Annotated in this window: 58 protein-coding genes and 2 tRNA genes; 35 read left to right on the top strand and 25 right to left on the bottom strand. The window is 50.7% G+C overall.

Annotated features, from left to right (window positions below):
* Nucleotides 1-241: 241 nt before the first annotated feature.
* Together VGS11_04575 and VGS11_04570 are read right to left on the bottom strand one after the other, a co-directional pair.
* The gene (locus VGS11_04575; GenBank protein ID HEV2119364.1) at nucleotides 242-667 is read right to left on the bottom strand and encodes a putative toxin-antitoxin system toxin component, PIN family; all 426 of its coding nucleotides are present in this window, start codon (nucleotides 665-667) and stop codon (nucleotides 242-244) included.
* Between the two features lie 9 nt (nucleotides 668-676).
* Entirely contained in the window at nucleotides 677-1,933 is a 1,257-nt protein-coding gene (locus tag VGS11_04570) for an AAA family ATPase (protein HEV2119363.1), read from the bottom strand.
* Nucleotides 1,934-2,047: 114 nt separating this feature from the next.
* Between VGS11_04570 and VGS11_04565 the strand changes: the two genes are divergently transcribed.
* The gene (locus tag VGS11_04565) at nucleotides 2,048-2,464 is read left to right on the top strand and encodes a hypothetical protein (protein ID HEV2119362.1); all 417 of its coding nucleotides are present in this window, start codon (nucleotides 2,048-2,050) and stop codon (nucleotides 2,462-2,464) included.
* Nucleotides 2,465-3,161: 697 nt separating this feature from the next.
* Here VGS11_04565 and VGS11_04560 read toward each other — a convergent pair.
* The 3 genes from VGS11_04560 to VGS11_04550 form a co-directional block, all read right to left on the bottom strand.
* Nucleotides 3,162-3,392 carry a hypothetical protein gene (locus VGS11_04560; GenBank protein HEV2119361.1) on the bottom strand — a complete coding sequence of 77 codons (231 nt, stop codon included), beginning with the start codon at nucleotides 3,390-3,392 and terminating at the stop codon, nucleotides 3,162-3,164.
* Nucleotides 3,393-4,739: 1,347 nt separating this feature from the next.
* Entirely contained in the window at nucleotides 4,740-4,943 is a 204-nt protein-coding gene (locus VGS11_04555; protein HEV2119360.1) for a hypothetical protein, read from the bottom strand.
* Between the two features lie 219 nt (nucleotides 4,944-5,162).
* Nucleotides 5,163-6,842, bottom strand: a complete 1,680-nt coding sequence (locus VGS11_04550) for a peptide-N4-asparagine amidase (GenBank protein HEV2119359.1) — start codon at nucleotides 6,840-6,842, stop codon at nucleotides 5,163-5,165.
* Nucleotides 6,843-6,918: 76 nt separating this feature from the next.
* Here VGS11_04550 and VGS11_04545 point away from each other — a divergent pair, with 76 nt between their 5' ends.
* Both VGS11_04545 and VGS11_04540 read left to right on the top strand, forming a co-directional pair.
* Nucleotides 6,919-7,416, top strand: coding sequence for a hypothetical protein (locus tag VGS11_04545; protein HEV2119358.1), 498 nt, complete (start codon nucleotides 6,919-6,921; stop codon nucleotides 7,414-7,416).
* Between the two features lie 543 nt (nucleotides 7,417-7,959).
* Nucleotides 7,960-8,124 (top strand): hypothetical protein, encoded by a 165-nt coding sequence (locus VGS11_04540; GenBank protein ID HEV2119357.1) that lies wholly within the window; start codon nucleotides 7,960-7,962, stop codon nucleotides 8,122-8,124.
* Nucleotides 8,125-8,236: 112 nt separating this feature from the next.
* Here VGS11_04540 and VGS11_04535 read toward each other — a convergent pair whose 3' ends face one another.
* Nucleotides 8,237-10,606, bottom strand: a complete 2,370-nt coding sequence (locus VGS11_04535) for a UvrD-helicase domain-containing protein (protein HEV2119356.1) — start codon at nucleotides 10,604-10,606, stop codon at nucleotides 8,237-8,239.
* A 298-nt stretch (nucleotides 10,607-10,904) separates the two neighbouring features.
* On the opposite strand from VGS11_04535, the gene VGS11_04530 reads away from it, so the two are divergent.
* Both VGS11_04530 and VGS11_04525 read left to right on the top strand, forming a co-directional pair.
* Entirely contained in the window at nucleotides 10,905-11,747 is an 843-nt protein-coding gene (locus tag VGS11_04530) for an SHOCT domain-containing protein (GenBank protein HEV2119355.1), read from the top strand.
* A 56-nt stretch (nucleotides 11,748-11,803) separates the two neighbouring features.
* On the top strand, nucleotides 11,804-12,223 hold the full coding sequence (locus VGS11_04525) for a ribonuclease HI family protein (GenBank protein ID HEV2119354.1): 420 nt from the start codon (nucleotides 11,804-11,806) through the stop codon (nucleotides 12,221-12,223).
* A gap of 176 nt (nucleotides 12,224-12,399) precedes the next feature.
* Here the strand turns inward: VGS11_04525 and VGS11_04520 are convergent, their stop codons facing one another.
* On the bottom strand, nucleotides 12,400-12,666 hold the full coding sequence (locus VGS11_04520) for a hypothetical protein (protein ID HEV2119353.1): 267 nt from the start codon (nucleotides 12,664-12,666) through the stop codon (nucleotides 12,400-12,402).
* Between the two features lie 79 nt (nucleotides 12,667-12,745).
* Nucleotides 12,746-12,985 (bottom strand): hypothetical protein, encoded by a 240-nt coding sequence (locus tag VGS11_04515; GenBank protein HEV2119352.1) that lies wholly within the window; start codon nucleotides 12,983-12,985, stop codon nucleotides 12,746-12,748.
* Nucleotides 12,986-13,323: 338 nt separating this feature from the next.
* Between VGS11_04515 and VGS11_04510 the strand changes: the two genes are divergently transcribed.
* Together VGS11_04510 and VGS11_04505 are read left to right on the top strand one after the other, a co-directional pair.
* Nucleotides 13,324-13,743 carry a hypothetical protein gene (locus VGS11_04510; GenBank protein HEV2119351.1) on the top strand — a complete coding sequence of 140 codons (420 nt, stop codon included), beginning with the start codon at nucleotides 13,324-13,326 and terminating at the stop codon, nucleotides 13,741-13,743.
* 171 nt (nucleotides 13,744-13,914) lie between these two features.
* A complete protein-coding gene (locus VGS11_04505; protein HEV2119350.1) occupies nucleotides 13,915-14,067 on the top strand; it encodes a hypothetical protein in 153 nt (50 codons plus the stop codon).
* Nucleotides 14,068-14,255: 188 nt separating this feature from the next.
* Here the strand turns inward: VGS11_04505 and VGS11_04500 are convergent, their stop codons facing one another.
* From VGS11_04500 to VGS11_04485, 4 genes are all read right to left on the bottom strand, one after another.
* On the bottom strand, nucleotides 14,256-14,741 hold the full coding sequence (locus VGS11_04500) for a hypothetical protein (protein HEV2119349.1): 486 nt from the start codon (nucleotides 14,739-14,741) through the stop codon (nucleotides 14,256-14,258).
* A gap of 904 nt (nucleotides 14,742-15,645) precedes the next feature.
* Nucleotides 15,646-15,939 carry a hypothetical protein gene (locus tag VGS11_04495; GenBank protein ID HEV2119348.1) on the bottom strand — a complete coding sequence of 98 codons (294 nt, stop codon included), beginning with the start codon at nucleotides 15,937-15,939 and terminating at the stop codon, nucleotides 15,646-15,648.
* Nucleotides 15,940-15,944: 5 nt separating this feature from the next.
* Nucleotides 15,945-16,490, bottom strand: a complete 546-nt coding sequence (locus tag VGS11_04490) for a hypothetical protein (GenBank protein HEV2119347.1) — start codon at nucleotides 16,488-16,490, stop codon at nucleotides 15,945-15,947.
* Complete coding sequence (locus VGS11_04485) at nucleotides 16,487-17,050, bottom strand: hypothetical protein (GenBank protein ID HEV2119346.1); 564 nt, start codon at nucleotides 17,048-17,050, stop codon at nucleotides 16,487-16,489. The genes VGS11_04490 and VGS11_04485 overlap by 4 nt, the downstream gene beginning before the upstream one ends.
* Nucleotides 17,051-17,217: 167 nt before the next feature.
* Between VGS11_04485 and VGS11_04480 the strand changes: the two genes are divergently transcribed.
* The 4 genes from VGS11_04480 to VGS11_04465 all read left to right on the top strand — a co-directional run bounded on the left by VGS11_04480 (nucleotide 17,218) and on the right by VGS11_04465 (nucleotide 23,447).
* On the top strand, nucleotides 17,218-17,352 hold the full coding sequence (locus VGS11_04480; protein HEV2119345.1) for a CoA transferase: 135 nt from the start codon (nucleotides 17,218-17,220) through the stop codon (nucleotides 17,350-17,352).
* A 533-nt stretch (nucleotides 17,353-17,885) separates the two neighbouring features.
* A complete protein-coding gene (locus tag VGS11_04475) occupies nucleotides 17,886-20,540 on the top strand; it encodes a type I restriction-modification enzyme R subunit C-terminal domain-containing protein (GenBank protein HEV2119344.1) in 2,655 nt (884 codons plus the stop codon).
* Nucleotides 20,537-21,940 carry an N-6 DNA methylase gene (locus tag VGS11_04470; protein ID HEV2119343.1) on the top strand — a complete coding sequence of 468 codons (1,404 nt, stop codon included), beginning with the start codon at nucleotides 20,537-20,539 and terminating at the stop codon, nucleotides 21,938-21,940. The genes VGS11_04475 and VGS11_04470 overlap by 4 nt, the downstream gene beginning before the upstream one ends.
* A complete protein-coding gene (locus tag VGS11_04465) occupies nucleotides 21,933-23,447 on the top strand; it encodes a restriction endonuclease subunit S (GenBank protein HEV2119342.1) in 1,515 nt (504 codons plus the stop codon). Before VGS11_04470 ends, VGS11_04465 begins: the two co-directional genes overlap by 8 nt.
* Before the next feature lie 190 nt (nucleotides 23,448-23,637).
* Here the strand turns inward: VGS11_04465 and VGS11_04460 are convergent, their stop codons facing one another.
* Nucleotides 23,638-24,369, bottom strand: a complete 732-nt coding sequence (locus VGS11_04460; protein HEV2119341.1) for a hypothetical protein — start codon at nucleotides 24,367-24,369, stop codon at nucleotides 23,638-23,640.
* Between the two features lie 1,154 nt (nucleotides 24,370-25,523).
* On the opposite strand from VGS11_04460, the gene VGS11_04455 reads away from it, so the two are divergent.
* Entirely contained in the window at nucleotides 25,524-28,022 is a 2,499-nt protein-coding gene (locus tag VGS11_04455) for a hypothetical protein (GenBank protein HEV2119340.1), read from the top strand.
* A gap of 314 nt (nucleotides 28,023-28,336) precedes the next feature.
* Here VGS11_04455 and VGS11_04450 read toward each other — a convergent pair whose 3' ends face one another.
* Nucleotides 28,337-28,492: a hypothetical protein gene (locus tag VGS11_04450; GenBank protein HEV2119339.1), complete on the bottom strand. Its 156-nt coding sequence runs from the start codon at nucleotides 28,490-28,492 to the stop codon at nucleotides 28,337-28,339.
* A gap of 63 nt (nucleotides 28,493-28,555) precedes the next feature.
* Here VGS11_04450 and VGS11_04445 point away from each other — a divergent pair, with 63 nt between their 5' ends.
* Nucleotides 28,556-30,016: a site-specific integrase gene (locus VGS11_04445; protein HEV2119338.1), complete on the top strand. Its 1,461-nt coding sequence runs from the start codon at nucleotides 28,556-28,558 to the stop codon at nucleotides 30,014-30,016.
* 25 nt (nucleotides 30,017-30,041) lie between these two features.
* On the opposite strand, the gene VGS11_04440 is transcribed toward VGS11_04445, so the two are convergent.
* Nucleotides 30,042-30,158, bottom strand: a tRNA-Ile gene (locus VGS11_04440).
* A 78-nt stretch (nucleotides 30,159-30,236) separates the two neighbouring features.
* Here VGS11_04440 and VGS11_04435 point away from each other — a divergent pair.
* The 3 genes from VGS11_04435 (at nucleotide 30,237) to VGS11_04425 (ending at nucleotide 31,324) form a co-directional block, all read left to right on the top strand.
* Nucleotides 30,237-30,452: a hypothetical protein gene (locus VGS11_04435; protein HEV2119337.1), complete on the top strand. Its 216-nt coding sequence runs from the start codon at nucleotides 30,237-30,239 to the stop codon at nucleotides 30,450-30,452.
* Between the two features lie 311 nt (nucleotides 30,453-30,763).
* A tRNA-Asn gene (locus tag VGS11_04430) sits at nucleotides 30,764-30,907 on the top strand.
* A 126-nt stretch (nucleotides 30,908-31,033) separates the two neighbouring features.
* Nucleotides 31,034-31,324, top strand: a complete 291-nt coding sequence (locus VGS11_04425; protein HEV2119336.1) for a hypothetical protein — start codon at nucleotides 31,034-31,036, stop codon at nucleotides 31,322-31,324.
* 182 nt (nucleotides 31,325-31,506) lie between these two features.
* Here VGS11_04425 and VGS11_04420 read toward each other — a convergent pair whose 3' ends face one another.
* Complete coding sequence (locus tag VGS11_04420) at nucleotides 31,507-32,709, bottom strand: winged helix-turn-helix transcriptional regulator (protein HEV2119335.1); 1,203 nt, start codon at nucleotides 32,707-32,709, stop codon at nucleotides 31,507-31,509.
* 160 nt (nucleotides 32,710-32,869) lie between these two features.
* On the opposite strand from VGS11_04420, the gene VGS11_04415 reads away from it, so the two are divergent.
* Nucleotides 32,870-33,289 (top strand): hypothetical protein, encoded by a 420-nt coding sequence (locus tag VGS11_04415; GenBank protein HEV2119334.1) that lies wholly within the window; start codon nucleotides 32,870-32,872, stop codon nucleotides 33,287-33,289.
* Between the two features lie 677 nt (nucleotides 33,290-33,966).
* On the top strand, nucleotides 33,967-34,278 hold the full coding sequence (locus tag VGS11_04410) for a hypothetical protein (protein ID HEV2119333.1): 312 nt from the start codon (nucleotides 33,967-33,969) through the stop codon (nucleotides 34,276-34,278).
* Between the two features lie 7 nt (nucleotides 34,279-34,285).
* Here the strand turns inward: VGS11_04410 and albA are convergent, their stop codons facing one another.
* Both albA and VGS11_04400 read right to left on the bottom strand, forming a co-directional pair.
* Entirely contained in the window at nucleotides 34,286-34,570 is a 285-nt protein-coding gene (albA, locus tag VGS11_04405; protein ID HEV2119332.1) for a DNA-binding protein Alba, read from the bottom strand.
* 223 nt (nucleotides 34,571-34,793) lie between these two features.
* Nucleotides 34,794-35,885, bottom strand: a complete 1,092-nt coding sequence (locus tag VGS11_04400; protein HEV2119331.1) for a CdvA-like protein — start codon at nucleotides 35,883-35,885, stop codon at nucleotides 34,794-34,796.
* Nucleotides 35,886-36,225: 340 nt separating this feature from the next.
* On the opposite strand from VGS11_04400, the gene VGS11_04395 reads away from it, so the two are divergent.
* The 11 genes from VGS11_04395 to VGS11_04345 all read left to right on the top strand — a co-directional run bounded on the left by VGS11_04395 (nucleotide 36,226) and on the right by VGS11_04345 (nucleotide 44,258).
* Complete coding sequence (locus VGS11_04395) at nucleotides 36,226-36,915, top strand: Snf7 family protein (GenBank protein HEV2119330.1); 690 nt, start codon at nucleotides 36,226-36,228, stop codon at nucleotides 36,913-36,915.
* A 36-nt stretch (nucleotides 36,916-36,951) separates the two neighbouring features.
* A complete protein-coding gene (locus VGS11_04390; protein ID HEV2119329.1) occupies nucleotides 36,952-37,665 on the top strand; it encodes a CdvA-like protein in 714 nt (237 codons plus the stop codon).
* A 52-nt stretch (nucleotides 37,666-37,717) separates the two neighbouring features.
* The gene (locus VGS11_04385; GenBank protein ID HEV2119328.1) at nucleotides 37,718-38,482 is read left to right on the top strand and encodes a Snf7 family protein; all 765 of its coding nucleotides are present in this window, start codon (nucleotides 37,718-37,720) and stop codon (nucleotides 38,480-38,482) included.
* 55 nt (nucleotides 38,483-38,537) lie between these two features.
* Nucleotides 38,538-39,683, top strand: a complete 1,146-nt coding sequence (locus tag VGS11_04380; protein ID HEV2119327.1) for an AAA family ATPase — start codon at nucleotides 38,538-38,540, stop codon at nucleotides 39,681-39,683.
* A gap of 3 nt (nucleotides 39,684-39,686) precedes the next feature.
* Nucleotides 39,687-40,166: an Lrp/AsnC family transcriptional regulator gene (locus VGS11_04375; GenBank protein HEV2119326.1), complete on the top strand. Its 480-nt coding sequence runs from the start codon at nucleotides 39,687-39,689 to the stop codon at nucleotides 40,164-40,166.
* Nucleotides 40,167-40,180: 14 nt separating this feature from the next.
* A complete protein-coding gene (locus tag VGS11_04370) occupies nucleotides 40,181-40,648 on the top strand; it encodes a hypothetical protein (protein ID HEV2119325.1) in 468 nt (155 codons plus the stop codon).
* 6 nt (nucleotides 40,649-40,654) lie between these two features.
* Nucleotides 40,655-41,350, top strand: a complete 696-nt coding sequence (locus VGS11_04365) for an ATP-binding cassette domain-containing protein (GenBank protein HEV2119324.1) — start codon at nucleotides 40,655-40,657, stop codon at nucleotides 41,348-41,350.
* A gap of 23 nt (nucleotides 41,351-41,373) precedes the next feature.
* Nucleotides 41,374-41,961 (top strand): Snf7 family protein, encoded by a 588-nt coding sequence (locus tag VGS11_04360; GenBank protein HEV2119323.1) that lies wholly within the window; start codon nucleotides 41,374-41,376, stop codon nucleotides 41,959-41,961.
* A 7-nt stretch (nucleotides 41,962-41,968) separates the two neighbouring features.
* Nucleotides 41,969-42,586, top strand: a complete 618-nt coding sequence (locus tag VGS11_04355) for a CdvA-like protein (protein HEV2119322.1) — start codon at nucleotides 41,969-41,971, stop codon at nucleotides 42,584-42,586.
* A 126-nt stretch (nucleotides 42,587-42,712) separates the two neighbouring features.
* Nucleotides 42,713-43,051: a hypothetical protein gene (locus VGS11_04350; GenBank protein ID HEV2119321.1), complete on the top strand. Its 339-nt coding sequence runs from the start codon at nucleotides 42,713-42,715 to the stop codon at nucleotides 43,049-43,051.
* 415 nt (nucleotides 43,052-43,466) lie between these two features.
* Nucleotides 43,467-44,258: a nucleotidyltransferase family protein gene (locus tag VGS11_04345; protein ID HEV2119320.1), complete on the top strand. Its 792-nt coding sequence runs from the start codon at nucleotides 43,467-43,469 to the stop codon at nucleotides 44,256-44,258.
* Here VGS11_04345 and cysS read toward each other — a convergent pair.
* Genes cysS through VGS11_04330 form a run of 3 tightly spaced genes read right to left on the bottom strand, consistent with a single transcriptional unit; the run spans nucleotide 44,255 to nucleotide 47,451 of the window.
* Nucleotides 44,255-45,670: a cysteine--tRNA ligase gene (cysS, locus tag VGS11_04340; protein HEV2119319.1), complete on the bottom strand. Its 1,416-nt coding sequence runs from the start codon at nucleotides 45,668-45,670 to the stop codon at nucleotides 44,255-44,257. The genes VGS11_04345 and cysS overlap by 4 nt on opposite strands.
* 53 nt (nucleotides 45,671-45,723) lie before the next feature.
* A complete protein-coding gene (locus VGS11_04335) occupies nucleotides 45,724-46,206 on the bottom strand; it encodes an NUDIX domain-containing protein (protein ID HEV2119318.1) in 483 nt (160 codons plus the stop codon).
* A 36-nt stretch (nucleotides 46,207-46,242) separates the two neighbouring features.
* A complete protein-coding gene (locus tag VGS11_04330; GenBank protein HEV2119317.1) occupies nucleotides 46,243-47,451 on the bottom strand; it encodes a Xaa-Pro peptidase family protein in 1,209 nt (402 codons plus the stop codon).
* 205 nt (nucleotides 47,452-47,656) lie between these two features.
* Here VGS11_04330 and VGS11_04325 point away from each other — a divergent pair, with 205 nt between their 5' ends.
* From VGS11_04325 to VGS11_04305, 5 genes are all read left to right on the top strand, one after another.
* Nucleotides 47,657-47,863 (top strand): hypothetical protein, encoded by a 207-nt coding sequence (locus tag VGS11_04325; GenBank protein HEV2119316.1) that lies wholly within the window; start codon nucleotides 47,657-47,659, stop codon nucleotides 47,861-47,863.
* Between the two features lie 82 nt (nucleotides 47,864-47,945).
* Nucleotides 47,946-48,986 carry a zinc-binding dehydrogenase gene (locus VGS11_04320; GenBank protein ID HEV2119315.1) on the top strand — a complete coding sequence of 347 codons (1,041 nt, stop codon included), beginning with the start codon at nucleotides 47,946-47,948 and terminating at the stop codon, nucleotides 48,984-48,986.
* Nucleotides 48,987-49,132: 146 nt separating this feature from the next.
* A complete protein-coding gene (locus tag VGS11_04315; GenBank protein ID HEV2119314.1) occupies nucleotides 49,133-49,441 on the top strand; it encodes a hypothetical protein in 309 nt (102 codons plus the stop codon).
* 241 nt (nucleotides 49,442-49,682) lie between these two features.
* The gene (locus tag VGS11_04310) at nucleotides 49,683-49,826 is read left to right on the top strand and encodes a DUF5679 domain-containing protein (GenBank protein HEV2119313.1); all 144 of its coding nucleotides are present in this window, start codon (nucleotides 49,683-49,685) and stop codon (nucleotides 49,824-49,826) included.
* Nucleotides 49,827-49,926: 100 nt separating this feature from the next.
* On the top strand, nucleotides 49,927-51,687 hold the full coding sequence (locus tag VGS11_04305) for an RAD55 family ATPase (protein ID HEV2119312.1): 1,761 nt from the start codon (nucleotides 49,927-49,929) through the stop codon (nucleotides 51,685-51,687).
* On the opposite strand, the gene VGS11_04300 is transcribed toward VGS11_04305, so the two are convergent.
* The 3 genes from VGS11_04300 to VGS11_04290 all read right to left on the bottom strand — a co-directional run bounded on the left by VGS11_04300 (nucleotide 51,684) and on the right by VGS11_04290 (nucleotide 54,680).
* Nucleotides 51,684-52,424: an ATPase domain-containing protein gene (locus tag VGS11_04300; protein HEV2119311.1), complete on the bottom strand. Its 741-nt coding sequence runs from the start codon at nucleotides 52,422-52,424 to the stop codon at nucleotides 51,684-51,686. The genes VGS11_04305 and VGS11_04300 overlap by 4 nt on opposite strands.
* A gap of 297 nt (nucleotides 52,425-52,721) precedes the next feature.
* Nucleotides 52,722-53,687: a hypothetical protein gene (locus VGS11_04295; GenBank protein ID HEV2119310.1), complete on the bottom strand. Its 966-nt coding sequence runs from the start codon at nucleotides 53,685-53,687 to the stop codon at nucleotides 52,722-52,724.
* A gap of 117 nt (nucleotides 53,688-53,804) precedes the next feature.
* Nucleotides 53,805-54,680 (bottom strand): hypothetical protein, encoded by an 876-nt coding sequence (locus VGS11_04290; GenBank protein HEV2119309.1) that lies wholly within the window; start codon nucleotides 54,678-54,680, stop codon nucleotides 53,805-53,807.
* A 90-nt stretch (nucleotides 54,681-54,770) separates the two neighbouring features.
* Here VGS11_04290 and VGS11_04285 point away from each other — a divergent pair, with 90 nt between their 5' ends.
* Nucleotides 54,771-55,547, top strand: a complete 777-nt coding sequence (locus VGS11_04285; GenBank protein ID HEV2119308.1) for a phosphotransferase — start codon at nucleotides 54,771-54,773, stop codon at nucleotides 55,545-55,547.
* Nucleotides 55,548-55,917: 370 nt separating this feature from the next.
* Here VGS11_04285 and thsB read toward each other — a convergent pair whose 3' ends face one another.
* Nucleotides 55,918-57,570, bottom strand: coding sequence for a thermosome subunit beta (gene thsB, locus VGS11_04280; protein ID HEV2119307.1), 1,653 nt, complete (start codon nucleotides 57,568-57,570; stop codon nucleotides 55,918-55,920).
* Nucleotides 57,571-57,671: the final 101 nt, after the last annotated feature.

Below are 57,671 nucleotides of genomic sequence, written 5' to 3'. Positions count from 1 at the left end.
TAAATCTCCCCAACGGCTCGTCATGGGCCGTCAAAGTATCATTTTCTCGAGGTTCAACTAGTGGGACATGTTCTGGCGGAATGATGACAATTAAAACTGCAAATAATATTGTCAATGAAAACCTCGGATGCTTTTGAAGCCAGAAATCGGGAACTTCCGGTCCTGCCGCAATCGTTTGGTGGCTTCGGGTCGATGACGTTACTCAATTTGCCTCTTCAGGTCGCTCGGACATCAAGCTGATCTATTCGGGCAATGCAATGTAATCTACAGGTCTTAGAACCTCGATATGGTGGCTTGCCTTGATGTGGTTTCGGTTGTTCCACAAGTGGCGTTGGTCACTCGTGATTAGATACTTCGCGCGAGCGGACTTTGCTGCTGACACGACATGTCGATCCTCCTCGTCTATGTCCAGAAGCGGTTTGTCGATCGCTGGAACCTTAACCACTTTGTTGTAGGACGAAAGTTCGGACAAGCGAGTAGTTATCATGTAAGGAACTAACCCCGAAAATTTGGTCGCCAAGGTCGTCTTGTATTCGTCCAGTAACTCTTCGTGGATGGCTACCCGATCAAATCTCCTGATTATTTTCTGGTAGACTCGCCCTTCCGTGTCTGAGCCTGCTAGTATGTTCAGAAAAACCCCTGTATCCAAGATGAGCATGTCAGTCATGGGGAGAATTCACTCAGTGGGTACATCATCCAAGAATTCTTTCAGAAGCTTCGTCTCGGTTGCTGAGAACGAGGGAATCCATTCTCTTAGGCGACCCTCGGGACTTACTTCGAGCTTCCTCGCGGAGGATCCCTCAGGTCTCTTTTCGAAATGGTACACTGCAATATCTTTGGCTGACAGTGTCTTTTCCGAGATCGGTTTCCAAAGGGACAGAGAGAGGAATGGGCTGTGGGTCGTGACGATTATCTGAACTCCTCTGCTTACTGCCTCTGCAAAGAGCGATGGAAGAAGTGTCTGGGATTCGGGGTGCAAACTGATTTCTGGCTCTTCAATCACAGGGGTAGTCCCGCGCTTGCTCCAAAAAATCTGGGTGATGAAGGTCAGAGCCTGTCTAGAGCCGTGACTAGCTAACGAGGTTTCTATGACATTCTTAAGCTGAGGCTCGACGTAACCCGACGACAAACGCGCCGCTCCAGCCCATCCCGCCTTCATTCCTCCTAGAGAGAACGTCTCCGCCCACTTGCTGATTTTGGCGGCTGCTTCGTCGTATTCTCTACTCCCCCAAATTCTTGACAGAATGTGATTTGTCATCGAACCATCCGTACCAACCCAAGAAGGATCAGGTCCACTCACAGAGTCAAGGTAGAATTTCGACGCTCCTCGGAATGCAGAAATGAAGAAGAACTCGTATTGAAGGAAATTTGAAATGTAGTTTCTGACAGATTGAGCGACTCTTAGCCTCTCCATCATTTGGGAGTTCGCTACCGAAATCCCAAAGATATTGGAATGAAAGATAGCTCTAGGATCGACCCCTGGGTGGTGTTGGAATTGGGGAAATCCTTGCACATTGTAGGTCGGAGTTCCGCTCTTTCGCGGATCCCATTCCATCGTAGCAATGTCATTTCCGCCAATTCTTGCAGTTTGAAGTGCTTCGGCAGGATCGTATCTATACCTGATTAGCATTCCCGGCGAACGCAGGCCACGATCTACGTCTAGCGACCTATCGAGAGTAAGTGAAATTTGGAGAAGTCGGGAAAGTTCTCCTTTGTGGACGAAGCTCTGAGGCGAAGCATATCTAACATAATCTCCACTGTGAATATTGAATTGGGCTTGACCGATACTCTGAGACAGAAGGCACAATGCCTCAAGAATAGAAGACTTGCCCGCCCCGTTAGGTCCAGTCAGGATTGTTAGAGGCTTAGGCTGGATCTCTACCCCATTATCACCGATCGACTTGAAATTAGCAACGTAAAGATCTGACAGCATCAGAGCTTCTTGAGGTGTTTGATGCGGATATAGTGCTTCCTGCGTTGATCAACGGGGTTGAGAGCGGCTTCAGCCGGAAAGCTAATCTGAGGGTCTCTAGGTGTATGCTGTCAAATGAACGATGGTGATGAGACGCCTCTAGTCAAGGCGCGAGTCACTCCGCTAGAGCTACTCCAATACATATACTACACTTGGAGTATCATCGACAAAATACGGCAAGCACTACCTTGGTTCCGCAGGAACATTCGTCGCCTCTCAAAAGTCAAATCTATTGTCGAGAAGATCAGACCCTTTACAGCGATCCTCACTTTCGCGGCGATGGTGATTGGGCTCCAGTCGATCTCTCCGCCCGGCATTTCTATATCTCATGCTATAACCTCATACGCTACTCATTCAACCTCAACTTGGGGGCCGGGAGGACCTCCACCGCCTCTGCAAGCAGCAAATCCCTACCTGAGTCTCGCTGTGGTCGGGTCATTCAGCGTGATGATTTTCTTGTCGTTTCGTCCACGCTCTCGATTCCGACACTAGCATGCAACTTTCTAGCTCAACAAGAGTTCGGAGCCAGACAACCAGGACTATCTTTAGCGCAACCAGCGGACTCGAAGCAAGTAGCGTTAACCTTCCTTTCTTCTTCTCCGCCTGTTCGCGGACCCCGCCTTAATTGACTCCCAGTTTTCTGAGCTCATGAAGGAACTGGTTGTTTTCCCAGTCGTTTGGCCACAGCTCCATTACGCGTAGTGCCGTCCCGACGAGACGATCCGTTGATCGTTTTTCTAAAAGAAACCGTCTGGCACTATCGTTTAGGAACCTCTCGATTGCGTCGGCCGTCGCGAACTTCTCGGGGGTTCTTGGTCTTCTCTCGCCTGAGAATTTCGAGTAACAATCGTACACGGACCATTTTTTGATTCCTGCTATTCTTGAGAGGTTTCATGTGGTGTACACACGCCCTCCTCCATCTAATAGGATTTGGATTAGCGCGAGCAAATTCATGCATGCAGACAACGGAGGGGCCTGACAGAAATGTTAGCGTAGAAGCATTGGTCAATCGGTCAAAGCGGTCAATCTGGTCGAGATTCGCAAGGCCTTCTCTTTGGCCTGTTATTCTAACTATGCGAGTTCGTTTGCGTCGAACTGGTGAAGGCTGGTGAAGTGGAAGCCACTAAAGCCCCGTGAATCAGAAATTGTTGGGCACTATTTTCTGGTGAAATGGTGAAATGTGGTGAAGCTAGTCACTCTTTGCCCTCTTTGGTCCAAACAGTTGAGGGCGTCTGATCTCGTCTACTTGCATTTCAATCAGTCCCACGGTTCCGTGTTCTTTAGTAAATTCCTCGATGATCGACTTCACCTCTCTTTTATCAACCGCAGCGACCTGGAATCTCGCTAGTACCTTGTAGATTCTCGTGATACCTGGGTTCTTCTCTTCCTCGTGCATTTCCTGAGAGGTTAGGTTTCTCACGGTGTTCCCTGATTGAGAGAGTTGCTATCAGTCGTTTAAGTGTACTGGACCGGTGCTTGAAAAGTATCTTACCCGTCAGCTCACTAGCTTTTCAATCGAACCTGTTTGGTGAGGAAAGGCTACCGAAATCTCTCGGTTCCAAATGAACTATATGTGGAGCTTGAGCGATTCGTAGCCGATTCTAGCGGACGTTATGTGTCAGTGGCAGAGGCCGTTAGAGAGTCCGTGAGAGAGTTCCTTGACCGAAAGTCAGCGGAGAAAAAGTGAACCCTGAAAGCCTCAGTTAGGCTCCTCCTTTCCCCCTATCCTCACCATGGAAAAAGATGGGGGGGCTGACCCACAAATGCACTTCTATGAGCGGGACTTCTGAAGGTGGTGGAGACTATGCGGGCCTAGGTCTCGTTTGGCGGTGATCGGGGGCGAAAGTTCTGGGACTTGCTTTCTCTGCGGTAAGGTTGGGAACTAGGGGAGACAAGCACCTACAAGGTTCTGTGACACCCACTGGGACTTTCATCCTAAAACGCGATTGTTTCAATTTCTGAACCCAGTTCTTGTTTTTCCTTGTTCGTGAGACCGCTGAACGGTCCTCTATCTGAGTTTATTCCCATAGCAACATGACAGTCCTTACCCCCAATGGGGGTCCTGTAAATTCCAACTCGCTTTCGTCGCCTACCCGGAGAGAAGTCCGGAAAGCGTTTCTCAGGTCGAAACAAATTCAAGATTCTCTCCCGTAAGTCCTTGCCGACAGACACCAGCATGACGTCGGGGCGTAAGATACGGACCAAAGCACTCCAAAGGTCTGGTCCTTCTCTTAGCAACATGGATCTCGCTCTCGCGCTGAGATGACTCCATGTAGGATTGGTTGCGAGGGGAGAACAGAGGTCGGTATGCAAGGCGCACCCCTCCATGTTCAAGTTAGTCCTATAATCTGAGCCGATCGCATTGAGTAATGGGAAATAAGAGCTGAACCATCTCCAATAGGGCCTAATCTCAAAATATTGATCAAGGCATAGCAGGTAGTCTTCGCAAAACGATTTGTCGACGATACTCCGTCCTTCGAGCTTCTTAGCATGAGGGAACCTCAGACCAATGTCATAAGTCTCTCCCTCGTCTCGAAACTCTTTGTCCGATGGGTTTAGTCCGACTGTCACAATTTTCCTCTTGGACTCGAGATACTTGGGAAAGTTCCCAAAATACAGGACCGGAATGGACGGTCTAACCACGAAAGCCTCATGCGTGAAGGCGTGGTTGATCCTCCAAACAATTACAGTTTTCTCGGTAAGATCTGCCTGTCCTAAAGACAGAGTAACGCCTCTCCCGGTTCCATGCCTTCACCCATGGCTGCCCCTACGACTTGAACCCTTTCGCGATACTCCCGCGCTTCCATTCTGGGAACCTATCGAGGTGGACGGCGAGAACGAGTTCCTTTCCGGCTAAGAATATTCGATAGTCGGGATTCTCAGCACCCTCAATGCCAAATCGAACAAGCGACCTAATCGCTCGGTGAATATGCTTGTCGAGCTTGTGCAAGTTCCTTGAGGCTTTCTTCATTTGCCCTTCTCACCTCCGCCACTCATTACCTCTGATACTCCCAGGAAAACTCCTATTAGCGGTACGATGTACTGGACTCTCTCTCAAACGGTAAAGATCATCAGATATGGGGATGGGAGCAATCAAGATACGACTTGTCCGCTTCGTTCGGGCTCATGTAGAGGGTTGAAGCAATTACTCTCACAAAGTTCGGCGTTCTCAGTAACGCATGTCTAGTGGTCAACCAACTATAGGTAATATCTGAAGTGATACGCTAGCAGCTATTTTGGGGCAGACGGTACTATTCACGTCGGACGTGATAGAGCCTAGAAGCACCCCTATGTAGTGGTTGGAGCAAACATTCCTATTTGCAACGTAATGTTCGCTTGTCAGCCCGGCGTGTTCAGCATGAATTATGTCGACAACATACGTTTGCGACAAATCATTCGATCCTGTATTTGTCTTGGACGTATGCGCAGAGACTTGGTCTACTGTATAGGTAGTCAGGATTCCTACAGGTCCAGACTTTGCAGGCAATCCTTCTCTGATGGTGACGCCGTAGGAATCAATTGCAGTTCGAAAAGTGGTTCCATTGGGCGCGATAATGGTAGTTGTGGTTGTCACCACGACATTTGCCATCAGATCAGCCGACAAATCCAAGATATTTGGTACTAGGTTGTCGTTGAAGAACATGTTCTGCTGCACTTCGGTCGTAATTTGTCCGGTCGATGTATTCACGTAGCCTGAAATGTTGATCTTGCGATTTGCGCTGGTCTCAAAGGGCCAGAGCGGGGCCACTTCCAAGGTTGCGCTCCGTGCAATACTGTAATTGACAAGTTTCCCGGTCGTCCGATTCGAGGAATCCAGAGAGAGGAGTAGATTGCCGTCTACAAGCCAGTACCCATGGTTATTGGTTACTTGAATGGCGAGTCCGTGAGCTTTTCCATCTCCCAAGATTCCGATGAAAGGAGTGAGGTCGATCAGATATGGGGGAATGTTGAGAGCGTTGACCGGTGGAATAGACTCCCAAAGGTCCGAGCCCAAGCCTCCCATGTAGATCAACGGGAAGGGCCAAATCACTCCTACAAGCGTTTCATCAATCAATATCTGAATCTCTCTGAAAGATTCTCTCGAGTTAGGGCCGCTGCAACTGGTGTTTGGAACCAGGTTGCTAGAGAACCATGTTTCGTCACATGAGTGAGCCGTGGCATAAAGCTCGAAATACGCCTTCTCGATGTTAACTGGAAGCGAAATGTTCTGTGAAGCTAAAGCGTCACGCCCAATTCCGAACCACGGAATCGGTCCCGAGTTAACAACGCCAACGATGATCGTAGGATGACTGATGACCGGATTAACAGAGTTTGTCAAGTAGAAGGTTAGCGAGGCACTTGCGAACATTTTACCAGATGGGGCGCTGATAAGAATCTTGACAGTCTGATTCTGAGCCAGCAAGCCCGCGTACTCGCTGACATCCTTCTCCACATGCCATCGCTGGCCTCCAGTTTCAGGAGTTGTAAATCTGAAAATCTCTGATGGGCCCACCCACACGCCCCCGACATGGTCGTACTGACTTATTGGAACGGTACCGTTCCAATCCAGAACGATCATCGACCAAGGGGGTTGACACGACGTGGGAGGAGCGTAGTGGCCAAAGAATGGTTGGTTAACACCGGACGCGAATGTTTGGTTCTCTAATAGGATCAGTTTGCATGACTGGGTACCAGGCCGTCTAATCGGAGGTTCCGCAGTCAACACCGTGGGAAGCGTACCGGTAAGGAGGGGTGCAGTCAGGTCATAGCCGACAGAGACCACTGGAAATAGCAGAACGACGTAGGTGGCTATCGTCAGAGTCTTCTTGGCACGTAGCCGATAGTCTTCGTCGAACAAGTGTTCGGGGAAGCTTCCCTCTTCTTGACCCATCGGACCTAGCCTTTCTGGGTTGTGGGATGGGTTCCTACTTGAAGGCCACGAATGACACGAGACTAATCTGCAATGAGTGCCACAAGAGAATCCAGGAACAATGACGATAGAAAGGCTGAGAGGAAGGCCGTTTATATGCATGACCGACGCGGCAAGTTCGATGAACTGGAAGAGCCTGGCGAAACTTTCAGAAAACAGGTTTCAAAATATTCCTGCAATACCGGGGGTATACTTCGTAAGGTTTTCTCCGGGCGGAAGACAAACCCCTTTGCGGCGAGCAGGAGGACTAGAGCGTTCCAGTCTCCTCTACATCGGAATGACTGAGAAAGATCTGCGCAGTCGTCTCATGACTTTCTGGAAAGCGCTGCACGATAAGGGAGAACCAGTTACTCCGCACACGGCAGGAAACACGTTTGTCAAGTTCGGATTCCGCAGAAACTTCTTTCCGAAAGGGCTGTATGTGTCCTGGCACCCAACGCGCAAAGCTAGAGAAGAAGAGAAAAGACTCCTCCACAGATACTTGAGACGTTACCTTGACACCCCTCCTCTGAACCTGACCGTGCCTAGATGGTAAGCTAAGGGAACATCTTTCGAATGTTCTCGATCATTTAATATGGTGGCGAGTCGCGGAGCCGATTTCAATGTGCGGAAACTGCGACCCTCCTTGTGACCACCAACCTTGCTCCTGCCAAGTCTATGGGCACAGAACTTGTAGCTCATGCGGCCACTCTTGTCTCAATACCTCTCGAAGAAACACGAAAGCGAAAGAAAAGCCAAGAAAGTAATCGTCAACAAGTCTGTCTGGCTTGGTTCGCAGGTCTAGCCCGACCGTACGGCACTTACACTCTAGGTCAATACAGCGGCCGGCAAACCCGTGTTTGCACATGTCATAAGTGCAGTGTGACGTGCCTTGTCTGGTCTAGCAGCCGTATGAATGAGGAAGCCCGAGAAGTTGGCTCTTGCTTGTTTCTAGGGGACAAGTTCTCAGCGATAATATTCTCTGACCTGGTTTAACTGGCTGGTGTATCCTCCCTCTTCGAGTTTTCGGAAGCTCACTTTCACTTTTCACTTTCATGATCCGCTGTTCCTCATTCTCTAGGACCCCAGAGATCCTCCTGTGGTAGAGATCGACCTCGACTTCCTAGCATACTGCGAGAACTGCGGCAAGAAAACCTGGCATCGAACATCGCACAAACGAATGGAAACCCAAGGAATCCACTTCAAGCTACTCGATATTTGTCAAGAATGCGGCGGCATGAACAGAGAGCTACAATTCAGATGATACGCTGCGGGAACGATAAGGTCGTCCATAGAGTCGCGCGATCCGCTTTCCTGGAGGCTAAGCTTCCTCGACGCGCCATGTAAGCAACATTTAGTCGATGAGTAGAAGTTGCCTATGTAGGAACCAGCTTCGTATTTGGCTCCGTCCATGGTGAAAGATAGGGTTGAGCTTCAAAGATGAATCGCGACCTCTGAGAACTAGACGAGAATAGGTAGAGTTCCTTCTTGCAACGCGTCAGGGCAACGTAAAAGAGGCGACGTTCTTCCTCCAATTTTCCTGCCTCGTCTTGCCGAGCGTTCTCCACGATATCAAGGACTCTCCTGTCTAGGATTTCTGAGGGGAATCCGTTACGACCTCTAATACAGCTGAGGAGGAGAACATAATTTGCCTCCGTTCCTTTTGCCTTGTGAATCGACAGAAATCTAATCCTGAGTGTTTCGTTTTGAGGAAACTCTAGCTGCAATCGTCTTAGAGGCCAATTGAATCGCGAGAGCACCATTATTTCCTCACGAGGATCTTTATGCTGAGCTAGATCAAGTATCAGCTGCTTGGCCTTCTCATGCTGCCAATCGTCGTATGATCTTCGATCATTTCCCGGCTGTTCTACTAAACGAATGGGGTGTTGGACTTTCGAAGAGGGAACAACGCTCTTCTCTATCTTGAACTTGTTTAGGCTCGCAATGAAATTCGAGGCTTCCACAATATTCGTGGGACATCTGTAGTTCGTTGATAAGATGGTGTTTTCCGCATCAGGAAACCGCTGCCCGAAGCGCAATATGTTATAGATGTTGGAACCCGCGAAAGAGAAAATGTTCTGCCGATCATCGCCTACACAGAAAAGCGTGCTCCTTACGTTCGCGTTTAGCAGACAAATGATTAACTCAAGTTGAGGATCAGTAATGTCTTGGTACTCGTCAATCAGTATATGCGAATACTTGTTCGCAAACAGGCTTGGAGAGCCCTTTGCAACTTGCAGTGCATAGTTGATCATATCGTTGAAGTCAATCATGTCGCGTTCTTTGAGAATGGACTCGTATTCCTCCCAGACTCGGATCATAAGGGAGGCGAAGACTCGTTGTTTGCGACTCCACTTGAACTGATTCAGCCGAGCTACGATACTTCCTGGCGTTAGTCCATTTGTCTTCGCTTTGCTGATGAATGAGAACATCAGTTCATTCAACGCGTCTCTGTGGTGAATGAGCGTCTCGACCTTCGCCAGGATTTCCTCGGTCGTAAGTTCCTTCATGCGAACTTTGTTTTCCTGAAGTCTTTGAGCGAGTTCAGGAACCAGGGTCCCATCGCTTTGCTGATGGTTGTATGTCTCGATTAGTCTACGTCCATGTTTTTGGAATTGATACCGTTTCCATTGCATTCCCTGTCTGTATCTTGTTGACGGATCCAACGATTGGTTGCTTGAGAACCAAGCCGGAACGTTACCCTGTCTATCTATTGCCCAGTGCTCAATCCACAATCCGTATTCAGGCAAGTAGAAGTCGGGCTCGTACGTTCGATAATTGACATTCTTATCCGCCCAAGTAGCTGGTGACTCGTACTCGAACTTCACCTGGTTCAAAAAGAGAAAGTTTGCAATATCCCGCTCTCCAAGTGACTTGACTTGCCTGCCGCTTAGTGTTACATGTCTCTGGGCTCGTAGGAACTCGTAGTACTTTTCGCGAGAAATGAATTCTTTCTCATCGACATCCGACGTTTGCAACTCCAATGCAAAGTCCAGCAACAGTCTGGCGAAGCCTTTGTCTGCTCGCAGCCGATCACACGCTTTTCCTACGAGCTCTTGTTGATTGTCTGCCACACCTGTTCTGAAATTGGGGGAAAGTTTGGCGATCTCTCGCCCTAGAGAATGAAATGTTCTGACGTTAGTGTCCGCGATGCCGTATTCACCTCGCAGGCGGTTGCGCATTTCCTCCTCTGCCGATCTAGTATAAGCGAGAGCTAGTATGTCTCGCGGTTCAGCCCCCTGTCTTACTGTGTAGGCAACTCGAGCCGTTAAGGTCCGTGTCTTTCCAGACCCTGCAGATGCAAGAACGAGACTTCGATTTTCTCTCTTAACAATCGCTTCCAACTGATCCTTGTCGAATGGTCTGTGTTCGAAGAAGTCCTTCGAACGCTCGATCTCTTTTCTGGCAAACTCGCTGACGAACCGGGCTAGGAAGGCTTTCAGGGACTCGATTCGGCCCGTGTATCCTGCAATCAGATCGCGTTGCCGTTTCCCAAAGAGAACTTGGTACTTTCCCAATAGGCTGAGGGAGCTTGCAAGAGAATTCAGTTCCTTGAGTCTGGTGGCTCGTTCCTTTCCTGGCAAGTAGTTTGTGAAGTCTCGACAGCCCAAAAGCCTGCCTTCAATTGCCTGCAGTTGTTCTCCAACAGAACGAGTTGTTCTGGCAAATTCCCATCTGAACAAGAGATAGATCCCAAGGGCCACGGTGATTGCGAGGGCGGCAACAAGTAGCTCTAGCGCAGACAAAGTCAACGGTTATGTTGTGTCTCAAGCTTTAGAGATGCCGGTTATCAGTGCTTAGCTGAAGATGCACAGGTAGTCTCACTCTTGTGTCTGAGCACAAACTCAATGCCAACTCGCCCGAGCGAACAGGCGTCGGAGCACAAGCGATGGTATCTCCTGAGTTGAATCGTGTTTCACAACTCCTGGAATTGTCCGTGTCTCGCTTGGCTAGCAAGTTCCCGCCTAGGGAGTGCCCAAAGAGTTAAGGTAACAAAAGAAAGAAAGTTTGGTTACTACTAAATCGCCACCAGGTGGCGATCTCTTGACCCCAGAAGAAGAAAGCGAACGGCTTCGAGGGTACCAAAAAATTCTCCGAGCAAAGGCGGAGGAGAACCAGCTTGCTTCTCAGCCTTCGACAGAACAGCCGAGCTGGCATGACCACCAATTGGAGAAGCTCAGGAGAGAAAAGGATGATGCAATTTCAAAGGGGAAAGATGTCAGCACAATAGAGCAGATGATACAGAAAGTCGAGGTCGCAAAGAAAGGTATTCAAACTATAGAGTCCAGCCAGAATGCTGAACCAACACAGTTAGCTGAAGGAACTACTTCTTTGATTCCCGATGACCAATCTTCATTCTACGGGGCCAAACCTTTCCAACCCGGCGAACACGTAGTTTGGAAATGGGAGAAAAAAGTAGGGGTATTCAACAGGCACGTGAGTCAAGAGTCTTACATAACTAACATGCGGTTGCTTTTCGTCAGCCACGAGCAACGAGCATACAACCAAGCTCCGATCCAAATGGTCGAGGCATTCGTAATCTCAAGCCACACGGAATCGATTGGATCGAGTAATAGAATGTACACCGGTGTTGGAAGTCTCGGCAGTTGGAATGGTTCAAGTCGGACCTATGGAACTGTAAAGTTCATGGCTGCCGGACAAGTGATTGGAAGCGTATACGTTGCTGACCCGCGTGGACTTGTTCGCGAATTGAACGCAATCAAGAAAACCACTAAAGTCTTCACACCAAAGGTCACTCCGGCTCGAAGCGCCACGAATTCTAAGCCGGATATGGCCATCGAATTGGAGAAGCTGGCAGCTCTATTCAAGGACGGTATGTTGACACAGGACGAATACACCAAAGCTAAGGAGAAATTGCTCAACTAGGATGCCCATTGGAGAGACCATAGCACGATAAGCCAATTACAATCGACCTGAACTTTTTGATTGTCGTTCACATCGATGGGCTTTGCGAACCTGTGAATCCGGGAGGCACAGCTACTTTCGGCTACGTGATTAGAGACGATTCTGGCTCAATTCTCGCCAGCAGGTCCGGACTTGTAGGGGAGGGTCCTGCTATGAGCAATAACCTGGCCGAATACGCCGCTCTATGCGAGTCCCTGAGTTTCCTCCTGAGCAAGGGCAGGTCCGGGTCACCTTTGGAGGTCAAGAGTGATTCACGCCTCGTCGTCTACCAAATGAGCGAGAAGTGGAAGTTCCACGGCGGCCTCTATGCAGAGAAATATCACGAGGCCAAACGTCTAGCTGCCAAGTTCAGTCATCTTTCATTCAAGTGGATTCCCAGAAAAGAGAATGAGGAAGCGGACGGGCTAAGCCGGGAGGCCTACGAAAAAGCACTCTAGGAATTGCGTCGCAAGACCTTCTAAAGATCTCACCGGTCAATCAGTGAAGTCAGCCTCTGGTATAATCTTCCCAAAAGTGGGCTATTCTCAGATTGAACTCCCAAGAATCAGTTCATACAATGGCAAGTGGAATCGGCAGCCAGCCGTAGGGGAACCGCAAGACTCGGTTTGTTCGACTAGGAATCGGTAATCTTGTCCGCTAGCTCCGCTAATTCTGCCATTTCTTGGGAATGCCGAAGCGAATCGAGCTCGGCGTCCACTCTGAGTTTTTCTAGAACATCCAGGACGAGAAGTTGTCGGTCAAAATATCCCAACGTGAACCGTGCACCGGCGACGATGTTGAGTCTGCGGGCGAGCTCGTTCTCTGATAACTCCGTCCATTTGCGGTCTTGGGCAGTTTTGAGGAGATGGAGGAATCGTGCCTCTCTCATGCGAGGGGACATTCGTTTCGCTTTACCGTGGCGCATATCGTCTTGTATTCCCGTTCAATCCTAAGAGTTTTGTGATAGGAGTATTTCCGGTTTAGCGGATCGAGTTGAGATCCCACTTCATCCCGTAAAGTTCTTCTGACTTGAAGAGTTTCCTGATATTCTCGACGTAGATCTTGACGGTTCTAGGATTGAGCATGAAGGGCGTAAGGTAGGATTCGATGACCTCGGGATCAGTCCTCTTCGGTTCTGGAAGTTCTTTGAGTTTTTCGATGACAAAGCGCATCCTGGCAAGCTTCCGGTTCCGGCTGTCGTGAACATATTTCCGGACCATGATTCAAGATAAGTGCGCGCCCCCGCTTTATAGTGATATCTCACAAGGATTCATCGGGATGCCGGCGAATGGCGTTCGGTAGCTAGATCTCCCCAGCGAGCGATCAAAGAGACTCAGCGGTCTTTTCCTGTTGAAGTCTGGTGAAATGACCTCATTTTTCGTCCCGCAAGAAGAGGAGGTGGTATGATAATTTCTGGTGAAGTGGTGAAATGTGGTGCAGTCCAAACTGATTCACACGCCTCTCCAAACGGTTGAGCCAGCCTCATCACACCTCAGGCTTTCACCCATTAGAGTTCCCCAAACTGTTTTACAGGGAGCCCCCAGGTTCTAGAGCTTCTATGGAGCCTGAAGTCTCGTTTTCGCCGTGGGTCAAGCTTACGGAACGGGTTTCCCTAGGCGACGCTCTGGATTATCCCGGAGTCTACCTGCTTGCGCATTTTGCGACCGCTCCATCGGGTTCGGTCGACACCGATTCCAAAGAGATCATTCTGATAGGAGAGAGCCACAACCGCACACTCAAGCAGCGACTGAAGGAGTTTCATAATGTAGTGTACACGGGAAAGGGATTTCATGGCCCGGCAGACACTTATCGATCGAAGTTCCCTTCAAAACAACGCGACAATCTCTTTGTCTCAGTATTCCCTGTGAAAATAGAGTCAAGAATTCACCAGAAGAGTTTTGTGCAGCTTCTCGAACGCAGACTAATTTGGGAATTTGTTCAGGCGCAGGCGCAGTATCCCGTCTGCAACAAGGAATGAGCAGTTACCGCCCTTCCCCCTCGGCACCCCTAACCCAAGGTGTGTTTTTTTTTGTGGGGGGGGGTGACACACAAATTCGCGAGTAGTTTCACTCATCTACGATACGATGGTACGAGCAATCGTTAATGATGAGACGGCCCTAAACGGTCCATACTGATGTAGGGTTGAGTCATGAAGAAGGTACGAGGAAGCGGGACTGTGGCCGTGGCTGATAAGGATCCTGCGTTCGAGGTTCTGGCCCGGTTCTGTGTCAAAGCAACAAGTCAGGACAAAGCCCAGAAGGCTGTGAACGATGTCTTGCGACGCTTCAAAGTGAACTGGTGAGCTATGAAATCCAGGTCCTAGGGACAGCGTAACAGCCCGAGCTGACGCTTCGGCACGTATGCGAACTGCAGACACACTCTCTAACCTCGGCGAGTCTTTGTGAGCCCAAACCCCCCCCCAAATTTTCCGCGTGAGGATAGAGGGTAGAGGGGGAAAGGAAAATTTGTCGAGCGCTCTGGGTTAACTGATCACGGGGAGTGCAGGGATTCTATTTCTTCGACCAGCCTTCTACGGTGGGATTCGTCTCCGAAATTGACGAAGGTAACTCCAATAGTTTCAAAGAGTTTTCTTGTGTCCCTCGGGTCTTCGCCCTTTTCGGGCATCCGGTTAACAACCAGAAAGAGCTTGGCCTTATTCTCCAAGCGAATGTCGTTGAGCGAAGTGTATGCCCTCGCCAAATTCGTCGGGTAGGATCCCGCTGAGACGTCCGGGCTAAGATACTTGCACTCGATTACGGCCCTTTCGCGCCCAAGATCACCTGAGTTGGACTGCGAATCAAAATCGCCTGGGTCATTGATCGCAATGTCCGTCTTCCAAGGTCCTGCAGACCCAATGACAGGTCTTGCTCTTCTTACCACAAGATCCTTCGGTACCGCCTTCCCAACAAGCGAGAACACTTCATCCTCAAATCTTCGACCTTTCGCCCCAGAGGAAGGCCGGGGCGCTGCTTCCAAGCGAACCCTTGCGACGCTGCGCTTTCGGTGAACTTGCCCTGGAACTAAGCCGACCTACGTTCTCATATCTGCCGCTACCGTCAGAATACCTGTGGATCCGATAGATGATTCCATCGCGCGTGTCTTCCCATTTGTAGACGCCAGTCTCTCGCTTTGCAGGCATGAAATCGACTTAATGGGCGATGTCCAAAATGAGGCTTTCGTTTACTCCTACAATCGAATTGTTTCTAGTTCCAGCGTCCCCACATATGAGTCGGTCAGATCATCTTTCCCTATGAAAGAGTCGAGAAGCAGAGCGGAGAGACATCCAAGTTCCGCGCCACCGCGCAGGAAAAGCTACACAATTCTTTCCGTCGATTCATATCTTGACTCTGCCCATCCCCCAAAGAAAAAGTTGAGGATACGATTGCGAGCGACAAGGAGGCGTCCGCTTCACTCAACAGTCGACGATCGAATCGTAGCATCAACCACACCGGTTGAGTAATCAGTTTCGGGTTTCCGACGAGCACTTTCTATGAACTGGCTCCCATGTTCCTGCTATCCGGTTCTCCCTGTAGGACCATTCTTCTTCGTCGGATATTGGTTCACGGCAGACCTTGCATTGTCGCTGGCTCATGATCAGGGAATTTGGTGAAACATCGGAATCAGCGTTAGAGGGTCCGGGACTGCCCGGGTGAAAGTAAAGATCAGGGCTAGCTTCCGCCCAACGCGTCCAGCCAAACTGGCTAGAATGGGTGGAAAGAATGGCTTAGCCTAACTCGGACTCGACAGATTGTGAAGATAAGAACTCAGCTTGTCTTGCTGGTTTCGATTGGTTCCCAGGGAAAAACTCTTGTGACGGATGTAAAATGCGTCGGTGGGCTCCCCGCTCTCCGCCTCACTTAGGAAGCGTATTAGGAACAGATTAGCCCGTGTCAGAGGGAGTCTCCTCGCTCGCCCCCTGATCTTCCGCCCCCGAGAGAGACTTTGGCAACAGGGAAAGTAGAACGTGCCGGTGCCTCTTGCCGGTTCGAAAAAGCCACTCAAACAAGCCCGTCACAGCGGCGCTGTAAACGGCTAAGAGCGCAAAGAAGATGGTGAGAAACTGCCAAAAATCTGGCGGAACGTCGGGGGTCAGAGCTGGCGCGACTAACAAGAACACAAACAAATCTACCAAAAGAATCGCGACAAGAATTCCCAATTCCTTTTGGTAACCCATCTGCCTCAAACTCCTAATAATTTCAACAGTCTATCTCTGTTTCGCCAATACGACAAAACTCGTTGACCAGCCGCGTATGCAAAGATAGCTGCGACGAATACAATCAAGACTCCGATTGTCGCGAAGGAATTGAGCTGATCTGGAGTGTAGAAAACAAGAAGGAACGGGAATGTTGCGAGCACAACTCCGCCACCAATCATTGCTTTTGCTCCCTCTGAGCAAGTTCGCCACATGCTCTCGTAGTAGTCCTTTGCATCCCTCTCTTGCTTGACGCAATCATAGAGTGCGGTAATCTTGGCGACGTAGGTGGGGTCCATGAGTTCTTGGGGATCGAGCTTCTTTTTTCCCGATTTCGCAGTTTGTATGAGCCCATGTAAAGACATCAAATCAGTAGCGAAACGAGCTTTCGTCAGAGCTTTGAACGAGTCTACATTATCGCGATAGTTCGTTTTGACTTCGTTGACTTCGCGCGAGAGGGCCCACCCTCCTGCGAGAAAACCTCCGATGAACCCAATGCAAACCGTTAACGCTTGATAGAAATTATCAATCAAGGAACGGGGATATGTTCCATGGACGTAGGCTTAGAATCGATGAATTTGTAGAACACATAGTAGAAAAGTGTGAGTTGAGGAAGATGATTGTACCTAGCTTTGACTCGAGATATTCCTTGAATGATCTCCGGGGGGTATTTCTTGGCAATTTCTTTGGCGAGTTCTCGATATTCTTGGGTGATTGCTAGACCATTCGGGATTTCTCTCACGATCCGCTCCCCGACGAGGAACTTAAGATCAGAATCTGCCTCAACAGGATAACCACCATTTAGAATGGGATCCAGTTGGTAAAATCCCTCAAACCTCTCAAGCCCCGCCTCCTTTCCGAGGAGAAACAGCTCGTAAAAGAGCCGTTGTTTTCCCTCTACCGGTTCGAAGACTTCTCCTGTCGCTCCGGGGGCATATAACAACAAGAGAATTAGGTCAGATCTGTCCTGGGCTATTGCGGGACGAGCCTTTACCTGCTGCAAATCATGGCCCCCAATCTTGCTAAACACGTTAACCTGTTGTAACCGCCCCTTGTGGATTCCGATTCTCTCACTAAGGAGATGAGTAGACAAGTTCATTTTCCTTATGGTTTCTCGCATGCATATATGTCGAGTGGACAGTCATATGGACTAACTATTTCTTGCCCCAGTCGCCATTTTCCCCTGAGAAACATGGTCTTCCCTGGAGGGTCTGCGAGTAATCGATCTCACACGGGACTTTGCCGGTCCCTTCCGCAACTATGATGCTCTCGGATCTCGGAGCGGAAGTGGTCAAGATTGAGAAGTCTGACGGTGGGGACGAGACCCGTTCCCAGCCCCAGACAATTTCGCAGCTCAATTCGAGAATCCTTGTTGCGGGAACAGAGACTCCTTGATTCGGAAGGCTGGACCATGCTCCCGCATATATTCCGAAGTACCAATTTGATGCCGTCGACGACAGCCAGTATTTTCCTTCGACTTCGTGGAACTCTCGCATCGTTCTAAACAACTCATCCGACATTGACTGCAAGGTACCCGAGCCGCTCCTTCTAGAACTTTGACGATTTCGAGAAGCAAGATTCGGCTGAAGTCCTGCCCGGCTCGTTGGATTGATGCTATCTGGGGAGAAGGGTTTTGGGAACCATTGAAATCGAGAGAAGAATTGTTTCTGGAATATATTCCAGGAGATAGGTTAGGCACGGCATTATCAAAGCTCTCTGTCCAATTTGAGGTTGACACCTCTGACCACCGGGACCGGAAGATGCTGTGGCCGAGGCTCAGTTAAGGGTGCCATGCGGAAGGTTGGTTGGAAGGTAGGATAGAGCCTGGCTACATTTCATGAGAACTACCCGCTGGTAATGTTCTTGTGCCTGAAATCTCAGCTTCAAAGGCATTCCAATTTCGTGAAACACAATTGAGTTCCCATGGAATGAACGAAGAAGCTACGCGGAGACTGCTGGTCGACAAGTCTCTGAAGGAATCGGGATGGTCGCCAGTTGTCAAGTTCGCAGCCGGTGGAAGATACGATAATTGTGTTGTGACAGAGTATGAGACATCAACCGGTCCAGCAGACTACGTGCTTTTTCAGAATGGGGACCCAATCGCTGCGGTAGAATCAAAGAGGCTCAGTGTAGGCCCCCAGAACGTCCTATCGCAAGCTCAGCGTTATGCAAGAGGCTTCCAAACGGGACCTTTCAAGTTCGGGGTGTACCGCATACCGTTCGTCTATTCAACGAACGGCGAGATCTTCTGGTTTCAAGACCTTAGAGACCCTAATAGTCGATCTAGGCAGATTGCCAAGTTTCACACCCCGAGTGCTCTACGAGAGATGCTGGAATACGGCTGGCAAAAACCAGATGCGTGGCTCAGCCAGAATCCCAATGAAAACCAGTATCTAAGAGACTATCAGAGGGACGCAACTCGAGCCGTGGAAGAAGCTATCCGAAAGGGCAGGCGCAAGATGCTCATTTCGATGGCTACGGGAACCGGCAAAACCGTTGTCGCGATTTCGCTCATTTACCGGCTACTGAAATCAGGAGCAGGTCGAAGGATACTCTTCCTAGTTGATCGCCGAGCATTAGCAGCACAAGCCGTCAGCGCTTTCTCAGGTTTCACTGCTGAACCCGGCCTCAAATTCGACAAGGTCTACGAAGTGTACAGTCAACCATTTCGCCGCGAAGATCTAGAGGAATATGCGTTCAACCCAAAGAGAATACCCAGGGGATACTTGGAGAGTCCTCAGTCAAACCTTGCATACGTCTATGTCTGTACAATACAGAGAATGCGAATCTATCTGTTTGGAAAAGAGGGAATGTTCAACGAAATTCCTAACGAGTCTGAAATTGATGAAGACATAGACAAAATCCCGATTCCAATAAACGCATTCGACATAGTCATCGCAGACGAGTGTCACAGGGGCTATACGTCAACTGAAGAGGGCAAGTGGCGCCAAGTACTCGACTACTTTGACGCGATCAAAATTGGCCTAACAGCAACTCCTGCCGCCCACACGAAAGCCTACTTCCAAGAAATCATTTTCCGCTACGACTACCCACAGGCCCTACTTGGAAAGTATCTAGTCGATTACGATGCATTCAACATTCATTCTGACATTACGATGAAGGGGCTATTCTTACAGCCGGGGGAACAAGTTGGACTGATCGATACGGCGACCGGCAGAGAGACCTACGATGTCTTGGAGGACGAGCGAGCCTACAACACGTCGGACCTCGAGCAAAAGGCAACTGCTCCGGATAGGAATCGTAAAATCGTGACCGAGTTCGCAAAGATTGCGCTGCAACAGGAAAGAGATCTTGGACACTTTCCGAAGACCCTAGTTTTTGCGATCAATGACATACCGTTCATTTCTCATGCTGATCAGCTCGTAAACATGCTCAGAGACGAATTCAACAGAGGAGACTCATTCGTAGCAAAGATTACCGGAAGCCCGTCCGTCGACGAACCGCTCAAAAAGATTCGAGAGTTTCGAAATCGTCCTCAGCCAGCAATAGCCGTTACCGTGGACATGCTGACTACGGGGGTGGATATCCCGAAACTTGAGAATCTTGTCTTTCTACGACCCGTAAAATCGCGCATTTTGTTCGCTCAAATGCTGGGTCGTGGAACTAGGACGTGCGACGAGATAGCCAAGGATCACTTCAGCGTATTTGATTGCTTTGGAGGAACCCTTCTGGAATATTTCCGAGACACAACTGACTTCACGGCCGATCCCCCTTCACCTCCCACTCGAACGATTCGAGCCATCATAGAAGCGATCTACGGAAACGAGGATCGGGACTACGCTATTCGAGTCTTAGTGAAACGACTAATGAGAATTGATAAGAGCATTTCAGCTAATGGTCGAGACTCTCTGTCACAGTTCATACCGACGGGAGATATCCAAGAATTTGCTCGGTCACTTCCGAAAAGGATAGAGAATGACTGGGCAGAAACGATGAAGCTTCTTAGGAATCCCGCCTTTCAGAACCAGCTAGAAACCTATCCTCGTGCGGTAATGACTTTCCTGGTCGCGGATACTGAGGACAGAGTGCATTCAGAATATGTGTTTAGAACTACTGACGGGCGCAGTCTGAAACCCGCGGACTATCTAGTCGCTTTCGAAGACTTCATCAAGAACAATCCCGATCATATCGAGGCCCTAAACATATTGCTCCAGAAGCCAGCGCAATTCAAGGTCAAAGAGTTGACTGAATTGCGAAAGAAGCTTGCCCAGAGACCTGAGAAGTTCACAGAGGACAACCTTCGGAAAGTGTACCGAAACAATCTTGCCGATATCATTTCGATTGTACATCATGCAATCAAGAACGAACCACTCATCTCCGCTGAAGAAAGGGTCGAACGAGCGATGGCGAAAGTAAAACACGGCAAGAATTTCAACCCCGAGCAATCCCAATGGCTTCAATACATTCAGGATCATTTGGTTAACAATCTGGTAATCGAAGAGCGGGACTTTAGACAAATTCCATTTTCTCGACATGGTGGGTGGGAGAAGGCGAGTAATGTCTTCAAAGGGGAGCTTTCGCCACTCTTAGAAGAGGTCGACTTGGCGATGGTGTCATTATGAGCGAAGTTGTAAACAGGTTATGGGGATTCTGTCACACACTTCGCCACGATGGGATGGGATACGGCGACTACATTGAACAGCTCACTTATCTACTGTTTCTCAAAATTGCTCAGGAGAAAGACGTCAAGCTTGCCCGAGGATGTTCTTGGACTGATCTCCGAGTAAACTCTGGGACTGACCTTCAGGACGCCTACTCGGAAATCTTGAGAACACTCTCAAGACAGAAGGGTCCTCTTGAGGACATATTCGCCGGCTCGCTTTCAAAATTTCGAGAACCTGTCAATCTGAAGAAACTCATCAATTTGATAGACGAAACACAGTGGACTGCAATCGACGTTGACATCAAGGCACAAGCATACGAAGGACTGCTCCAAAAGTACGCGGAAGAGGAAAAAGGGGCCGGTCAATATTTCACTCCTCGCGAGGCTATTCGAAGCGTTGTCCGATGTATGAGGCCAGACTTCCGTGAAAAGCCAAACTTCACCATTCATGACCCGGCGCTGGGAACCGCGGGCTTCTTGATTGGAGCTTACGAATGGACTCTAAGAGAGACAAAAGAAGGAGCTCTGCTGTCTCGGGAGGAAAGGGACAGACTGCAGAATAGGACGTTCTCAGGTGGAGAAATTGTTCTGGGCACTAGACGGTTGGGTCTGATGAACCTCTACCTGCATGAGATTCAGGCGGATGTCTACGACGGAGACTCTCTTGAGGAGGGACCTCAAACATCCAAACGCTATGATGTCGTAATGACTAATCCGCCATTCGGCACGAAGGGGGCAGGTCAGGCACCAATTCGATCAGATTTTACAGTCAGGACATCAAACAAGCAGCTGAATTTCGTCCAGCACGTAATGACTATACTGAGGCTAGGAGGGAGAGCCGCCATGGTTATTCCTGATAACGTGCTGTTTGAGGAGAACGCGGGGAAGGAGATTCGAAAGCTGCTGATGGAAGATTGCAGTCTACATACGATTTTGCGACTGCCGATCGGAACTTTCACCCCGTACTCCACAGGCGTAAAAGCAAACATCATTTTCTTTGTCAAGGGTGAACCTACGCGAGAGACTTGGATCTATGATAGTAGGACAAGCATCGAAAAGGTTGCTATTCGCAATCCACTGACTTCGAAGTACTTTGCAGATTTTGAAAAGTGTTACAATCAGGGGTCTCGCAAAGAAACGGAACGTTTTCGCAGGTTTGGGAGAGAGGAAATTGCTAAGCGAGATGATAATCTCGACATTTTCTGGCTGAAGGAGGAATCCTCTCAAGGCGAGGAAGGAATCGGTCAACCTGAGGAACTTTTGGCCGAAGCCCTTTCGCAAGTTGAGACGGCCACCGACGCATTAAACGAGATCTCTCTCTTGCTGACAAACGATAAACGATGGAGTGAACGTGAGTGAACCACTGTTTCCCATTCCCGAGAGTTGGGTCTGGGCCACTGTTCAAGATTCAATAGTTGACGCTCAGCCTGGATTTGCATCAGGAAAGAAGAATGTGCCTGGTGGAATTAAGCATCTAAGAATGAACAACATTAGTTCCGAGTGCACATTGGACCTTTCCTCTGTTCGAACGGTTCCAAGAGAGCTGGCTAAAGCGGCTTATATTCTGAAGCCCGGGGACGTCTTGTTTTGTCACACAAACAGCCAGAAACTTGTCGGCAAAACGGCGATGTTTGACAGGACAGATGGACCATACGCGTTCAGCAATCACCTTACTCGACTGAGAATTCCGGAAAGTAGTGTTCCTCCGGAGTGGATTTGGTGTTGGCTAGCAACAATCTGGCGAGAAGGATATTTCGAAAGCCGTTGCAAGCAATGGGTCAACCAGGCAACAGTAGAAAGGAAGACCCTACTTTCAGCACCCATTCCTATCGCTCCTTTGCATGAACAAATGAGAATCGTTTCGCATCTTAGAGAGCTGAGGAGAATAAATCTCATCGCCAAGACATCACTTGAGAAAGTTCCGCAGCTCCTCGCCAGATTGCGTCAAACTTTCTTGGCCGGAGCCATAACCGGAAAGTTGACAGAACGGAACCCGGTCGATGAACCTGCGTCTTTTTTTCTGAAGAGAATCGGAGAGGAGCAACGGAAGAGATGGAATAGCTCCGTTCGAGCAGAAGAGAAAGAACTCAGAAGACACGAAAACAAGCGACCGGAAACCACTGAAACGGAAGCCCTTCCCACCTTGCCGGGAGGGTGGGCTTGGACAAACATTGGTGCCCTAATTTACGATGCGGGATATGGAACTTCTAGGAAATGTAACAATGATTCGGGAGGGACGCCAGTCCTCAGGATTCCAAACATAGTCAAGGGCATCCTAGATTTTCGAGATCTGAAATATTCAAAATTCGATGGTGATGAAATCGGGCGTCTTCGACTAGAGCGAGGCGACTTGTTGGTTTGCAGGACCAACGGCAGCTTGGACCTCGTAGGAAAGTCAGCAGTGGTGGACAGACTCGATGATACATTTCTCTTCGCGTCATACCTCATTAGACTTCGACCAGCGATTTCTGAAGTACTCCCAGCATACCTAAACCTGGTTCTGGCTTCATTCATCGGTCGCAAGACGATAGAGAGCAAAACGAGGAGCACCGCCGGCCAATACAACATCAATCTTGAGATGCTGCGTTCCATTCCCGTTCCCCTTCCTCCTTTCGAAGAAATGAACCGAATTCTCACAAAGATCGGGGAGCAATTTAGCACTCTTGAAGAGGCAAGACGCGCAGTTTCGACTGGGCATAATCGCGCCGCCATGTTTGAACGATCCATGTTATCCAATGCATTCCGCGGCAAACTGCTTGTTCAAGATCCGAAAGATGAGCCAGCATCCGTTCTCTTGGGGAGGATTAAAGCGAACCGCTTCGTAGCGGTAAGAAAGAAAAATCACCGAGTCTCCGGGAGTCAGTAAGCTCTGTAAGAATCAGTCATAACGCCTTGCGTAGCTAGCGTTTTAGCGACTGTCGCTCTATTTGGCTAAATTCGCAGCTTAACTTGCAGCTTCACCACATTTCACCACTTCACCAGAAAAACATTATCGCCTTCTGGGGATGCGCATCGTCGTTGAAATTCGAAACGGTGGCGTCGAAGTGTTCCTGACGTTAAGAGCCCATTTCAGCTCTGGCATCCAGCGCCTCTGATTCTCTAAGTATCCACTTCGTCTGCTGGTCATTCATGAACTGACCGAACGCGTCAATTAGGCGCCTTTCCTTTCTTGCCGAATCTGGTCGCGAAATCCATTTCTCCGCCGCCATTTCTCGTTCATGTTCTCGCATTCGACGATGGAAGAAGAACAGTTTGTCGTCAAGAATCTCTCGTCTTTCTAAGACTCGTTCGAGCCACGCATCGCCCGGTTCCTCGATTTGTAGTTCGCCCAGATTACGGCGGAGCAAAAGGCCCTGTTCGGTCTTTCTCAGGAAATCTCGCAAGAACTCATCTAGAAGGCGAAGTTCGACATAGTCGAATGGCCCTGGAGGAGGTTCTTCTTTGTAGGGGTGAGGGGCGCTACTCGCGAAGATGAGTGACATGAAGCGTGCTCCTGCTACGGAGGCCACATACTTTCCATCCCAATGCCCGTTGAGATCCATCTTCTTAGCTGCGTAACCGAGTCTGACAAGTTCCTTCATGTAATACGCTCCATGGCTACCGCTTGTTCGGGGACTCCGTTGCGATACCTTCTCGGCCCAGTTTGGATCCAGAGGAAAGGCGATCTTGTGGGTTCGCGTCACGCGTCCAAGCGCGTAACCAGAGACTGAACTGTCAAAGTATGTAGAGACTAGAAGGTACGAGAGAGCTCTTACTAACGGGTCGCCTGGCCCCGGTATTTGCTTCAAACCCGGTTTGAAGCAACTGCTAACCGTATTGTTGTACTTAGGTTTAACCAGCGATAAACTTGAACATAGAACACGAAAGAGAACTAGTCTTTGTCGGCGTGAAGATCCCCAAGCCGCTCGCAGATCTGCTTGATCAGGCAGTATTTGCAGACAGCCATGTTACTCGGTCCGAGCTTGTCAGAGATGCGATTCGTAGAGAGCTAGAAAAACGTGGTTTTGCATTCGAAAAGGGTCAGAGTCGAACCCGTAAACACGGTTCCCATTGGCCACGAGTGACTCGGTCTGGGGAAGAAACGATGGGGAAAGTAGGGGTGAGCTCAACCATTGCCGAACAACTGCCGCCTGCCAAGACTCTTGGGGAGCTCTGCAAAGTATCCGGTGTTGACTCTCTCCCGAGAATGGCTGTCAGGGACAAAGACCTGAGAGAACTTGACTTTGCGAGCGCTCGAGGCAACTCACTAACAGTTTTCGAGACCCTGCGCTCAGAGCCCCCTAGCACGCGTAGGTTCTTGGAGATCTATGGTCGATCGTTCGGAATACCACCCGATCAGTTCGACGATTGGCTGCGACGCTGTAAGCAGTGCAAGAGCGAATTCTTGATCGTTCCCGGGTCGTGGGAAGCCGCTTCCGTCAAGCGTTGCAAGAGCTGCCGAGGTTCTGGTTTACCCCCTAGAGGAATCGATGGTTCGGAATCTGATTCGCCACCTCATCAGGGGACCAGCCGCATCGTCTCATTTCCTGCCTGTTTGGAGAGAGCCAAGATGAAGAGGGAGAGAGGGAGCCCGGCCACTCCCAATGGCTTTGACCGTGGGAGCTTACCAGGGTCTCGAGAAGGTCCTCGTAGCGTTGCCGGTAGGGAACTCCCTCCCCCAAATTGGGGATCATGGCCTGTTTTTGCTAAAGATAACATTAGCGATCGACGAAAGCGCCTCCGCGCCAATGAGTCCAATGAAGGGGAGGTTTGCTAGCTGGTCGAGCCTAGCCCTTCGGATCTCGCTCTCCCTGAACACCTCTTAGGAGTTAGACCGTCAGAGTCGAATCTACTCGTCCCAAATTATTCCGGGGCGGAGGTTCAGTTCGTGCAGCCTGTGACAAGCCGACGTTCTCGGTTCTACTCCCTGACCGAGAGACGAGAAACAAAGCTCCCCGAGTGGGTGTCTCAAGACTTGATCGTGCAGCTTACCCATGAAGACGTAGAACTTCTCGCAACTACAAACCCTGAGGTTGGCGAGGCTGGCCAGGGAGATGCTGCCCGAAAGGCTTCATTGGCCAATTTGTTCAAGAAATCCGTCTTCGTATTTCTTCTGTCGCCTCCACTCCTTACCCTACCGCTTGCACTCAAAGCGGAAAATTATGGCCTAGAGGTCCGCGTCCGGGTCCAGATCGCAGGGCAGGGTGACGCCAAGAACATACCTAAACAGTACGAGGTACGGACGGAGAACAGCGAGGACGAGACCAGCAAAGCAGAATGGGTAGATATCTCTGAGAAGGCGAACTATCAGACACTCCGCCATGCGCTCTTCCAAAAGCGGTCCAAGACTCTCCAGCCGGTGAAAGACTCTCCACGTATCAATTACGTTGAAGTTTCGATTAGACAGTTACCGGGGGAAGTGCTCTACAAAGAAGAGGCCTTCCGGCCAGTCCTCGTACGATTCATCAACTGTGGAGACTTGCCCTCCTCACGAAGGGTGGAACTGACAGGCATTGTGACGGATGACGAGAAAAGAAATCTGACCCTATTCGTCTACAAAGTGCAACCAATCGAGCTTAGTTTTGAGAGTTACAAGCCATCGGAAGTCGACAAAGCGAACTTCAGGAGATATTTTCAGAACAATCCCAATCTTCGCGAGGATCTCGACAGAACTATTGCCCCCTACATTGTTGGTCGCGGAGATGCCAAACTTGCAGCTGCGCTCACTCTTCACAGCCCATTGTGGCTTAGAGTTGATGGACGCATAATCCGAGGCGGAATAATCACTCTATACGTTGGGGACAGCACGAACGGCAAGAGCGCCATCATGGAGTGGTGCCACGACAAACTCAAGATCGGCGAGAAGGCAGTTGGAGAATCTGCTAGCAGAGCAGGAATTTCGTACTCAGTCGATCCTGAACACGATCTGATTCGGTGGGGAACCTTGGTGCTAGCGGATGGGACGATTGCCTACTTAGACGGGATGCAAGGCTTCCCGCCTGAGGAGCTGCCTCAGCTGAGGGAGGTGTTGAGAAGCTGGAAGGTGGTTGTCACAAAGAAGGTGGGTGGGGAGGCTTGGGCCCGTGACCGTATCCTAGCCGCCGCCAATCCCCGTAAAGCTATGCGAGATGGGTACACGGATCGAGCTGAGGCCCTGCTTGACATCGCAAGCATGACCGACCCTCAAGTCGAACTGACAAGGTTTGATCTCATCATTCCATTTGTTACCGAAGATGTACCGGCAGACCTCATCGCTAATGCCACCGTCAGTCCTCCCGCTATTCCTGTTGATGTCCTTCAAAAGCACGTGTACTGGACGCTTAACCTGAAGCCCGACGACGTGATCCTCGACCCCAACACCACTGCGGCGACTCGGGGCGAGTTTCCCCGCTTGATGGAGGTTTCGACTCCCAGAATCCCTCTGGTCCACAACGGATTCATGGAAACCATAGAGCGGATTTCCGCTGCTTTCGCCGTCCTCAGACATAACGTTGCAGACGACGGGAAAGTTCACGTCACGGAACAGCACGTCAAGGAGGCCCTAGCGTTCATCGAGGAAAATCTTGAGCGCTGGGAATATCCTGCCCTCGTCAGGCGGCTGGAGAAAGTCGCGGAGCTTTCGGATGAAGAAGTGCAGTCCATCAAGGAAGAGTTCGCCGCTGATCTATCGCTTCGGAGAGCGTACGAGGAAATTCGTGACCATCCGGGCATCACAACAGGAGTACTTGCATCAAAACTGCTCGAGAGAAGCAAACGAAACACGATTGACAAGACCAATCGACTCAAAGCCTTGGGGCTAATAGAAGCCCAGCCCCGCAGGCCGGGGGTGCGCCTCTCTCCAAAGGGCAACACGTTCCACAAGAGGACGAAGGACGAGTCACAGGCAAGCAGCGGAGGGCCATTGGCCATCCAGGCCCAACTAGCTCGTGGTAACCCTGCCGAAAATCACCTTGACAAGCTTACTCTACGCAAGATCGAGGAGCTCGAGTCCGAGGACGGCTTTGCGGACCGTGAGAAGATCCTTGCCTCGGAAGATGCACAGTTGAGTAAGTGGACTTTGGCAGATCGAGAGGAAAAACTTGATCGGCTGAAAAAATACGGGCTGATCTACGAGCCGTCGCCCGGCCGAATCCATAGCATCGATACCAGACATCCACCCCACCCTCCTCCACCTGAAACTGCTGACCACACGGTAGCGAAGGAGAAAGTTGTTGAACAAGCGCCGCATCAGCCGAACCTGAGCCCAGAGATCCTACAGGGAGATCCAAACCGCTCTCTGAACCTAGACTCGAAAACCGCGCAATCGGCAACCGTCCCAGAGCCCGGTCTATGGCCTCCGTTTGTCGCCACAGAGAACTGCTCCGTATGCGGAAAGCTTGGCCCGGTGAGGGCTGGATGCGACGCGTTCCTACGCTGTCAAGAATGCCATGAAAAACAACCAACAGACGAGGGCAGGAAATGACCGAGGAAGTCCCGTGTTCGCCGCCTTCGAGATGCCCGGTCACAGTCAGACACGGGAGTCTGAAGCTAGGGAGCTTGGTCCGGATAAGGTATGCCGATCACCAAGTCTATTGCGATGATGACCCTTCAAGGTTCAACACTCCCCCCATTCTCGAGACTGTTGGTTGGTTATCTTTCGCATCAAAGGATGCCGTTAGGCTGGATTGGGAACGATTTGCGGATCGGGAGACATTTCCCGTCAAATCGAGATTCACGCCTTATGGGATGACCATCGTCAGATCAGCAATCTTGGAGTTGGAATGTCTTGGATAAGCGTCATTTCTTTCTTTTGGGCTCGTCTCGCATCCAGAGTTTGATTGCTTCGGCGACGGCCTTCGAGATAGCGCCTCGGGTGCCGCCTAGCCTTTCGGCAACTCGGATTCTAAATTCGCGCTCCAGCTCGTCGGCGATGAGTACATCTAGCCTGCCCATGCATTTGGTTGGTCAAGACTATCCTTATATGCGTGATTGTGTAACGACACATTTGGAAAATACGTGCCAACACAAATACTGCTGGGAAACCAAGTGACGACAGAGCTCCTACTCAGACCGAGAGAACTGCGCTTAGACGAGCTTTCTTTCCTGACGTCCTACGGAACGTTTGTTGGTGAGTCGATTCGACTTGAACGTAGCCCCAAGAATTACAGACTGAAGACGCCGATTACTGTCGAGACAACCAAGGTGCTGAATCTGAAGCAGACAGACTTGGTGCAATATGTCCTCGACACGTTTCTATCGACAGGGCCAAAGCTTCTTCCTTTTGTGCTTGAGAACGAGTCCTTAATTCAGATGGCGCGACACCTCCTTCGAGTTAGATCGGGTAGCCAACAGACGCTCTACCACACCGTCAACACCGTTCTCATGTACTCAACTCGAGTCGGCGCTACGCCCGACCAACTAATTGCAGACGTGAAGCCCACGGGACTGCCGAACCCTCTGAGAATCGAAAAGCACAGAAAGTTCCTCGCAACATGCCTCGAGGAAATGCAAGAACAAGGAAGAGCCCCCGGACGAATCAGCGGCTACCAAAAACAAATCAGAATGTTCTACAACGTAAACGCAGTCGAGCTACCACGCATCCCCCTGAGGAAGCCAAACCCAATCTACGAAGATGCCTCACCATCAGTGGAAGACATTCTTCGCATGTTGGACTATGCGACGCTGCGAGAGAAATTCGTCATTAGCGTCCTGTGCTTGAGTGGAATGAGGGAAGGCACACTTGTGCGGCTCAAGTACGGTCATATCAAGCGTGACTACGAAGCCAAGAATCCGATAATCCATGTACATGTGAACGAGGACATAACCAAAGGAAAGTACGCCCCATACGACGCGTTCTTTTCACACGAAGCGGAGTACTACTGCCGGCAATACATCGAAGCTAGAAAGAAGGGCGGCTTGTTGCACCCGCATATGGGACCCGAACAAATCGACGACGATTCGCCACTGATCCGGGACGAGCTGAACGATCGTGTCCGAGGTCTCAACAGAATGAAACCACAGCCCATCGGCGAAAAGCAGCTCTACAAACTAGTTCATTCTGCAATTGCAAGAGCTGGTCTTCTGAGGCCCATAAAACCTGGGCATCTTCACTACACCTTGAGACCACACACTCTGAGAAAGGTCTATGCAGTGAACATGGAGTACGCTAGAATGCCTATGTCGCTAATTCAATATACGATGGGCCACGTTACCGACACGTATCATCAAGTGCAAAGCAAAGGCGTCGAATACATGAGGAACGAATACGCAAAAGCAGGATTCAGTTTACGACCAAAGACCCCCCAAACCAGACTCGAAATCTTGGAAAACTTTGCTCAATCCCTCGGATTCGACACTAGCAAAGTCAAGGCAGCGTTTTCAGAACCACACCGGATCGTAGCCATCTCTGAGCCTAGCGAAGAAAAGCTGTACGCTGAGTACATTCTGGCGAAACTCAAGGAGCTCTCAAATTCTTGAATCCCCCAGACTCGCCTCCAGGAAGTGGTGGGCCCGCCCGGATTCGAACCGGGGACCGTCAGGTTTCCCGAACTTCAGGGCTATGAGCCTGCCGCTCTTTCAGTTCTTCAACCTGAAGAAAACCTAGCTGAGCTACGGGCCCTCCAAGAAAGCCGCTCGCACAACCCGAATTCTTAATCTTTTAGAGGTGACGGGGACATAACCAGGACAAGGCTACTCCTTGAAGCCGCTGCAAAGAGCCTGGGTGCTATGGGTGGGAGTGTTTCTGATCGCTCTCGGCATCTTCTTTTTTGGAACAACAAACACGTACTATCAGTCTCTTGCGACCGCTATTCCATTGTACATAGCCGGAGGGATTCTCATCGCCATTGGTTCGACCCTAGTAGTCGATCAACTTGGAGACCTCTCGAATCGCAAGAAACCCACATCCTCTTGACTCCTTGAATTGCCCATGTCGTCATCGACCTCCCCAGTGAGAATGGAGCGATGGGCATCGGCATGCTATCACCAATAACACGGTTCAGACGCTCATCGGGACTTTCCTTATTTCATTTGGTCCCGTTGTGCGGTCTAACTGGGTTTGAGTCGAAGGAGTTCTCATCACAGTCTGGGGGCGCTGTAGTCTTGCCTTGTTTCGGTACGAGTATTGATCGCGTTGGACGGCGTTGTCCCTTGATGGTGCTCCTGCCTATCTTTTAATAAACGGGGTCCTGTCGGGTTGTCGGTTGCCGCCGGCTATAGACGCGGGCCGCCGTTCCCTCAGATGTTTGGGGGCGCGAGCTCAGTGGTAGAGCAGCGGACTCGGCATAGGGCTGAGGCTGAAGCTGTTAAGGTGGAAGGTCCACTGTAGCAACCCGTTGGTCAGAGGTTCGAACCCTCTCGGCGGCGCCACAAATCGCGTGGCCGTTCTTGATTCTAATGATCCACTTCCCCTTCCGAGGGAAGGAAAACTTTAGTTGACGGATTGCTCACTGAAGATCCAAGAACGAATCTCGGTTTGGATCAGGGGGATTTCAAATGAGACAAAGACTAGCCCTCAAGGGCTATTCATTCGTCATATTGCTGTGCGTATGGGCGTTCGCGGCCCCCTTCAGCTGGTATCTGGCCGGGAGCATCGGCTGGTTCGCGTTGTACATTTGGCTAGCTGCAAACCTTCTCGTGGCCTTTTGGCTCAATCAATCGAGGACCCATTCCGGAAAGAATCGTTTCGACGACAGGCTCCCGCCGGAGCGTGTCGCAAAGGCACAAGAAGATTACATCAACGAGGTCTTGGAGACACGCTCAGGGCCTCGCAAGGATGCTGAATAGTTGGCTGTGCCAACCTTGGCTTCGGCAATGTCTGTTCAGGGTGACAACATTGAAGACGAGGGGATTCTTGCGTCTTCGGAACGTCCGCGATGTTGTACAGTGCTTGACCGTGGATTTGGGCAACGGGACTTTTTTTCAGGGACTAAGACGACTGACGACGTGATGCTCTCTATCAGCTATCGTTACGCAGTTGTCGCAATTGACATTGGCTTGAAGACGACTTGTTGGGCTTCATTGCTTGCAAATGTATTCAAGAGGTTTTGAAGCCTGCTAGTGTAGTCGTTATTGTCGTAATGCCATCCCTTTTCGTCGTCGTAGTATTCGTACGAAAATGATTGCGTTTTGATGGAGAGAGGGTCAATCAATAGAAAGGCGAAGTTGCTTAGTATCCCATTCCCAACCAACTGAGACAGCAAGGCATTCAGATTGCTCATCTCACCGCGCGGCAGGTAAACCCTCGCGGCCAGAGAGGTCATTCCTCTTATTCGTGATTGGTGGAGCGTGAAGGGCAGAGCAAGGAAGCAGGCTGCCTTTGAGAGTAGAAAGCCTTCATTTTTGAAATCTAGTCTTACCTCGTACAGGTCTGATATTTCGGGAGAGTATGGCAGGAATTCGACGACAAACTCGTGGATGAGACCGCTTTCTCTTATCTTGTCAAAGCGGTACTTTGCTCCGGGCACTGTTGTTCCTAACATTCTTGCTAGGTCGGCGAGCGTTATTCTGGCGTTCTTCGTGAGCTCCTTGAGAATGATCAGGTCCTTCTTGTCAAAGGCCGGCCTTGATGGCTTTTGGAGGCCTAGCTTTGGAAGCTTCGGTAGTTTATGCTCGGAAAGTTGTCGCAGCCATGTTTCCCATGCGAACTTCCATTTTCCCTTTGATGTGTCGTAGTATTCGAAGTTGGGAATTGAGGTTTGTTGATCTTCCAGCCAGTATACGCGATAGTCCTTGGCGACGTTCGAGGTGACGAGATTATCCAAGTACTGTTGAAAGTCGGCACGGTTTTCTTCTGGAATGGCGTGGATCGAGTAGTAGCCGTTGCATTCGCCCATGCATTTCATGATGCGCAGCCAGTATCCTGGAATCTTCAGTGCTTCCCCGCTTACGAGATCCTTTCCTGGAGTTGGGGTTAGTAGGACTTCGGCTCTGATCAGTCCGATCTTGGAGTAGTTTGGGCTGGCCCACGTGCGCAGGATCCCTTCCTTTTCGAGTTTTGAGACCCTTGCATGTACGGTTGGGTAGGGAATCTTGGCCTTGCGGGAGACTCTCTGGAGGTTTCGTGGCCCGTTTCCCCTGATTGCCTGGATGATCTTGAAATTCGTCTCGTCGAGTGCCGAGACCATGCGGTGAATCCTGTCGAAGTATTCGGCGGCGAATGGTTGGGGCAAGTTTGATAGAAAAAGAGGAGGGGGGTTGATCGGATTTAACTTTGTTCATTACGGGGATGGTATGTGTGGGGGGGTAAACGGGGTCGGGGGACCTTCATCGCCCAAGGAGGGTTCACCTCTACAGTAGCATGAGAGGGTCTCCTAATTTTCTCTACCGGATTTGGCCGGCCTGAGAGGGGTTGGATATGCGCCGACGAGTCAAAGGCTTTATCTTCTATACCTGGTCAAAAGGCGCTCGGGGTTAAGGCTGGCAGCTCGCACCATCCATCAAGAAGGCAGGCAGATACGCCGGACCGAGAACGAGGAGGCTAGGATACTAGCCTTTCTGGAAAGGTTTCCGGAATATGGCAAGACGCTTAGTTTAGCCTCCCTGTACGAGGAGAATCTTCGAGCACCATCCCAGGGATGGAGATGGCACGATGTGGAGACCCACCCCACAAAACTGATCAGGCTTGTTACGGACGGGATCGCTAGAGTAAGCGTGAAGACGAGGGGTGCTACCTACTATCTGCTGCGTGACAGAGAAGCCGTAAAGAAAATCGTCGAGCGATCAACGGGTCCTGCTGATTCCATCGAATAGCTACAAGTTGTAAAGCGACCAAGGAAACCCCCCTCCTAGAAATTCGCCCATTATCAGCCCTGATCCCGGCTCTGGGAACCGGTCGCCAGATTTCCTAGCAAATCGTTCTTGACGGGTGCTAAGAATCCAAGATAGGATGAACCCAGACCGAGCCCAGATTCGCAAGACTCGCCCATCGTCACCGCCAGACAGGAAACCTTCCAGGACAAAAAGGGGGGACTAGCGCAAGGGTCTCAGGACGCAAGAGCGGGTTCCCGCGGACACCCAAGAAAGTGAAAGCGCAGCCATGTTCCCCTTTCAACCCCGCAAAGACACCCCTGAACAACCTAGTCCCGAATCCAAGCCAGTTTCTCACCCCAGAAAACCGATAGAAAATGATGACCGGGTTTTGAGATCGATTTTCTAGAACGAGAATCGGAGACGCTTTTTGAATCCGGTTTTCCAGAGCGGTTTTCCGACATGACAATCCTGATTTTCGGGGGGCCCGGGGGGCCTACTCGAGTCGCGCGCCGCATCTATCCTCCCGCAGGGAGGAATTCTTTCTGTACTCTAGTAACCTAGCCGGATACCATTCTCCATACTGGTGCCGCGTGGGTAGCAATACCAATTATAAGCCGCGAAACCAACGCTCTAGTTAGCGAACAGAACAGCAACGAGCCCGTTTGTTGGCTTAGCAAATGAAGCTTGACCAAGGCCCTTCTGGAGAGCTAACCGTCCTAGACTCAGGATTCACAGACCAAGTCCTGCTCGACTGCGTCAGCGAAGAATACCTCCGAATCAAAGCAATCATCTACAACTCACTAAACGACATGAACAAACTCTTCCTAGTCGACCGCGCACTCTACACCAACAGTCCCGAAAGACCCCTCTTCATGGAACTGACACCCCAAAACATGAGCACGATGAAAAAGCCGCTAGTGATCTCGGAAGTGAAACTGTACAGCGTGGAGAGGACTTGGGGTCTAAGCACTCTACGAATGATGAAGTAAGACTCCTCTAGTCAGCCTTGCTAAGGACAATCTCTATCGTGGAGACGTTTCGCTGATCGTCTCCTTCGCCCAGCATTTCGGTCCCGATCCTGACCTCTTTGATGGACAGCTTGCCCTGGAAGAACCTGTTCCTAACAACTTCAACAACATCCACAGCATGACTGATCGACTGACCCCGTGCCTTTACTGTCAAAGTTTTGGACCCCATGTTGAAGTGCATCATGACAGCTGTCGCGTAGGCCATCAAGGGCTTCTTTCCAATGAACACAACGTCCGGAGGAGCCCGACTCATAGGACGGGCCTCACGGGTTCTTTCTGGAGCTCTTTCCGGAGTTTGTTCTGTGCGCGCAGCATGTTTCGGTTCTGTTTTCTCCACTTGCAAACACTAGCCTCTTTGAATCCTTACAGGTAGGAAGCGGGGAAGGCTCTTTGCGACTTAAGGCTTTGCTAACCATTAGCGAAAAAGAAACGGGAAAAAAACGTGAAGGGGAAATTAGAGGGTCGAGTTCGGGAGACTAGATGATATCCCTTGTGAGGGCTTCTCTGAACTTGACCCTGCAGTCTTGGCACTGGAAGAGGCCGATCAGCACGTTCTTCTTGGACTTTCCGCCTTTGAGTTCCCAGACTTTCGCAGCCTTGGGAACGTCAGCTCCGCACTTTGGACAGACGACCTTGTAGAACTGGCTTGGTAGCTGGAGGCTTTGCTCGCCGACACTGGGTCCTGAGGGCATGCCTGGAACAACTTCTGTGCCTGGAATCGATGGCTGAATGTCAGTCTCTGCTGTTGCAACTGCGGAGGAAGCATCGACGATGGGCATGTCATCGACGACCTTGACAACGAGTGCATCTGCGACGTCTTCCACGTATTCCTGTGCGGGGGCACTCGTGAATGAGTCCTCGACAGCGGGAGCGCTTGTTTGGGTCAATGGGGCAGCGGGAGCGGCGACGATGGGATCAGCGGTAATTGTTGATACTGGTTGGGCCTGTTCTTGGACTTGCAGGGTAGTTACTGGGGCCGGCGCCGAAATGGGGACGTTGACTGGTGCTGCAGGTGTTGCCGGTGGAGCCCATGGTCTCTCGGAAACAATACCGCTCGCAGCGAACTTGACGCTTGGCGAGGTCGGTGTCGGAGCAGGTGCCTGTTGCGCAGTGGCCGGTGCTTGTTGTGGAACGGCGTTTCTTGCCCATTCCTCGATCAATGTTCGTGGAGCTGGTGGGTTGGCCTGTTTGAAGTCAGCGGGTGCGAGTGGTCTGGTTTCGATGTGGGTTAGGACCTCAATCATGTCTTTGATTTCTTCGATGCTGTGGAGGTTTCGTTGTAGGAGCCCTTTGAATTCTTCGCGTTGTCCGCGGTATTCTTGTTCGCTGACTTCGCCGGTCACGTATTTTGTTTCAAGATTCAGCAGTCGTTGTGGGGTGCTGCCGATCTGGTCCTTGGTTTCTTTGAGATGTTCGTTCAACGTATATCCTAACACGTTGATTCTGTCTTGGAGATCTTGTGAGGCTCGTCCGTATTCCTCGTAGATGGTTCGCATTTTGTCCTTGTAGCCGTTGATCTCGCTGATCAACTTCTCTAGGGTTAGATCGTTTAGTACCATTTTTTTCATCCTAGGGAAGCGATTTCTATGAGGTAAAATGGTAAAAGCGTTCGACCGCAAAAACCCTGAAAAACTGGGCTTGTAAACTCAGAATCACCAATTTGGTAGAAACAAGACTGTCAATGATGCACGCCGAGCTGCGTCGTTTTTAACTAGCAATGCTAAACTGGGATTGGGGAAAACACAACTTCCTACCGATTTTCTGACACCGCATATAAACCAAAACCGTCCTGTGGCCCGCACAACATACCCGCCGAATATCTGTTGACAACATGCAACCTATTGCCTGAGCTAGAATTTCTCTAGCTAGCAGAGTACGAAATCATACCTTAACGTGTCAAGAACCCACTTGGAACCTGTCCCAAGTACACCAGATTTCAAGATCGAAATGTCATACAAGTCCATGAAGAATTGGGACCGAGAGCAAAGGGAACCCTTACTCTCGAAGGTCACCGATCGCATCCACCACCAAGAACCACTCAAAGAAAAGATCTCACAAGTCGTCTACAAACTCAAAGTACAACAGAACAGGCTCGAAGGGGCCAATCTCAAAACACAGCAACACGACAAGTCACTCTTCGACAAGTGCGTTCAAGCCCAGATGTCCAAAGATACAATGAGAAGCGCAATGTACGCCAACGAGATCGCGGAGATCCGGAAAATCGCCAAAGTCACACTCAGAAGCGAACTAGCACTCGAACAAGTCGTACTACGACTCGAAACAATCCAGGAATTCGGCGACGTCGCAGCAATGATGGGCCCAGTAGCGGGAGTTGTACACCAGATCAAGAACCAGATCGCAGGAGTCATCCCACAAGTCGGATACGAACTAGGCGAGATCTCTGACACGCTAAACAGCGTAGTCATGGAAGTCGGCGAAGCAACAGGCCAAGGTTACGACCTCGAAGCATCAGGTCCAGAAGCATCAAAGATCATCTCAGAAGCCAACACCATAGCCGAGACACGGATGCGTGAGAAGTTCCCGGAGTTACCCTCTCCAACCGCCACCGCAGAACACGAGACAGTGATTCCAAGGTAGGAGTAACTCCGACAACATTTTTTTGGGTGCAAAATCATGCCGATAACACTTGAACAAGTCCGGAGATTCCTGGGCAGAACCCTCCAAGACCCCTACGGCAGAGCCTTCGGCAAAGTCGTAGGCATATCAGCCAATCTCCGAGACGAGATCACCGGAGTAGGAATAGAGGTCGGCAATGGAGAATTCCTCCAATGCCCCGGCGACCGGGTCGCCATAACAGGCGATACCCTCATCCTGGCACCTGCTTGGAAGGTCGAAGCTGAGGAATTTCGCAAAGAATTCGACATCGTGACCCGACGCCTACGAGCCCTCGACGAGCTGTTCAGTGTCGGAGACATCCAAAAAGATGTCTACGAAGATCTCAGGAAACAGCACGAAGACGCGATCAACGAACTAAAGGGCAAGAGAAAGGAGATCATCGACACTCTCAGCCAGCGAAACAGCACCCTCAACACCCAACTCCGGCAATTACAGACTCACCTCGCGGGCAACAAGATGTTGCACGCCTCCGGCGAGTTCGATGACATGAATTACAAAGCAGCCAGCGACGCCATTGACAGCGGGCTGGTTCGCGCGATGGCAGAGAAGAAGGACGTTGAGACGATCTACAGTTATCTGCAGAAGCTCGACTCGGCCCAAGGGCCGCCTGCTGCACAACAGCCACAACCCATTCCTCAAGTCCCTCAACCAGCAACCACAACGTCCCCCTCGAGAGATCCAGTTCTAGTACTTCACGTGAGGGAGACTTAGGAGGATTCAAGGGCTGTTCCGAAAGTTTGAGGAGAAAGTCCATCCTATTCCATTGAAAGAGCGCATAGCGCAAGCCCTGTTCCGGCTTGGCTCTCAGAAAGAGAAACTGGAGCACATGTCCTCCAGGCTCCAGCAACGCGACAAGGAAATGTTCCAGCGTTGCATTGGCGCACAACTCTCGAAGGACCCAGCCCACGCGGCGCTCTACGCCAACGAGTGCGCAGAGATTCGGAAAATGGCTCATCTTACTCTCAGCAGCGAACTAGCCCTCGAACGCGTTATCCTCCGAATGCAGACGGTCGAAGAATTCGGCGACATAATGGCTCAGATCGCACCAGTCATCGGAGTCGTACGCGAGACACGGGGCAGAATCGCAGGCGTCATCCCCGAAGTCGCCAACGAACTTGGCGAAGTAAACAACATGCTCAGCGACATGAGCATGGAAACCGGACAAGTCGGCGAAGATCAAGGCTTCGACATGAGCGCTTCGAGTACTGAAGCACGCAAAGTACTGGAAGAGTCCAGCGCCATCGCATCCCAACAAATGAAAGAACGATTCCCAGAGCTGCCAATGCCAGAGACCCGCCAACCCGTCCCCGAAGCCGCAACCCGAGCACCGGAACAAAGAATTCCCATAGCCATCACCACGAATGGATCAGAAGAGGCTCCACTAGAAGACAGGTTGCTAAACTACATCAAATCGCACAATGGAGAGCTAAGCCTCAACAGCTGCTCCGCAGAACTCCTCGTACCAAGCGACGACATCAGGCGTTCCCTACAACGGCTCAAGGATGACGGAAAGATAGTCATGGACTAGACGGGAGACAGGTGCTCCCGTCCAAGCCCTTCAGTGTTACAAGGAGGGACAAGTGATCTCGGCCTCAGAAGAACTCGAATCTCTGGCAGTAAGATACGCGAAGGAAGCTATCGAGCTTGAGAGAAAAGGCTCCAAACGGCTTGCCGCCACAAAATACCAACGGGCTATCGAAGTTCTTCTCAAACTATGCTCCCTCTATCCAGCTGCTCCTCAAAACAAAGTCTACACCGAACATGTAGAGGCCTACAAGAAACGAATCCAGGAGCTCCAATCTGATGAGCCGATAGCTCATCCTATGGATTCGAATGAGACCCGAGATTCCAAGACGATCAAGCTTGACCAGTGGGTCCTAACAGAGAAGCCGGACATCAGCTGGAGTGACATCGCAGACCTGGAAAAGCCGAAAAGGGCGATCGAAGAATCCATAATCTTCCCAGTCAGGAGACCAGACCTCTTCCCGCTCGGATGGCCTCGAGGAATACTTTTCTTCGGACCCCCCGGCTGCGGAAAAACACTTCTTGCTGCGGCAATCGCGAGTGAGATCAAGGGGATGTTCTTCTGCGCTGACGCAGCGTCGTTGATGTCGAAGTGGCTTGGAGAATCCGAGCGAAACGTCTCACAATTATTCACCAAGGCAAGAGACGTCTCTGAGAATGGGCAGCCCGCGATCGTCTTCATCGACGAAATAGACTCTCTGATGGGTGTCCGGGGAGAAGAGGTCGGCGGAGAAGTCCGCGTCAGAAACCAGTTCCTCAAAGAGATGGACGGCATCCTCGACAAAAACAAGAAACTCCACGTCTACCTCATCGGTGCGACAAACAAGCCATGGGTCCTGGACGAGCCCTTCATCAGACGCTTCCAGAAGAGAATCTACGTCCCACTCCCCGACGTCAAAGCCCGCATGGATATGTTCCAGATCTACGCCCAGAACCTGAAGTTCCAGAACAACGTCGACTTCGCAGAACTGGCAAGAAGGACCGAAGGCTACTCTGGAGGAGATATTCGCGATCTATTCCAGTCCACCCAGATCAAAGTGGTCCGAGACTTCTTCCAGCGAGGCGCCGCCAACGACCTCAACGCCATTCCGGACCCAATCACCATGGAAGACTTCGAAACCATCATCGTGGGCCGACGGCCAAGCGTCTCCCAGAACATCATCAAGCGCTACTTCGACTGGGACGAATCCTTCAAGGCATCATAGAGGATGAAAGAAGTGAACCTTGACGGAACTGATCTGCGCATTCTCGCGGAACTGGTTGAGAACTCAAAGCAGTCCTACGTGGAGATAGGCCGCAAACTCGCCCTCCATCCTAACGTCATCGCTTACAGAGTCAACCGTTTGGAAGATGCTCACATAATCCGTGAGTACACGACACTCATCGATTTTGGAAAGCTCGGGCTTTCAGAACAAGTGATAGTTGCAGCAAACTTCCCCAGCAGCTCGTCCAGAGAGGATATTCTCAAGCAGATTTGCGAAATTCCTGAGACCCTCAACGTCATCAGCTCTCTAGGAACTCCAGAAGGGCTCGTCTTCATAGTAGCCCGCAACAAAGAGGACGTCAACGCCGTTCTATCCAAACTCCGCTCAATGCATCTTGACATTGACTTCGCCTCGTCAGTAATCAGGACTTACGACGAAGGGCGCTTAGGAATGTTCCTTCGGTCAATGGCAGGCCCAGAATAGAAGGTCAGCGTTGGTTGGAAAAGCCATCCTGGACCCCAATCGTCCTATCCGGCGCGATCCCACGCGAGGCCACGGACCTACTCGCAATTCTGGTAATGGGAATCGTAGGAATCGAGGCGTCCCTCGCAACAATAGGTCCACCAGCGTTCGGTTCAAGGATCTGGCTCTCTCTCCTAGTTGTTCCTCCTACATGTGCTCTAGCGTCGGTCTCGACAACCACACGACGCACGAAGGAGGAACTGGCCCTCTTTGCGTACGGAGGCTCGGGCTGGCAAATCCTGCTACGTTACTTCTTGAGGGGAGCGATTGTCGCTTTGGTAGCATTCTCTCCCGTACTACTCCAGGCATTCCTCACAACGAGTTCGATACTCGAACTGATCGTCCTAATAGCTGTTCTAACATTCGCGGGAGGCCTGTTCTATTCACTCTCGAGCCTTCGCAGAATCCGATCCTCCTCGTTCGTTGAGAACTACAAGAGCTAGCAAAGCATGCCATCAGTAATCGAGACTAGATCGGTAATAGTTGAATACCCGTCCATCCGAGGCACCCTGCGTCTTTACGATCAAGGCGTTTCCTTGAAGGTGGATCAGGGCGACTTCCTCGCGATTCTCGGCGGGTCGGGGTGGGGAAAATCGACGCTCGTCAATGTTGTCTTAGGATTGGAGAAGCCAATTCATGGCCAGGTGAGGTTCCGCGAACACGACGTCACACGGGAGTCTTTTGTGAAGCGATGTGCCTTGGTGAAGACAGCCGCCGTTTTCCAGCGTCCCACAGCTCTTCCGCAAATGACGGTGTCTCAAAACCTGCACCTAGCCTTATCGCTAGCAGGAGTGCCCAGGAAAGAACGAGATGAAAGGATAAAGGAAGCTCTCGCCTTCTTCGGACTTGACAAAATAGAACGTTCATACCCTGACGGGCTGAGTGCAGGTCAACGAAGGCGAATCGATCTCGCAAGAGCACTCGCGGTGAAACCCGAGCTCCTGGTAATCGACGAGCCAACAGGTGACTTGGATGGCTCTGCTACAAACCTGTTGATTCCTCTTCTCAGGGGATTGAACAGAAACCAAGGAACAACGATCTTCATGACGACCGCCTTACCTCGTCAGGCATCCCAGGCCAAGCACCAGGTGCATCTTAGACCACCATTGCATCTCACGCCAGAAAACAGGATGATAGGAGACTGACCATGTTTCGAGATAATCCCTCATTGACCGATAGGATTCGAGAAGCTATCAAGCCCACACCGATGAAACAACGAATCCAGTTCGCCACGCACAAGCTCCGCACTCAGACGACAAGGCTGGAGCGAAGCATAGCCCAAATGGAATCGCGAGACCAGACGCTTCGGGACAAGTGCACCAAGGCACTTGAGGCCCGAGACACCCAGACCGCGACCGTTTTCGCGAACGAATGCGTGCAAATTCGAAAGCTCATCAAGACATCTCTCCGCAGCCAGATCTGTCTCGAACAGGCGTTGCTTCGTCTTGAGACCGTAGAGCAGTTCGGCGACATGGTCCACAGCATGGGCTCCGTCAGAGGACTCCTCGGCGCCGTTAGAGGCGAGCTAGAGGGCAAACTCCCTGAAATCTCAACGGGCATTGGGGACGTCGAAGATTCGTTAGAGAATCTGACGATGGAAATTGGTGAAGCTGTCGACTCAGATGGGATGTCTATCCCGGTTAATGATGAGTCCGCTCACATATTGAAGGAAGCGGATCTTATGGCTGAACAGAAGATGAGAGAGAAATTCCCTGAGATTCCCCAGATCGTGAATCCGGCTCATCGAGTGAGGTAGAATCTCGATGCTATCTCCTGAGCTCGAGACGAAAGCGCTTCTAGGACGAAGCGTTTCAGACATCTATGGCAGACTACTGGGACGCGTAATCGGTATCGAGCGCAACCCGTTTGGTGAGATGGAAGGGGTCCAGGTAGAAGCTACTGGTGGAATTATTCTCACAGCCAAAGCCCGGCAGATGGCTCTAACCCCGAAGGCGATCACCATATCGCCTGAGTGGAAGCTGGAATCAGAGGACATCATTTCCGAACTAACGTTGTTGAGGAAGAGGGTCGGAGCACTTGAATCCCTGAAAGACTCGAAGGAGATCGATGGGGAGATTTATTCGGAGCTTCTCGAGTCGCAGAAGTCTGGCTATATGGACAAGGTCAAACTAGCAAGTTCCCTAGTCTCCTCTATGAGGTCGAGACTCGCTGAGATAACGGGACAAATAACAAGTCTCACAAAATATCTCGTCAACGCAAAACTCGATCACAAAAGTGGAGAACTTGACGATGATTCTCTGAAGCTAGCACAAGGCTCTATCGAGCCGAGTCTTAGGCCTCTGATCGCGGAGAGAAACGATCTTACCTCATCGATCAAGATTGTGGAGCAGGTCCTGCCATCAAGGGTCAGCGTTAACTAGTACCCTACGATTCTACATGGTTGAGGATAGGGGAAATGGCTACCTTCGGCAGTCGGGTCCGGGTACTGTAACAGCCATATTTTCCGTTGCCATTTTCCTGATAACAGCGCATAGACGTGATAGTTCATGACCAGCAAAGCGAGAAAGAACAAGCCCACAAGAATCGAGAAGATTCTGCCCCTAGGCAGCATTATCGGATTTTTCCGCCAGCGATTCCATGATCCCTATCTGAATCCCGAGGCTGAAGTTAGCTTCGAGGATTTTCGGGCCGGTTTTCCGGAGATCCCGCGTGAGGAGCTAGAAGAGGGTCTAACCCATTGGGTCATGAGGCCGGGGGCGAGGGTTCTCTCGACCAAGATAACGGATGTTGGTGGACATCAGTTGCAGGTTTGGTACGTGCACGGGCTTCACGAGGAACATGCCGAGTTTGAGGATTCCATCGGCCGTGGTCCCTTACAAGCCTAGCAATGAATGCACCACGGATTTCCATCTTTCTTACTAATTAGAGAAATAAATCGTAATCCGATAATCTGCCGACCAAGGATCGGCCCCGTTGGCATGTACTCATCTCATCTTCATTTGACACCAATAAGGAAGAAGTACGCTCGCCGCATCTAAATCGCCCATTTTCAGCCCTGATCGCGATTCTGGGAAGCCCCTGCTCATTGTCGGGAAATTCGTTCGGGTTCGTCGGGATACTTCCGATGCCATCTTAGCCTGGATTGTGCCCAGAATCGCTTGTCTCGTCCATTATCACTGCCAGACAGGAAATCGTTTCCAGGAAAGGGGGGGTCTTAGCGACTGACCCTCGCGACGCGAGAGTCAGTGTCTCGGAGGGCCTGCGAAGGTAATCAAATGCAACCAAAGAGGCTCATTCTATTTGGTTCCACCTCGGACAGTTGAAGTCCTTATACAGATCGAAGACCCGCCGCAAAAGTGCAGGATGCAGATGAAGGCGTTTGTTCTGGCCGGCGGCGCAGGAACACGGCTGTCGCCACTTACAAGCTACGTTCCGAAAGGCATGATCCCGATCGCAGGCAGACCGTTCATCGATTATGTCATCAGCTATCTCGCGGGCCACGGAATACGAAATATCATCATGCTGTTGTCCGACGAGGATAGCGAAGTCTACCGCAACCATCTCGACGATGGATCGAAGTACGGTGTAAACATCGGTTACAGCATCAGTCCACGAACCGGGACGGCAAACGCGCTCAAGGAAGCGAGTAGCCATATTGACTCAACCTTTCTCGTCTACTACGGAGATGTTCTCACAAACCTCGATCTAACGGATATGATCCGGTTCCATAAAGAAAAGAAAGCAACCTGCACAGTCGCACTAAGCACCGGCGTCCGAATCGACTATGGAGTCGGGCGAGTCGACAAAGACGGGAGAATAGAGTATTTTGAAGAAAAACCCGTCATCAAAGAATACCCCGTCTCTATTGGCGTCTGCCTCTGTGAGCCAGCCGTCCTCAAATATTGCACTACCGGATCAGATATCGCCGCCAACGTTATTCCAGCACTGGTCGCCAAAGGTGAACAAGTCTACGGATATCTGACCCAAGAACCACACCATGATATTGGATCGTTCAAGCAGCTGGACGAGGTGAAGAAGATTTTGAAGACTCACGGCAAGACGCAGACGAAAGACACGTTGAGGAAGGACTAGGTTATCCAGCGCGTCTCCTCAGCCGAATCCTCAACCACGAAGCCAAGTTTAGCCATGCGATCACGAATACGATCGGCTGATCCATAGTCACGTTTGTTCCTCAGTTCGTTCCGCAACTCCAAGACGAAGTTCACTAGCTCAGCAACCCTGTCCCCCGCCACAGTCTCAGTTTCCAAAACCCCCAAGACCGACCCCAGATCCTCCATAGCGTCAATTATCGCTTTGACCGACTCGCTCTTCGGATTCCTCGTCTCTTCCTCCGCCAATCCGACTATTCTGATGAACGCAGCAAGCGCTCCAGGAGTGTTGAAATCGTCGTCCATCGCTTTGAAGAAATCGTCCCGCGCCTCGCCCAGCAGTTTCAAGACCGGAGCTGACTCCATCATCTTACCACCTGCCTTTGCACCAGCCATTACAAGTTGGTCGTGTGCCCGTCTGAACCTTCTAGCGAGGCTAACAGCCTGCTGCAACGCGTCCTCCGTAAAGTCCAACGGACTCCTATAATGCGTCCCGGCATAGAACACCCGCAAACCCGGAGTACCAACCTTCCGTATCATCTCCTGAATCGTGATGAAATTCCCAAGTGATTTGTGCATCTCCGTCCCCTTGATACTCAATAATCCTGTATGAAGCCAATAACGCGCCAACGGCTCTTTCCCTGTCAAACCCTCCGCCTGCGCAATCTCCGCCTCATGATGAGGAAAGATCAACTCCGTACCACCCCCATGAACGTCATATGTCGGCCCGAAGTATGTCAGAGTAATCGCTGTATCTTCTATATGCCATCCAGGTCGTCCCTTTCCCCAAGGACTATCCCAGAATATCTCGCCAGGCTTCTGACTCTTCCACAACGCAAAATCGCCGGGATGCTTCTTTCGAGGGTCAGGGTCGACCCTGTGAACCGTCAGATCCTCAAGCTTCTGATGAGACAGTTTTCCGTAACCTGGAAATTTCGAAATGTCAAAGTAGATATCGTCATCAACCCTATAGGCCAGTCCTTTCTTGAGAAGTCCTGTGACCTGGTCGATGATCTCTGGAATGTGATCGGAAGCATTGGCGTACAGGTTGACGCTGTCCACGTGCAAGTCTTTCATGTCTTTGAAGAAGGATTTCGCCATACGCTTTGTTAGAGCAAGCGGTTGTTCGCCTAGATCGTGAGCCTTGTTGATGATCTTATCGTCAACATCGGTAATATTGAGAAGGAAGAAGACGCTGAATCCTTTCCTCCGCAGATATCGAGCAATGATATCGTAGGCGACGTAGGTCTTTCCATGGCCGATATGCGACACGTCCCAAACCGTAGGGCCGCATACAAACATGTTCACGCGGTTAGACCGGTTCGGCTGGAACTTGTCCTGCCCCCGAGTCAGCGTATTGTATACTCTAAGCTCAGAAGTTGCTAGGTCTGTCAATACGGAGGCCTCACGGCGCCTTCGGTCACGAAATACTCCTCCATAACTGAGTCTTAGCTCGTTGGAAGCTTGCTTTGACCTTGCTTGACTTCAGAAGAATGCGCCTTCTCAGCCTGTATCATATTCCACGCCTTCGTTAGCATCTCCTTCTCGTTCGGATAAGACATTGTCTGAACCGCCTTCTCGTAAGGCATCCATTCCATAGCATCGTGCTCGGTCCCCACCTTCGCGTCAGCCTGATCGGTTTCAAAGAGAAAGAAGTGAACGGTCTTATCGTATGTTTTCCCACGAAAACCGAACTGGTACTTGATCGCGCCAAGCTTCCCATGCAGCTTTACCCTGCTGACCCCAGTCTCTTCCCGGACCTCCCGCATAGCCGTCGTAACCTCGTCCTCGCCTTCCTCGATCAACCCTTTCGGCAGGCACCAAACTCCTCTCTTGTTGCTCAACAGTAGCAAGAAAAGCGGCTTATCGCTATCCCACCGATAGACAACTCCCCCTGCAGACGTGACCTTGATCCTCTGTCTGGGCTGCATCCCGCCCCCGTACATGCGTACAAGCTAGGCTACGGACTATAATTCAATATCTTTCGACAAAGGCGTGATATTTTCCGAGGGAGAACCGACAACCACAATATCCTCGATCCTGACACCGCCCCATCTGGGCTCGTAGAGGCCTGGTTCGATCGTCACCACCGACCCTTTTCTCAGCTGATCCTTGCCATACAATGAGAGATAGGGTCTCTCTCCAATAGTCAATCCCACGCCATGACCGAGCCCGTGCATGAACCCGCGAGTCCTCGCTTCTTTGTTGCCCTTGATCAGCTGCCTTGCAGTCAGGTACCCTTTCTTTTCGAAGATCTTGCACGCGTTTGCCATCATTTCTTTACAAGGAACCTGCTCCTTCACCACATCCAATGCAGAAGACTGAACTTCAAGAACGGCATCATACATCTCCTGGACCTTCTTAGGGGCGGAACCGAACAGGTAGGTTCTGGTGCAATCGTGCCAGTACCCATCTGGCTCGGAGGGAAAAATGTCAAAGACAATAGGCTCCTCAGCTCGGACAATATCCTGATCTTCACCTCTATAGTGAGGATCGCTGGATCTTTTCCCAGGCGCGAAGATCGTATCCTCCGGCGCAACAAGGTTCTCCTCGGCAAGCGACCTTCCTATGACCTTCCTGACTGTCCCGACACTCAACGGCTTTGACTTGTAAGATACCCTCTTCCCATTGACTCTCGCTCCTCTCAGAAATCTGAGGGTGTCTTCTACGACCCTTATGGTCTTCTTGCCCAGAACTCTCAGCCTTTCAATCTCCCATCGATCCTTAGTCTCACGCGCAGTTTCGATGATCGTAGGCGACTTCTCTCCAATGATCTTCACACCTCTACGACGGAGAGCATCGATCATGTGCAGCGCACTTGACACGTCATTTCTTCCTCCCAGAATTGTTGGGCCGCGAAGACCCTCGTCTTTCATGATCTTCTGGTAGAACCTGACCCTAGCCTCATCCCGGTCGTACTTACTCGCTATGCGTTCGTAACCATAATCCGAGTACGTCTTGATATCGCGAACTTTTCCCTCGCGGGCACTTCCCACGTCGATATTGCTGACAATAAGTGTCGGATCATTTGATCTACGTTTCAGGAATATTCCGCCTCTTGGAAGAGAGGTTCCTGCCACGTATCGAAGGTCCGGATTTCCGACTGTAGAATCTCCGAAGACCATGATCGAGTCAACATTTCTCTTTTCCATCTCCACGTCGAGATCTTTGATCAAGAAGATGCCTCAATAGCATCAGTCAAGAATACTATATTATGATTGGGAGCGGTCGCCCGCCGCCAACCATCCAATTTCGATGAATGAATCAGTTCTTTCGGGTAGAAACCAGAGGCCTCTGAAGCGAAGTCCGAAAGAGCCTCTTCTGAGTAGACCTACGATGACGTCTCTCCAGCTCGCTTCTTAGCCTTCTCTCTTCCGCCCCATGCAACCAGTCAGGGATGAGAAGAACCCGGATAAGCTCCTGGACGGTAACCCCTCTCTGATGGGCGAGATCTTTGAGCCTCAGATAGACAGCCCTGTCGAGCACCTGCATGAACTTGACGGAGTCCTTAGTGCCCCGAGTTCTCGATACTGGCATACAGACAGCGGAAGTCCACTACTATTCATGGCTCATCTACTCTTCTTATGAAATAAACTCCAATCCAGAAACAATCAAACCGCCAATCAACTTGGAAAAATGCGTTAAATCGCACGACTCCTAAAGAACCCCTATGCTCGCATGCCTAATCAATAGACAAGGGCACGCAGAAATCACAGACGTACCCGTCCCCAGACTCAAACCAGGAGAAGTCTTGATCAAACTGGCAGCAGCCGGAATATGCGGAACTGACATCGAAAAAGTCCGCGGCTCCTATGGACCTGGAGGAATCCTCGGTCACGAAGTCAGCGGAACAATTGCGAGTGTAGGCGACGAGGTGACCGACCTGAAAGAATCTGACCGAATCATCGCCCACCACCATGTCCCTTGCTACAACTGCCACTACTGCCAGCAAGGGGATCACACGATGTGCGACCTCTTCCGGAAAACAAATTTCGATCCCTGCGGACTTGCAGAGTATTTCAAAGTTCCAGAGACCAATGTCACTCGAGGCGGCGTCGTGCGCCTACCCCCGGAAGCGAGCTTCGAAGAAGGATCAATGATCGAACCAACCGCGTGCTGCGTAAGAGCGCTCGACAAGGCAGAGGTGAGGCGAGGAGACAAGGTCCTTGTCGTAGGGCTGGGTCCAACTGGCTTGACGCAGATACAATTGGTAAGGAGAATGGGTGCGTCAAGAATCATCGGGGTTGACATTCTTCCTCACAGGCTTGAACTGGCGCGCAAGTTGGGCGCGGATGAGGCAATTGATTCATCCTCAGAGAGAATCATCGAACATATTGCAAAGTCGACCGGTCTCGGGGTCGACCTAGCAATCGTATCTACCGGGAATCCGAAGGCAATACAACCAGCACTCGACTCGATAAGAAAAGGAGGAAAGCTGCTCCTTTTTGGCGCACCCGCTCAAGGTTCAACCATAAATCTCGATGTCGGGAATTTGTTCAGCCGACAAATCTCGATTGTGACAAGCTATTCTTGTGTAGAATCAGATATTCATCGGGCGCTCGAGTTCCTGTCGAACGGAGAAATTGACCTTCTCTCTATGGTTACTGACCGGTTTGCGCTTCGAGACGCTCCCAACGCGCTTGAGCACGCTCGAGCATCGAAGACTGCAGTAAAGACGATAATAGTCCCCGCACCCAAGCCGGATGGCTGAAACACTTCGCGGGGCACTTGAAACACCCTTCTGAATCAACATGTCGAAGGGCAGGCCGATGCGTCCGTTCGTGAGCAGAACCCCAAACAAAGCAGACGAGTCTTACCGTTCGATGCCTCCACGGTCAATTCGAGGCGAACACAAATATGCAGTTTCAGTTTGACCAGAAGGTCGACTTGGCCAGAGGAAGATCTGTGAAGGCTACGCTCAGGTTCTACAACGAGCTCAGAAAGGAAGCTCTTGCTCGGGGTGAGAGGGGAAATCCTCCCAGCTTCGAAACCTTCTCAACCATGGCAACCGGCCTCATGGGGGCAAGCAAACAGGTTGATCTCGACCGATTGAAGAACCCAAGCATGAGAGAACTCTTCGAGCGCACTTGGTCTCAGAAGCTTCTAAACTATTCCACAAAGAGACTCCTGAAGGACTCCTATGAGACACTCACGCGGAGATACTAGGGAGTTCGAGACGCAAGTTTCCATGAATTGCTGAGGAAAAATTTTGAGGAAGTTTCAAACTGTAATAGATGTTCTGGACTCAGAAGTGGACATAGTAATCCAACAAGCGCCCTTCCAGGGTAGTTTCGATGAAATAGCTCTTATTCTAGCTCCTTTTCGACCTCATCCTTCGTGGGTATCTCCAAGTTCTACGTGAGTTTCAAATACTACCACGCTCCAGTGCACGCTCAGCTGAATAGAAATGCCACAAGCATATTGCGTCAAATGTAAAGCGAACATCGAGATAAAGAACCCTCAGAACGTCACGCTCAAGAACGGAAAGGCTGCGGTTAAGGGCGTATGCCCCAACTGCGGAACCTCAGTCTTCCGAATCGGAAAGGGCTAGGCGCCCTCGACAGAGTTCTTTTTCCTCTCCCTCTTCTCAGAAACCCATTTTATCTCGAAGAACTTTTTAATTCGGACCAACGATCCTTCACGAGATAATAGTGAGTCTGGCCCGCACCGTACTGGTAATTGCGCTCGTCGGAATGCTTGTCTTTACAAGCCCGCCAGAGGCTTCTGCGGTTAACCAAACGGCCCAGATCAATAGAGTCTTCTACCTATCCTCGTCAGGGACCCTGGGTTCCGCTCCCCCATCGGGCAACGGGCCCCCATCGACAACTAACATAACCCGTTCAGCGGGCAGTTTCGTACTTCAGACGCCACTGCTCTCGTCAGCCACAGTCGTCGGCCAGTCAACCTTCTCAACGTGGACCGACTGGAGCGGCAACGTCTCCGTGTCCCAACCCGTAATGTTGTCGGGAACATTCAGCTATCGTCTACCAGGACAAAACTGGTTCAACGTAACATCAACTCCCCCGCATCCAATCGCGACGGGACTCGGACATCTTAACTTCACAGTGACACCCGCCAATACCCTTCTGCTGGAGGGTACTCTCCTCGCGATTAGTGTATTTGCATCATTTGTTCCTAAGAACGCGAACGTCACCCTAGATTGGGGATCCGGTTCCGCCCCTTCCTACGTGGTCTTGCCGCTGTCGGGTTATGCCTCGTTGTTTCAAGTTAGCATTCTTAATCGAGATCAAGTTCCAACTACTTATTTCAACGTCAATGCGACTGCGGGAAATAATGTCGTTCTGGTAAAGGTGTTCGTCAACTCGGCCCTTGGATGTTCAGATATATCGAGGGTTAACATGACGATTGTGGACCCCCTTTCTCATCCCGCAATTGGGGCCTCCAATAGAGGGATGCAACAATCTCCCCCGTGTCCAGCCGGGCAGAATCCATTCGAATTCATCGCCGCTTGGACCTACCCTTCTGGTGCCGCACAGGTAACATACCAAGTGTGGGTGGATGTTGTCGACATTCAGGGTAACGTGGCATACAGTTATCGTGGTCCCGCTAGCTTCGGGCTTGTTCCCCCTAACTTTATCCCTCCACCGTACAACCTCATTCCATATTTCGCGGTCGCCGCGATAGGGGGAGTTGGATCGGCTGGTGGTGTCTTCTATTATCGAAGGAGAAGAGGCAAGAGCTACCTAGCTCCGTTTGGGCATTTCAATACTCTGACCGCGGGTGAATTGGATGGCGGAACGGTGTCGATCGAAGGCAACACTGGGTCTGGGAAGACCACACTATCCGAACAACTGATGTTCGAGGATCTTAAGCGAGGGAAGCCGTGTGTCTTTGTCTCGACTGGCGACTTTCCTTCTAACGTAAGGTCCGGAATGAAGTCAATGGGGCTCGACGTCAAGGGTTATGAGCAGAGCGGACTGCTGACATTCGTGGATGGATATTCAGCCGAAGCTGGACAAGAGTCGACGGAGAAATTCTCCGTTCCATCTATTGGCGACCTGACAACACTAGGAATGAAGATTTCGTCGTCCCTTCCTCCGCCGAGTTCCAAGGGTGCAAGTCTATACTTTGACTCCCTAGTTCCCTTGGCATCTAAAACGAAACCGGAGAGCATTGTCTCGTTTGTTCAGTCAATCGGTGCGAAAATGAAGGGAATGGGAGGAAAGGCGGTTTTTACTCTTGGCCCCAGTGTTGATCCAATCGTTCAGAAGCAATTGGAGGATATGTCGGACTGCGTTGTTCAGATGGAGGCATTTGAGGAGCGCGGAGTTCGCCGTCGACGACTGAAGATTGCGAAGCTTAGAGCGAGGAGGCATCAGGAGGGCTGGAATGTTTTCGTCATTGAAGATGGGAAGGGGATAATCTTCTATTCTAAGAAGCCTAAGACCTAGAATACCTTGTCCCGTGGGAAGACTTCTATTCCTGAGGTCCCAAATTGATACGGGCGAATCTGCGTGTCATGTGATATTCCACGCATCTTTTCCACTTGAACTGCTCGGACAAAGTTTCCTTGATGCATGAGTGTATGAAGAACAACTACACCGTGGGAAAGGAACTCTTCAAGTTGAAATCTTCGATCTAACAGTGATGTCTTCAACTCGCTCGTCACCAGAGATGTGCAACCGGTGTCGGCTAGGGCGTCGAAGAATTCTACAGTTGCCCTCCGTCTCTTCAACTCGTCGCCATACCTCAACATTACCGAGGTGATAGGGTCGAGGGCGATCCTTTCGACATTCTCGCCTTCGACCAGTTTTGTCAGAGTCTTCAAGACATCTGTGAAACCAAGCCCCTCGGAGGAATCCGAGGAATATAGTGCATGGGGCCCATTGTTCTTGATCCTAGTCCTTCTCAAACCGCTGGCGTCCAAGAACAAGAGTCTGCCTTTCTTTTCGACGCTATCCAAGTCCCAGTTGTAGGATTGGAAGTTCTGTTTTATGACGTCGGGGTATTCGTCGAGTGTGACATATAGTCCTGTTTCGCCTTGAAGGGCCCCGCTGTAAAGGTACTGGATCGCAAAAGTTGTCTTTCCGGACCCTGGACTTCCAACTACGAGGATGCACTTTCCTTCAGGGAAGCCTCCACCGAGAAGCTCGTCTAGTCCTTTGATCCCTGTTGGAACCCTATCCAAATGTGTTCGTAGATCGACCGCTTATCAATGTATAAAAATAGTATGTCCATTAAAAATCTGATTGTAAAAACCGTTTTTGAAAATTCTGCTAAAAGTCGTCCTATCGCGAGATGGATTGTTCTATGTTGCAGCTTTTCAGTTGTCTTTTTCTGAAGACTTAGACTCGTCCAAAATTGTCGCTCCTAGATTTAGGGGACGTATTCTTAGCTGGTTGGGGTTCCAAAGTTAATGTTGCGGGGGAGGAACCACGAAACGAGCAATGTTGGATACGGAGCTCGGACAATGCTGGAATTGCACTTACCGAAGCAAGGAAATATGCACCGCCCAAATTGCACCACATTTCAGACACTTGAAACTGACGAGCTTGTTTAGCGCATCACGCGAGGTCTCATCAATCTTCGCAGCCTCCCCACAGTCTGGACAGGCCTTCAAGTCCCCTGATGCGGTAATAATCCTAGGTTTGTCCGTGGGAGGAGAAGGCCTTTTGCCACGGAACGGAAGGGGAGACCTAAGAACTATGTCCGGGCGAGTCTTGTCAAATACTGTGTCCTCGCCTAAGTACTTGGTGAGAGTTCTCTCTAGTTGTTTCGTTTCGACTTTCGAATAGTCCAGTGGACTTTCACTTGTCAGAATCAAATACCCGCCATCTGCCAGCCTTTTCTTGCTATAACACGGAACCGTTTCGATTTTCTCCTTTGAAAAGAAATCCACAAAGATTGGGCCTAGGAAGTTGGCCCAATAGATTCCGGGCAATCCCCAAGTCGGATTTGCCGGAATATATCCCTCCGCATATGTGCGCACTTTACCCATTATGATTGGAGTTCGAGTGAATGTCTTGGCTTTTCTGTCCTGATAGTGTCCGATATCGCCGTGAACAGGTTTGAACAAAGCGTACATTTCTTCTGCAAACAAGAGGAAGTTTCCAGGGCTCTCTTTGTCAAAATACTCATCATGAAGATAGAAGACAAGGTAGGTGGGCATTACTACGTATGGATTGACATTGAGATGGGCGAGAGCCTGAAAGCCACGACTGCCGTGTTTCTCAATCACGAGTTGGCCCGGATGCGTCTCCCAAACGTTCAAGAATTCGGCAGTTGACAGTCGGTCGAATTTGCGTTTGGGAGGGTCCTCATCGCCAAATCTCTCAGGGACAAAACCAAACCTCAGGAGAATTTCGAGAAACCGGCGGCCTATGTCTCTGGATGCGCAATCAAGAGCGCTCCACATGGAGAGTTCAACCGTATCATCGAACGATTTGTTCAATCGATATCTTTTCACCCTAGGCAAGGAACACCCTTGTTAGCCGTCCAAATAAGCACCACGCTCCCCAAGAAGCATACTCCCAAATTCAATTGGAGAAATAGTATTTCGAGATCTTGTCTAGACCTCCCGGAATTTTCCAGGCGGATTTTCCAGCCATATTTTGGAAGAAACGACTCTTGAGCTGACTTTCTCAGACAGCACAACCTGTGCTATATGTCGGTTCGCGGGGTCAGCAGCGAGGTTGCAACCGAGCGCGAAACACCAGCAAACGCCGACCAGGAGGATGTAAATGTAGGCGAGGGTGTTGAAGACGGGTCGGGTAAGGGCCGTGTAGAGGAGCGAGAAGCCGCCCGATGCGCCGATGACTGTGGATAAGACTGTTGTGTGAAAGGGGCCAACATCGATGCTTCGAAGTCTCAGTCCTCCAAAGTATGGGAGGGCAAGAGCAACTAGTGGGAGCATTAGCGAGGCGGCCATCGTGAGAGTTACAACATCCTGTGTGATCAAGGACACTATGTCGGTTGTCCGGGCTAGAGGCGAAAAAAACGGGATGTCCTTGTGATTGGCTTCGTAGGTTGCAAAAGGCACTACAACCGCGAGGATGAACCCGAAGTAGGTGATCTGTCTGCGAAGTTGCAGTCTCAAACCTTTGGAAGCTTGGACTGTCGAGAGTTCCGACACCTTGGAACCGATAACATGAGTTCCCTTCGTAACGAAGAGATAGAGCTTAATCGCCTTCGTTGATACGACACCGCCAAAGAAGTACATGTACCCGAACCCTATCGGTATGGCAATGAGAGATATCACGAGCGACAATGTCGCGCTAAGTGCTAATGTCACGAGTTCGAGTTGTGTGTTTCTAGGGAGTATTCTAGTCGCCGACGCTAGGAGAAGCAACAATGACGACGAGCCGATGAAGAAGATAGTGAAGGTTCCAACGAAGCAGATGAGCAGATTTCGTCTATTGTGGGAAGTTCCAGCGTGGATCGACAATCTTTCCCGAGCAGTGGCCTCGACTGTTCGACGATATTTAGGAAAACTGGTCCTCGGACTCTGGATTGAGAGTTAACGGAAGATCTTGTCTTGACCGAGGAAATGGATCTTATCCTTCGGATTGTTAGGAGGTACCGTCCTACCGGACGAGTATCGATTCGACGTATCGGTAGCTTCGTCAACGATGTTTTTCTTGTCAAGGTGGACAGCGAAAGGCTCGTAGCTAAACGGTACACGAACTGGGTGTCGCTCAAATGGGTCACTCTAAGCCTCTTCGGCCTGGGGTCCGTTCACTTCTCAATATCGGGGAAAAGACGGATGGAGGCTGAGTATGCTTTCAATGATCTGCTTTCGCATCGTGGAATACCGGTGCCTTCTATTTTGGGAGCCGACCAGAAATCCAGGACGATCCTCTTCTCCTACGTTTCCGGAGATCAACTCTCCAGTCTCCTTCCGAAATTGGTCATGGCGACCCAGATCGGGCAGAGAGAACGAGAGGCCGTCCACCAGGTGGGAAAACTCATGGCGAGCGCGCACCAGCTCGAAGCCGCCCTAGGTGATACGAAACCAGAGAACTTCCTTGTAGAGAAGAGAGGAGAGGTGACATTAGTCGATCTTGAGCAGGCTCGTTATCGAGGGGATTATTCTTGGGATTTGGCAGAGTTCCTCTTCTATTCAGGTCACTACTGGCTTTCGTTCAACAAGACCCTTGCGGGATATGTTGATTCTTTCATCAAGGGATACAGGGAACAGGGCGGTGCAAGCACGCTTAGAGCTGCTGCCTCGCCCCGATATGTGAGAGTGTTCTCCGTCTGGACCCCGCCGAATATATTGCATCACATCCGGAAAAAACTCACTGAAACTTAGAAGCTAACCTGCGGATACAACCCGAGAAGACTGTTTCAAGCTTGAAAAAACAGGTTATTCCGTGACTCCCCGTTGCTCCGAGCGTTTCTGAGTTATGAGTTCATCAAAGAGATTCCCCATTTTCAGCCTCGTTCTCGAGTCTGGGAGCCTGTCACTAGAATTCGAAGCAGACCCTTCATAATCGACCGTAAGAGCAGAGATCAATCTAGCCCGGACCAAGCCCTGAATCGCAAGACTCGCCCAGAATCCACGCCGGACAGCCAGAAACACTCCGCGGCGGACGGGGGATAAGAGCAGAACATCTGGGGACGTAAGAGTGGTGTAAGAGACGCGGAGGAGAAACGTTGAGGTTAAACTGCCCACGAAAGTGCTAGAAGTCTTCGTCTCCGCCGCCCGGTGGCTTGAAGTCTTTGCCGCCGCCAGCGCCCTTGTCGACCCCCTTCGACGCTATTACATCGTCGATTCGCAGTATCATTGACGCTGCTTCGGAGGCCGATTTTATCACCTGTTGTTTCACCCGTAGGGGTTCGATCACATTCAGTTTCCTCATATCCTTCACGTCGCCTGTAAATACGTCGATTCCGAACCATGGACTTCCCGCTCGTTCGTGCTTCGAGCGCAGCTCGACCAGAACATCGATCGGGTCAAACCCAGCGTTCTCCGCTAGAGTGATCGGAACGGCTTCCAGTGATTCTGCGAAAGCCTCTATCGCGAGCTGTTCTCTTCCGCCTACCTTGACAGCGTATTCTCGCAGTCGCTTGGCTAACTCTGCCTCAGGTGCGCCACCTCCAGCTACGATCTTGCCATCTTCTAGAGCGTTCCTTACTACGCATAGGGCGTCATGCAGAGACCTGTCTGCCTCGTCAACCACGTGTTCCGTTCCTCCCCGTATGACGATGGTGACCGCCTTCGGGTTCTTGGCCTCGCGAACATACAGAAGCTTGTCGTCGCCTATCTTGACCTCTTCGATCAGCTTCGCCTCACCTAGCGCGTCCTTGGCGAGATCCTTGACGCTGGCAACGACTCTTGCGCCAGTCGCTTTTGAAAGCTTCTCGATGTCGCCGCTGCTTACGTTCTTGACAGCACCAATTCCTTTCTTAGCAAGATAGTGTAACGCAACATCATCAATTCCCTTCTCGCTGAATACGATGTTCGCGCCGGTTTTTTCGATCTGGGAAACCATGTCGACCAACATCTTCTCCTCCTCCTCGATAAAGAGGTGCATCTGGTCAGGATTGTTGATGTTGATCTTCGCATCGAACTCCGTCTTCTCCACCTCGATCTTGGCGTTGAGCAGAGCGATTCGCGCGCCCGTTATCGTCTTCGGCATCTGAGCATGGGCGAGTTCCTTGTCTATGACAATGCCCTTGACGAGTTCCGTTTCTTCGAGGCTCTTGCCGTGTTTCTTGAGAATCTTGATCTGATCGATATCAGCCTTGATCTTACCATCGGTTTTTTCGGCAATGTGCTTGACAGCTTTGACGGCGATATCGGAGAAGTGTTCTTTCGCGACCGCGATGCCTTTGCTGTACATTGATGTGGTTGCGACTTGTCGGAGGATCACATCGTCCTTCTCTGAGATAGGGATCGATAACTTGTCGAGGATCTCGATGGCTTTCTCTGCAGCCTTCTTGTAACCATCAACAATCACTGTTGGATGGACATCCTTGTCCAACAACTTCTCCGCCTTCTCCAGAAGTTCACCGGACAAGAGGACAGCAGTGGTAGTTCCGTCGCCAACCTCGTTATCTTGGGTCTTGGATACTTCAACCAGCATTTTCGCGGCTCGATGCTGCACGTCAAGCTCTTTCATGATCGTCGCCCCATCGTTCGTAATCGTTACGTCGCCGATACTGCTTACTAGCATCTTGTCCATTCCTCGGGGTCCGAGGGTCGAGCGGACGGTTTCCGCTACAACCTTGGCAGCCGTGATGTTATTTCTCTGAGCTTCCTTACCAGTTGATCGTCCTGTTCCTTCCTTTAGGATATAGACAGGTACTCCCTGGGATCCTTGTGCAGACATTCTTTCAAGCCTTCTTGAATTGGAATTCGAAAGGAAGGGAGAACGGGATTTCTTAAGGTTTACCCGCTTCCCAACTGGAGCCGATGATTGTTCAGGTCAGA

The sequence above is a fragment of the Candidatus Bathyarchaeia archaeon genome (assembly GCA_035935655.1).
Classification (GTDB): domain Archaea; phylum Thermoproteota; class Bathyarchaeia; order 40CM-2-53-6; family 40CM-2-53-6; genus 40CM-2-53-6.
Note: the sequence above shows the minus strand (reverse complement) of the source record. Positions and strands in the feature narration are given on the sequence as shown.

What these genes read in the sequence shown, in the direction of transcription:
- VGS11_04575 (HEV2119364.1), bottom strand. Translation starts at nt 667, where the DNA reads ATGACTGACATGCTCATCTTGGATACAGGGGTTTTTCTGAACATACTA.
- VGS11_04570 (HEV2119363.1), bottom strand. Translation starts at nt 1,933, where the DNA reads ATGCTGTCAGATCTTTACGTTGCTAATTTCAAGTCGATCGGTGATAAT.
- VGS11_04565 (HEV2119362.1), top strand. Translation starts at nt 2,048, where the DNA reads ATGAACGATGGTGATGAGACGCCTCTAGTCAAGGCGCGAGTCACTCCG.
- VGS11_04555 (HEV2119360.1), bottom strand. Translation starts at nt 4,943, where the DNA reads ATGAAGAAAGCCTCAAGGAACTTGCACAAGCTCGACAAGCATATTCAC.
- VGS11_04550 (HEV2119359.1), bottom strand. Translation starts at nt 6,842, where the DNA reads ATGGGTCAAGAAGAGGGAAGCTTCCCCGAACACTTGTTCGACGAAGAC.
- VGS11_04520 (HEV2119353.1), bottom strand. Translation starts at nt 12,666, where the DNA reads ATGTCCCCTCGCATGAGAGAGGCACGATTCCTCCATCTCCTCAAAACT.
- VGS11_04515 (HEV2119352.1), bottom strand. Translation starts at nt 12,985, where the DNA reads ATGGTCCGGAAATATGTTCACGACAGCCGGAACCGGAAGCTTGCCAGG.
- VGS11_04510 (HEV2119351.1), top strand. Translation starts at nt 13,324, where the DNA reads ATGGAGCCTGAAGTCTCGTTTTCGCCGTGGGTCAAGCTTACGGAACGG.
- VGS11_04505 (HEV2119350.1), top strand. Translation starts at nt 13,915, where the DNA reads ATGAAGAAGGTACGAGGAAGCGGGACTGTGGCCGTGGCTGATAAGGAT.
- VGS11_04495 (HEV2119348.1), bottom strand. Translation starts at nt 15,939, where the DNA reads ATGGGTTACCAAAAGGAATTGGGAATTCTTGTCGCGATTCTTTTGGTA.
- VGS11_04480 (HEV2119345.1), top strand. Translation starts at nt 17,218, where the DNA reads ATGATGCTCTCGGATCTCGGAGCGGAAGTGGTCAAGATTGAGAAGTCT.
- VGS11_04475 (HEV2119344.1), top strand. Translation starts at nt 17,886, where the DNA reads ATGAACGAAGAAGCTACGCGGAGACTGCTGGTCGACAAGTCTCTGAAG.
- VGS11_04470 (HEV2119343.1), top strand. Translation starts at nt 20,537, where the DNA reads ATGAGCGAAGTTGTAAACAGGTTATGGGGATTCTGTCACACACTTCGC.
- VGS11_04450 (HEV2119339.1), bottom strand. Translation starts at nt 28,492, where the DNA reads ATGGGCAGGCTAGATGTACTCATCGCCGACGAGCTGGAGCGCGAATTT.
- VGS11_04425 (HEV2119336.1), top strand. Translation starts at nt 31,034, where the DNA reads ATGAGACAAAGACTAGCCCTCAAGGGCTATTCATTCGTCATATTGCTG.
- VGS11_04410 (HEV2119333.1), top strand. Translation starts at nt 33,967, where the DNA reads ATGAAGCTTGACCAAGGCCCTTCTGGAGAGCTAACCGTCCTAGACTCA.
- albA (HEV2119332.1), bottom strand. Translation starts at nt 34,570, where the DNA reads ATGAGTCGGGCTCCTCCGGACGTTGTGTTCATTGGAAAGAAGCCCTTG.
- VGS11_04400 (HEV2119331.1), bottom strand. Translation starts at nt 35,885, where the DNA reads ATGAAAAAAATGGTACTAAACGATCTAACCCTAGAGAAGTTGATCAGC.
- VGS11_04390 (HEV2119329.1), top strand. Translation starts at nt 36,952, where the DNA reads ATGCCGATAACACTTGAACAAGTCCGGAGATTCCTGGGCAGAACCCTC.
- VGS11_04375 (HEV2119326.1), top strand. Translation starts at nt 39,687, where the DNA reads ATGAAAGAAGTGAACCTTGACGGAACTGATCTGCGCATTCTCGCGGAA.
- VGS11_04365 (HEV2119324.1), top strand. Translation starts at nt 40,655, where the DNA reads ATGCCATCAGTAATCGAGACTAGATCGGTAATAGTTGAATACCCGTCC.
- VGS11_04355 (HEV2119322.1), top strand. Translation starts at nt 41,969, where the DNA reads ATGCTATCTCCTGAGCTCGAGACGAAAGCGCTTCTAGGACGAAGCGTT.
- VGS11_04350 (HEV2119321.1), top strand. Translation starts at nt 42,713, where the DNA reads ATGACCAGCAAAGCGAGAAAGAACAAGCCCACAAGAATCGAGAAGATT.
- VGS11_04335 (HEV2119318.1), bottom strand. Translation starts at nt 46,206, where the DNA reads ATGCAGCCCAGACAGAGGATCAAGGTCACGTCTGCAGGGGGAGTTGTC.
- VGS11_04325 (HEV2119316.1), top strand. Translation starts at nt 47,657, where the DNA reads ATGCAACCAGTCAGGGATGAGAAGAACCCGGATAAGCTCCTGGACGGT.
- VGS11_04320 (HEV2119315.1), top strand. Translation starts at nt 47,946, where the DNA reads ATGCTCGCATGCCTAATCAATAGACAAGGGCACGCAGAAATCACAGAC.
- VGS11_04315 (HEV2119314.1), top strand. Translation starts at nt 49,133, where the DNA reads ATGCAGTTTCAGTTTGACCAGAAGGTCGACTTGGCCAGAGGAAGATCT.
- VGS11_04310 (HEV2119313.1), top strand. Translation starts at nt 49,683, where the DNA reads ATGCCACAAGCATATTGCGTCAAATGTAAAGCGAACATCGAGATAAAG.
- thsB (HEV2119307.1), bottom strand. Translation starts at nt 57,570, where the DNA reads ATGTCTGCACAAGGATCCCAGGGAGTACCTGTCTATATCCTAAAGGAA.